Source organism: Sulfurimonas hongkongensis (assembly GCF_000445475.1).
GTDB classification, from domain to species: domain Bacteria; phylum Campylobacterota; class Campylobacteria; order Campylobacterales; family Sulfurimonadaceae; genus Sulfurimonas; species Sulfurimonas hongkongensis.
The window spans coordinates 57,366-115,036 of record NZ_AUPZ01000002.1 but is presented as its reverse complement, the minus strand read 5'-3'; the positions used below and the strand labels follow the sequence as shown (position 1 = coordinate 115,036).

General features: G+C 34.9%; 53 protein-coding genes (2 of these 53 cut by a window edge). 34 read left to right on the top strand and 19 right to left on the bottom strand.

Annotation, left to right across the window (positions count from 1 at the left end; genetic code table 11):
- Both gltB and M947_RS13070 read left to right on the top strand, forming a co-directional pair.
- A protein-coding gene (gene gltB, locus M947_RS13075; protein WP_031347777.1) for a glutamate synthase large subunit crosses the window boundary here: on the top strand, positions 1-2,721 show its 3' portion. Its footprint begins 1,719 nt before the window's first position; only the last 2,721 of its 4,440 coding nucleotides appear in the window; its start codon lies beyond the left edge, outside the window; its stop codon occupies positions 2,719-2,721.
- A 2-nt stretch (positions 2,722-2,723) separates the two neighbouring features.
- Positions 2,724-4,106: a glutamate synthase subunit beta gene (locus tag M947_RS13070; RefSeq protein ID WP_021286474.1), complete on the top strand. Its 1,383-nt coding sequence runs from the start codon at positions 2,724-2,726 to the stop codon at positions 4,104-4,106.
- Between the two features lie 23 nt (positions 4,107-4,129).
- Here M947_RS13070 and M947_RS13065 read toward each other — a convergent pair whose 3' ends face one another.
- Positions 4,130-6,226, bottom strand: coding sequence for a WD40 repeat domain-containing protein (locus M947_RS13065; RefSeq protein WP_021286473.1), 2,097 nt, complete (start codon positions 6,224-6,226; stop codon positions 4,130-4,132).
- Entirely contained in the window at positions 6,208-7,041 is an 834-nt protein-coding gene (locus tag M947_RS23200) for a PAS domain-containing protein (RefSeq protein ID WP_021286472.1), read from the bottom strand. The genes M947_RS13065 and M947_RS23200 overlap by 19 nt, the downstream gene beginning before the upstream one ends.
- Positions 7,042-7,416: 375 nt before the next feature.
- Between M947_RS23200 and accD the strand changes: the two genes are divergently transcribed.
- The 7 genes from accD to M947_RS13030 are packed head-to-tail and all read left to right on the top strand — an operon-like array spanning position 7,417 to position 12,772.
- Complete coding sequence (gene accD, locus M947_RS13060; RefSeq protein WP_021286471.1) at positions 7,417-8,262, top strand: acetyl-CoA carboxylase, carboxyltransferase subunit beta; 846 nt, start codon at positions 7,417-7,419, stop codon at positions 8,260-8,262.
- Positions 8,262-8,819 (top strand): thiamine phosphate synthase, encoded by a 558-nt coding sequence (locus tag M947_RS13055; RefSeq protein WP_021286470.1) that lies wholly within the window; start codon positions 8,262-8,264, stop codon positions 8,817-8,819. The genes accD and M947_RS13055 overlap by 1 nt, the downstream gene beginning before the upstream one ends.
- Entirely contained in the window at positions 8,820-9,278 is a 459-nt protein-coding gene (locus M947_RS13050; RefSeq protein ID WP_021286469.1) for a 23S rRNA (pseudouridine(1915)-N(3))-methyltransferase RlmH, read from the top strand.
- A gap of 12 nt (positions 9,279-9,290) precedes the next feature.
- A complete protein-coding gene (gene dksA, locus M947_RS13045; protein WP_021286468.1) occupies positions 9,291-9,641 on the top strand; it encodes an RNA polymerase-binding protein DksA in 351 nt (116 codons plus the stop codon).
- Positions 9,642-9,658: 17 nt separating this feature from the next.
- Positions 9,659-10,675: a hypothetical protein gene (locus M947_RS13040; protein WP_021286467.1), complete on the top strand. Its 1,017-nt coding sequence runs from the start codon at positions 9,659-9,661 to the stop codon at positions 10,673-10,675.
- The gene (dusB, locus tag M947_RS13035) at positions 10,675-11,628 is read left to right on the top strand and encodes a tRNA dihydrouridine synthase DusB (protein WP_021286466.1); all 954 of its coding nucleotides are present in this window, start codon (positions 10,675-10,677) and stop codon (positions 11,626-11,628) included. Before M947_RS13040 ends, dusB begins: the two co-directional genes overlap by 1 nt.
- A 10-nt stretch (positions 11,629-11,638) precedes the next feature.
- A complete protein-coding gene (locus M947_RS13030) occupies positions 11,639-12,772 on the top strand; it encodes a hypothetical protein (RefSeq protein WP_021286465.1) in 1,134 nt (377 codons plus the stop codon).
- Positions 12,773-12,783: 11 nt separating this feature from the next.
- Here M947_RS13030 and M947_RS13025 read toward each other — a convergent pair whose 3' ends face one another.
- The 3 genes from M947_RS13025 to M947_RS13015 are packed head-to-tail and all read right to left on the bottom strand — an operon-like array spanning position 12,784 to position 14,421.
- Positions 12,784-13,662, bottom strand: a complete 879-nt coding sequence (locus tag M947_RS13025) for a hypothetical protein (RefSeq protein WP_021286464.1) — start codon at positions 13,660-13,662, stop codon at positions 12,784-12,786.
- The gene (fliN, locus tag M947_RS13020; RefSeq protein ID WP_021286463.1) at positions 13,659-14,000 is read right to left on the bottom strand and encodes a flagellar motor switch protein FliN; all 342 of its coding nucleotides are present in this window, start codon (positions 13,998-14,000) and stop codon (positions 13,659-13,661) included. Before fliN ends, M947_RS13025 begins: the two co-directional genes overlap by 4 nt.
- A gap of 1 nt (position 14,001) precedes the next feature.
- Positions 14,002-14,421, bottom strand: coding sequence for a chemotaxis protein CheX (locus tag M947_RS13015; RefSeq protein ID WP_021286462.1), 420 nt, complete (start codon positions 14,419-14,421; stop codon positions 14,002-14,004).
- A gap of 122 nt (positions 14,422-14,543) precedes the next feature.
- On the opposite strand from M947_RS13015, the gene M947_RS13010 reads away from it, so the two are divergent.
- The 5 genes from M947_RS13010 to M947_RS12990 are packed head-to-tail and all read left to right on the top strand — an operon-like array spanning position 14,544 to position 20,169.
- The gene (locus M947_RS13010; protein ID WP_021286461.1) at positions 14,544-15,275 is read left to right on the top strand and encodes a sulfite exporter TauE/SafE family protein; all 732 of its coding nucleotides are present in this window, start codon (positions 14,544-14,546) and stop codon (positions 15,273-15,275) included.
- 10 nt (positions 15,276-15,285) lie between these two features.
- A complete protein-coding gene (gene uvrA, locus M947_RS13005) occupies positions 15,286-18,108 on the top strand; it encodes an excinuclease ABC subunit UvrA (protein WP_021286460.1) in 2,823 nt (940 codons plus the stop codon).
- A gap of 8 nt (positions 18,109-18,116) precedes the next feature.
- A complete protein-coding gene (locus M947_RS13000) occupies positions 18,117-18,746 on the top strand; it encodes an NAD(P)H-dependent oxidoreductase (protein ID WP_021286459.1) in 630 nt (209 codons plus the stop codon).
- 11 nt (positions 18,747-18,757) lie between these two features.
- Complete coding sequence (locus tag M947_RS12995) at positions 18,758-19,195, top strand: outer membrane lipoprotein (protein WP_021286458.1); 438 nt, start codon at positions 18,758-18,760, stop codon at positions 19,193-19,195.
- Between the two features lie 56 nt (positions 19,196-19,251).
- Complete coding sequence (locus tag M947_RS12990) at positions 19,252-20,169, top strand: manganese-dependent inorganic pyrophosphatase (RefSeq protein WP_021286457.1); 918 nt, start codon at positions 19,252-19,254, stop codon at positions 20,167-20,169.
- Positions 20,170-20,171: 2 nt separating this feature from the next.
- On the opposite strand, the gene M947_RS12985 is transcribed toward M947_RS12990, so the two are convergent.
- Positions 20,172-20,702: a flagellar basal body-associated FliL family protein gene (locus M947_RS12985; RefSeq protein WP_031347775.1), complete on the bottom strand. Its 531-nt coding sequence runs from the start codon at positions 20,700-20,702 to the stop codon at positions 20,172-20,174.
- 6 nt (positions 20,703-20,708) lie between these two features.
- Positions 20,709-22,394: an AMP-binding protein gene (locus M947_RS12980; protein ID WP_021286455.1), complete on the bottom strand. Its 1,686-nt coding sequence runs from the start codon at positions 22,392-22,394 to the stop codon at positions 20,709-20,711.
- Between the two features lie 122 nt (positions 22,395-22,516).
- Between M947_RS12980 and M947_RS12975 the strand changes: the two genes are divergently transcribed.
- The 10 genes from M947_RS12975 to M947_RS12930 all read left to right on the top strand — a co-directional run bounded on the left by M947_RS12975 (position 22,517) and on the right by M947_RS12930 (position 32,687).
- Complete coding sequence (locus M947_RS12975; protein ID WP_281166937.1) at positions 22,517-24,226, top strand: YgiQ family radical SAM protein; 1,710 nt, start codon at positions 22,517-22,519, stop codon at positions 24,224-24,226.
- A gap of 85 nt (positions 24,227-24,311) precedes the next feature.
- Positions 24,312-26,012 carry an EAL domain-containing response regulator gene (locus M947_RS12970; RefSeq protein WP_021286453.1) on the top strand — a complete coding sequence of 567 codons (1,701 nt, stop codon included), beginning with the start codon at positions 24,312-24,314 and terminating at the stop codon, positions 26,010-26,012.
- The gene (locus M947_RS12965; protein WP_021286452.1) at positions 26,009-27,181 is read left to right on the top strand and encodes a sensor histidine kinase; all 1,173 of its coding nucleotides are present in this window, start codon (positions 26,009-26,011) and stop codon (positions 27,179-27,181) included. Before M947_RS12970 ends, M947_RS12965 begins: the two co-directional genes overlap by 4 nt.
- Before the next feature lie 107 nt (positions 27,182-27,288).
- Entirely contained in the window at positions 27,289-28,047 is a 759-nt protein-coding gene (locus tag M947_RS12960) for a response regulator transcription factor (RefSeq protein ID WP_021286451.1), read from the top strand.
- A 265-nt stretch (positions 28,048-28,312) separates the two neighbouring features.
- Positions 28,313-28,561, top strand: coding sequence for an RNA-binding S4 domain-containing protein (locus M947_RS12955; RefSeq protein ID WP_021286450.1), 249 nt, complete (start codon positions 28,313-28,315; stop codon positions 28,559-28,561).
- Positions 28,558-29,544, top strand: a complete 987-nt coding sequence (trpD, locus tag M947_RS12950; protein WP_021286449.1) for an anthranilate phosphoribosyltransferase — start codon at positions 28,558-28,560, stop codon at positions 29,542-29,544. Before M947_RS12955 ends, trpD begins: the two co-directional genes overlap by 4 nt.
- A complete protein-coding gene (gene tsaE, locus M947_RS12945; RefSeq protein WP_021286448.1) occupies positions 29,541-29,960 on the top strand; it encodes a tRNA (adenosine(37)-N6)-threonylcarbamoyltransferase complex ATPase subunit type 1 TsaE in 420 nt (139 codons plus the stop codon). The genes trpD and tsaE overlap by 4 nt, the downstream gene beginning before the upstream one ends.
- The gene (lptB, locus tag M947_RS12940) at positions 29,947-30,669 is read left to right on the top strand and encodes an LPS export ABC transporter ATP-binding protein (RefSeq protein ID WP_021286447.1); all 723 of its coding nucleotides are present in this window, start codon (positions 29,947-29,949) and stop codon (positions 30,667-30,669) included. Before tsaE ends, lptB begins: the two co-directional genes overlap by 14 nt.
- A gap of 16 nt (positions 30,670-30,685) precedes the next feature.
- Positions 30,686-31,954: an RNA polymerase factor sigma-54 gene (locus tag M947_RS12935; protein ID WP_021286446.1), complete on the top strand. Its 1,269-nt coding sequence runs from the start codon at positions 30,686-30,688 to the stop codon at positions 31,952-31,954.
- Positions 31,923-32,687 (top strand): TIGR02757 family protein, encoded by a 765-nt coding sequence (locus M947_RS12930; protein ID WP_021286445.1) that lies wholly within the window; start codon positions 31,923-31,925, stop codon positions 32,685-32,687. The genes M947_RS12935 and M947_RS12930 overlap by 32 nt, the downstream gene beginning before the upstream one ends.
- A 79-nt stretch (positions 32,688-32,766) precedes the next feature.
- Here the strand turns inward: M947_RS12930 and M947_RS12925 are convergent, their stop codons facing one another.
- From M947_RS12925 to M947_RS12905, 5 genes are all read right to left on the bottom strand, one after another.
- Entirely contained in the window at positions 32,767-35,856 is a 3,090-nt protein-coding gene (locus M947_RS12925) for an efflux RND transporter permease subunit (protein ID WP_021286444.1), read from the bottom strand.
- A gap of 4 nt (positions 35,857-35,860) precedes the next feature.
- The gene (locus M947_RS12920) at positions 35,861-36,910 is read right to left on the bottom strand and encodes an efflux RND transporter periplasmic adaptor subunit (RefSeq protein WP_021286443.1); all 1,050 of its coding nucleotides are present in this window, start codon (positions 36,908-36,910) and stop codon (positions 35,861-35,863) included.
- Positions 36,907-38,172 carry a TolC family protein gene (locus tag M947_RS12915; protein WP_021286442.1) on the bottom strand — a complete coding sequence of 422 codons (1,266 nt, stop codon included), beginning with the start codon at positions 38,170-38,172 and terminating at the stop codon, positions 36,907-36,909. The genes M947_RS12920 and M947_RS12915 overlap by 4 nt, the downstream gene beginning before the upstream one ends.
- Positions 38,166-38,774, bottom strand: a complete 609-nt coding sequence (locus tag M947_RS12910; RefSeq protein WP_021286441.1) for a TetR/AcrR family transcriptional regulator — start codon at positions 38,772-38,774, stop codon at positions 38,166-38,168. Before M947_RS12910 ends, M947_RS12915 begins: the two co-directional genes overlap by 7 nt.
- A 364-nt stretch (positions 38,775-39,138) precedes the next feature.
- Positions 39,139-39,543, bottom strand: coding sequence for a thioredoxin family protein (locus M947_RS12905; protein WP_021286439.1), 405 nt, complete (start codon positions 39,541-39,543; stop codon positions 39,139-39,141).
- Between the two features lie 196 nt (positions 39,544-39,739).
- Between M947_RS12905 and M947_RS12900 the strand changes: the two genes are divergently transcribed.
- The 9 genes from M947_RS12900 to M947_RS12860 all read left to right on the top strand — a co-directional run bounded on the left by M947_RS12900 (position 39,740) and on the right by M947_RS12860 (position 49,270).
- Positions 39,740-40,333: a class I SAM-dependent methyltransferase gene (locus tag M947_RS12900; protein WP_021286438.1), complete on the top strand. Its 594-nt coding sequence runs from the start codon at positions 39,740-39,742 to the stop codon at positions 40,331-40,333.
- 92 nt (positions 40,334-40,425) lie between these two features.
- On the top strand, positions 40,426-41,793 hold the full coding sequence (locus tag M947_RS12895) for a HoxN/HupN/NixA family nickel/cobalt transporter (protein ID WP_162139345.1): 1,368 nt from the start codon (positions 40,426-40,428) through the stop codon (positions 41,791-41,793).
- Between the two features lie 228 nt (positions 41,794-42,021).
- Positions 42,022-42,453 (top strand): CoA-binding protein, encoded by a 432-nt coding sequence (locus M947_RS12890; protein ID WP_021286436.1) that lies wholly within the window; start codon positions 42,022-42,024, stop codon positions 42,451-42,453.
- A gap of 5 nt (positions 42,454-42,458) precedes the next feature.
- Entirely contained in the window at positions 42,459-43,664 is a 1,206-nt protein-coding gene (gene ilvA, locus M947_RS12885) for a threonine ammonia-lyase (RefSeq protein WP_021286435.1), read from the top strand.
- Between the two features lies 1 nt (position 43,665).
- Complete coding sequence (locus tag M947_RS12880) at positions 43,666-45,792, top strand: WD40 repeat domain-containing protein (RefSeq protein WP_021286434.1); 2,127 nt, start codon at positions 43,666-43,668, stop codon at positions 45,790-45,792.
- A gap of 88 nt (positions 45,793-45,880) precedes the next feature.
- A complete protein-coding gene (locus M947_RS12875) occupies positions 45,881-47,575 on the top strand; it encodes an acetolactate synthase large subunit (protein ID WP_021286433.1) in 1,695 nt (564 codons plus the stop codon).
- Positions 47,575-48,051: an acetolactate synthase small subunit gene (gene ilvN / locus M947_RS12870; RefSeq protein ID WP_021286432.1), complete on the top strand. Its 477-nt coding sequence runs from the start codon at positions 47,575-47,577 to the stop codon at positions 48,049-48,051. Before M947_RS12875 ends, ilvN begins: the two co-directional genes overlap by 1 nt.
- A gap of 44 nt (positions 48,052-48,095) precedes the next feature.
- Positions 48,096-49,046 carry a UDP-3-O-(3-hydroxymyristoyl)glucosamine N-acyltransferase gene (gene lpxD / locus M947_RS12865; RefSeq protein ID WP_021286431.1) on the top strand — a complete coding sequence of 317 codons (951 nt, stop codon included), beginning with the start codon at positions 48,096-48,098 and terminating at the stop codon, positions 49,044-49,046.
- Between the two features lie 20 nt (positions 49,047-49,066).
- Positions 49,067-49,270, top strand: a complete 204-nt coding sequence (locus M947_RS12860) for a hypothetical protein (protein ID WP_021286430.1) — start codon at positions 49,067-49,069, stop codon at positions 49,268-49,270.
- Between the two features lie 163 nt (positions 49,271-49,433).
- Here the strand turns inward: M947_RS12860 and M947_RS12855 are convergent, their stop codons facing one another.
- From M947_RS12855 to hisS, 5 genes are read right to left on the bottom strand one after another with little or no spacing between them, the layout of a single operon-like run.
- Positions 49,434-50,603, bottom strand: coding sequence for a pyridoxal phosphate-dependent aminotransferase (locus M947_RS12855; RefSeq protein WP_021286429.1), 1,170 nt, complete (start codon positions 50,601-50,603; stop codon positions 49,434-49,436).
- 60 nt (positions 50,604-50,663) lie between these two features.
- Complete coding sequence (cysE, locus tag M947_RS12850) at positions 50,664-51,365, bottom strand: serine O-acetyltransferase (RefSeq protein ID WP_021286428.1); 702 nt, start codon at positions 51,363-51,365, stop codon at positions 50,664-50,666.
- 8 nt (positions 51,366-51,373) lie between these two features.
- Positions 51,374-53,203: a biosynthetic arginine decarboxylase gene (speA, locus tag M947_RS12845; protein WP_021286427.1), complete on the bottom strand. Its 1,830-nt coding sequence runs from the start codon at positions 53,201-53,203 to the stop codon at positions 51,374-51,376.
- A complete protein-coding gene (locus tag M947_RS12840) occupies positions 53,200-54,927 on the bottom strand; it encodes an FMN-binding glutamate synthase family protein (protein WP_021286426.1) in 1,728 nt (575 codons plus the stop codon). Before M947_RS12840 ends, speA begins: the two co-directional genes overlap by 4 nt.
- A complete protein-coding gene (gene hisS / locus M947_RS12835) occupies positions 54,927-56,138 on the bottom strand; it encodes a histidine--tRNA ligase (RefSeq protein ID WP_021286425.1) in 1,212 nt (403 codons plus the stop codon). Before hisS ends, M947_RS12840 begins: the two co-directional genes overlap by 1 nt.
- 184 nt (positions 56,139-56,322) lie before the next feature.
- Here hisS and M947_RS12830 point away from each other — a divergent pair, with 184 nt between their 5' ends.
- Positions 56,323-57,000, top strand: coding sequence for a superoxide dismutase (locus M947_RS12830; RefSeq protein WP_021286424.1), 678 nt, complete (start codon positions 56,323-56,325; stop codon positions 56,998-57,000).
- A 3-nt stretch (positions 57,001-57,003) separates the two neighbouring features.
- Here the strand turns inward: M947_RS12830 and tmk are convergent, their stop codons facing one another.
- Together tmk and coaD are read right to left on the bottom strand one after the other, a co-directional pair.
- Positions 57,004-57,573 carry a dTMP kinase gene (gene tmk, locus M947_RS12825; RefSeq protein ID WP_021286423.1) on the bottom strand — a complete coding sequence of 190 codons (570 nt, stop codon included), beginning with the start codon at positions 57,571-57,573 and terminating at the stop codon, positions 57,004-57,006.
- A protein-coding gene (coaD, locus tag M947_RS12820; RefSeq protein WP_021286422.1) for a pantetheine-phosphate adenylyltransferase crosses the window boundary here: on the bottom strand, positions 57,564-57,671 show its 3' end. Its footprint extends 378 nt past the window's final position; the window shows 108 of its 486 coding nt (coding positions 379-486); its start codon lies beyond the right edge, outside the window — the gene reads right to left on this strand; its stop codon occupies positions 57,564-57,566. Before coaD ends, tmk begins: the two co-directional genes overlap by 10 nt.

The following is a 57,671-nucleotide window of genomic DNA, read 5'->3' as shown; positions in this document are numbered from 1 at the left end:
TATCAAGCTTTTTATCAAAATAAAACATTTTCAACTGCATATCAAGGCTCACTAAAAGAGTCACTAGATGAACTTATCAAAAAGATAGTAACAAGCGTAGAAGAGGATGGAACTAGGATAATCATACTAGATGATTATGAGTTTAGTAAAGAGAATAAAATCATCCCTATGGCTATGGTAGTTGGTCGCCTAAGTTTTGCACTTCTTGAGTCTCGCTTGCGACATCTCACTTCCATAGTCTGTGTAACAGGCGAGGTTATAGATGCACATAGTGCAGCAGTGCTCATTGGTTATGGAGCAAGTGCTATATATCCAAACCTTCTTTTTGCTATCGTAATAGAGAAACTAGAGTCTTTAAACTCTCTTAATATGGAGTGCAGTGAGGCACTAAAGTCTATTCATAGTGCTTTAAATGGAGGGCTTTTAAAGATTATATCTAAGATGGGCATCTCCACCATTGCATCTTACCGCAATGCTGGGCTTTTTGACATCTTAGGACTAAGTGATGAGATAGTAAGAGAGTGCTTTAGAAGTTCTCACTCAGAGCTTGGTGGTCTAGGTTATGATGATATAGACGCAAGAATTTCAAAGTACCACAAAGAAACCTTTTTAGAGGGTGGATTTAACACAATATTTCCGCTAAATATTGGTGGTTTTTACAAGTTTTACAGCGGGCAAGAGCATCATGACTTTGGACCTAGCGTTATTCATGCTATTCATGCTGTAGCACAGAGTGGCAAAAAAGAGGATTATAACAAGTTAAGAGACTTGGTAAACAAAAGAGACTTAAAATTTATTCGTGACTTTTTTGAGCTTAAGTCTGATAGAAAATCTATAGACATCTCTGAGGTTGAACCAAAAGAGGCTATCTTTAAAAGGTTTGCATCTGCTGCTATGAGTTTAGGCTCTATCTCGCCAGAAGCTCATGAGACTATAGCCATGGCAATGAATAGAATTGGTGCTCAGTCAAACTCAGGAGAGGGTGGAGAAGATGTAAGTAGGTTTGAGAGTTATAGAAACTCAAAGATAAAGCAAGTTGCATCTGGGAGGTTTGGTGTGACTCCTGCTTATCTTAGAAGTGCCGAGGAGATTCAGATAAAAGTAGCTCAGGGTGCAAAACCAGGAGAAGGCGGACAACTCCCTGGACATAAAGTAACTCCTCTTATAGCAAAACTTCGTCATACTGTACCTGGTGTTACTCTTATCTCGCCACCACCACATCATGATATCTACTCCATAGAAGATTTGGCACAACTTATCTTTGATATAAAGCAGGTAAACCCTAAGGCTAAAGTTGCTGTTAAGCTTGTCTCAGCCATAGGAGTTGGAACTATAGCGGCTGGTGTTGCAAAATCTTATGCAGATAAAATCATCATCTCAGGTGGTGATGGTGGAACTGGAGCTGCTCCACTTAGCTCTATAAAGTTTGCTGGAAATCCTTGGGAGATAGGACTAAGTGAGGCTCATAACGCACTAAAAGCTAACAATCTTCGTTCATTTGTTGAGCTTCAAACCGATGGTGGATTAAAATCTGGTCTTGATGTTGTAAAAGCCGCACTTCTAGGTGCAGAGTCTTATGCTTTTGGTACTGGAGTTTTAACAATAGTAGGCTGTAAGATGCTTCGTATCTGCCATGTAAACAAGTGTACAGTTGGAATTGCAACTCAAAATGAAAAGCTTAGAGCGGAGTTTTTTAAGGGTCATGTAGATCAACTCATAAACTACTTTACGCTTTTAGCGGAGGATATTAGAAGTATTATGGCTTCTCTTGGGTTTAAAACTATGGAGGAGATGGTAGGTCGTGTTGATTTGCTTAAGGTTGTAGATAATGACTTTGCACAAAAGTTTGACTTTAGCTCCATTTTGCATAAAGAAGAGGGTGTAAACACTCATCAACAAGAGTCAAATCCTCCTTTTGATGATAACGCTTTTGAAAAAGATGTTTTAAAAGATGCAATGGTAGCCATCAAACATCCAGAGCATGCTATTTGCATCTCAAGAGAGATAAGAAATACAAACAGAAGTTTTGGTGCCCTAATCTCAGGAGAGATAGCTCAGTACTATGGAGATGGGGGACTAAAGAGTGATACTATCAAGATAAAACTACAAGGTATAGCTGGCCAAGCCTTTGGTGCATTTTTGATTCATGGTGTCTCTTTATATTTAGAGGGCGAGGCAAATGACTATATCGGAAAAGGTATGCATGGCGGTAAAATTATCATCACTTCAAAAAATGAGGGTGAAGAGTTTACAGCAGGTGGTAATACTTGCCTATATGGTGCTACTGCTGGAAAGCTCTATATAACTGGTTCAGTTGGAGAGAGATTTGCAGTTCGTAACTCTGGGGCTTTAGCTATAGTTGAGGGTTCAGGAGACAATGCTTGTGAATATATGACAGGTGGAATCGTGGTCATTCTTGGTAAAACTGGTATAAACTTTGGGGCTGGTATGACGGGCGGAATTAGCTTTGTTTATGATAAAGATCATACTTTTGTTGAAAATGTAAATCGTGAGTTAGTTGAGGCCATTCGCATAGACACTGATGAGAGTGCTGATGTTAGGCATTTACTTAAAAAACTACTAAAAAACTACTTAGTAGAAACTCAGAGTACTAAGGCTAAAGATTTACTAAATAACTACAGAGTAGAGGTAAGAAACTTTTGGTTAGTAAAACCTAAAAACTTAATAAAACTTCCTCTTAGTGCGGACAAAGGAGACTAGCTATGAAAGAGTACTTAACAACCCAAAGAGTAGATGCAAAGAAAAGAGATGTAGTTGAGAGAACAAAAGATTTTGGCGAGATTTATGAGCTCTTTGATGAAAAAGAGGCTTCAACTCAAAGCGAGAGATGTATACAGTGTGGTGACCCATTTTGTCTAAATAAGTGTCCGCTTCACAACTATATACCGCAATGGCTAAAGGCTGTAGCACAGAGTGATTTGGAGTTTGCATTTAAGCTCTCAAATGAGCCATCGCCTTTTCCAGAAGTGATGGGAAGAGTATGTCCGCATGAGAGACTCTGTGAGGGAGACTGTACGCTAAATGATGGTCATGGTGCTATCACAATCGGCTCAGTTGAGACTCATATAACAGAAGAGGGATTTAAAGCTGGATACAAGCCTACATTTCCTGGTATAAGTACAAACAAGAGTGTAGCCATCATAGGAAGTGGACCAGCTGGACTCTCGTGCGCTACATATCTTCTTCGCTCAGGAATTGCTGTTAGTATCTATGAGAGAAGTGATAGAGCAGGTGGGCTTTTAACTTATGGTATCCCTAACTTTAAGTTAGATAAAAAGATAGTTGAGCGTCGTGTAAGACTTTTGAAAGAGGCTGGACTAAAACTCATCTTAAATTGTGAAGTAGGCAGAGATATCTCTTTTGAAGAGATAGCTAACTCTCACGATGCGATGTTTATAGGCATAGGTGCAACTAAAGCAAAGAAAGCCTCGCTTGTAGGTGAAAATGCTCCTAATATTTACGATGCGATGGAGTATCTAACTGCAATGCAGAAAAAAAACTTTAAACTTCCTTATGATAAAAAGTTTGACTTTAAAGATTTGGATGTAGTTGTAATCGGTGGTGGAGATACTGCTATGGACTGTCTGAGGACTGCAAAAAGAGAAGATGCAAAAAGAGTTAGATGTTTATACAGAAGAGATGCACAAAATATGCCAGGAAGTAAAAAAGAGTATAAAAATGCGATGGAGGAGGGCGTTGAGTTTATGTTTAATTTAGCTCCAAAAGAGATTATTTTAAATGATACAGGGCAAGCTATATCTGTAAAGGTCATTAAAACTACTCTTGGTGCAAAAGATGAGAGTGGTCGCCAAAAGATGCAAGAGATAAAAGATAGCCAGATAAAAATTAACGCTGATATTATTATTATGTCTTTAGGTTTTGATACAGAAATACCATCTTTTTTACATGAAAATGGCATAGAGACAAATAGTTGGGGTGGTATCATAATAAATGAAGAGACATATGAGACTACTACTGCTGGAGTCTATGCTGGTGGAGATTGTTATAGAGGTGCTGATTTAGTTGTAACTGCTGCATATGATGGAAGAGAAGCCGCTAGAAACATAGTTAAAAACTTGCTCTAATGGTTCTTGGTTTTGGTTAAATACTAAAGATGCAAGGAGTCTGGATAGCGTTTTACTTCAAGAGTTGATGGGTCCTCACAGAACTCTTTAAAAAGGGCAGATAGAGATTTTTTTATCATTGATGCTTCTAAGAGGTTATCAATTCCAAATAAAAAGTTATATCTCTTTAAAAATAAATCTTGTTCTTTTGGGCTTGCATCTGTATTTTCGAACTGCTTAAGATAGCCAATCTTAATGCAGTTATCTATCTTTTTCTCTAGCTCTTTTATTCCTATGTAGTCATTTAGTATATATCTGGCTTTTTTAACATCTCCATATTTTGTGACCTTTAGAGCTTTGTTTATATGTTTATCAAACTCTTCATTGAAGCCCTCAAATTCTGGTGTAAAACTTAAAAAATTATATTTGTTAGCAAAAGAGTATATTAGCTTCTTATTTCCCTTCTCTATCGCAAATTGAAATCTTAATATATGGTCTATTTTTTCTATCTCATTGAGCGCAAATTGTTTATACTCTTGAAAGTCTAAAATAGTTCTAAAAGTGTTTTGTGCCGCTTTATATTCTCCATCTGCATAAAGTTGTGTAGCTTTGTTCTTTATGGATACTGCTAAGTCTTGTATCTTTTTAAAGAGTCTGGTTTGTTTTAAAAAATCAAACTCTTCTACAAGTCTAAAATATGTTTTAAAGTCCTGCTTTTTCACCGCTGCATCAGCTCTACTCAACATTACACTATTGTTTAGAAGAAACTTTATAAGTTCACTCTTTTGTGGGATTTTCTCATAAGGACTTAAGATATTTTTTGCTTTATGTACACCTCTAAGAGGATCTTCTTCTAATGCACTTCTAGCTTCGGCATAAATTTTTTCCCAGCGGTTTTCTAGTAAAGTATAGTAGTGGAGGGACTCTATTATTGGGTATTTTTGAGCAAAAAAGTAAGCATTTTGTATTTCTTTTTTTTCAACTGCTTCTATAAAGTGGGCTATATGGTCTTGTTGTATAAGAAGTGCATCTATCTTTGTTTTGAACTCTTTATATTGCATAAAAGGATCTACTAGCTTTATAGCTTCATCAACAAACTTTTTGGTAATAAGTTCTTTTGCTTTTACTAAAACTTCATCAAAACTCTTTTTGAATTTATCTATAGCATCATCAAGATATAAAAAGCAGTTACTATCTAGTATCTCCTTGGCTTTGTCATACTCTTTTAGATTTACATGATGAAGAAACTGCTCTTTTTTGTAGCTTAAGTCTATTAAAGATAGATTTCCATTTGTAAAGCCTATAAGTAAGTCATTGTTTTTTATATCAACATTTGCGACTGCACTATCTTCAAAATCCATGCTATTTATAAGCTCATTTTTAAAAGGGTCTATTATGTAAAGCTTGTTTGTTCTAGTGCCAATTACTATGTTTTTTCTGTTTTGTGAGAGAGTTGCACTAGTTGGCCAGTGAGTAAAAAGAACTTTTTGACTTATAATCTCTTTTTCTATGCAGTCATAAATAATACTATAACCCTCTCTATTTGCTAAAAAGAGTTTTCTATCTTCATCAAAAAAAATCGCAAGTTCTATAGGGTCGTTAGTATTAAACTCTACAAGAGTGTCATCTTGTAGGTTTAGTAGAGTATTAGTACGATTAAAGTATGACACAAAAACAAGTTTGTTTTTGTGTGAAAAAGTAGCATATGAACAGTAATCTGGTCTGTTTTTATAACTATATCTTATGGTTTTTGTCTCTAAGTCGTGTATAAAAACCTTTCCATCTAGACTAGCACTTAGTAGATATTTAGCATCTTTAGAATAACGGGTGAAGTTTATATTACTTTGATGGATAGTACTTTTAAATGTGGCCTTTATCTTCCCTTCATTATAGAGAGTTGAGATGAGATTTTTTTTCAAGGGCACAGAGATACTGTTTTTAGAGATATTAAACTCATTGCAAAACATATGTCTGGTATCATTACTTTTGTCTAGCTTCATTTTTAAGGACAATTTGAATTTTTTATCAAAGATATATAAAACATTTTGAGAATCTACAAAAGAGATATTGTCTTCTTGTAGTTTTACTTCTACGATTGGATTCTCAAGTGTAAAATGGTTTTTTATATGGTAGTTTTGCATGCATATCCCTTAGCAGCAAAAGAGACAATAAAAGCTTCGCTAAGTTTTTTTACACCCATCAAAAACTCAACTTTTTCGCCATTAACATCTATGTAGGCTTTACAATCTGGAGTTAATAATTCATATCTTTGAACAAAACTAATCTGCTCATCTTCATAGATGGCATCATCTTCATTTTTTAGTAAAAGTTCGCCTATTTTAGGCTCTTTTTGTAAAAATGAACTCTCAAAAAACATAGATTCAAAACACTCATTGAACCCTATGATTTTATGAGATCTTTCACATACAAGGATAGATGCAATTGGTATAGATGCTAAAATGTTTGAGTTGGTAATTTTTAGTGCTTTATCAACATCTTCAAATCTCTGTTTATCTCTTAATTCTAGGAGTTCCTTCTCTTTATTTACTAAAAGTGTGATGTCGCTTCGTATTCCTGCATACTCAACAATCTCATCATTTTCATCAAGGATGGGGACTATAGTCGCATCTACATAGTAGATCTCACCATTTTTTTTGCGGTTACTTAGAGTTCCTCTCCATACTTTTTTATTTTGTATAGTTTGCCACATATCTTCAAATATCTCTTTTGGAGTGTTTGGATCACGGACTATAGAGTGAGGCTTTCCTATAAGTTCTTCTAGCGTATAGCCAGAGATACTTCTAAATTGTTTATTTGCATAAGTTATTTTCCCGCTTAAATCACCAATAGAGAAGATTGTTGACTCATCAACAGCCTTTTTATACTCTTTAAGAATCTTATTTGTTTGGTGTAACTCTTTTGCCAAATCGGCGCTTTGTTTGGTATCCTTGCTCATATTTAACCTTTGAAGTCTTTATCTTTTTTTAATTGAGTGCTCTGAATAATTATTAAGGTAGATCCTGAATCAAGTTCAGTATGACGGTTTGTTTGTTCAGGATGACGGTTTGTTTGTTCAGGATGACGCGTGTCCCGTCATTCCGTGCTTGACACGGAATCTAGTTTATAAATTAATCAGAAGGTTCAATTACATAAAAGTTTAACATAAAATTGTCATTAATTTGTCACCTTATCATAATATATAAAATTACTTTAAGTATAATTAAAATCTATAAAACAGTAAATAATATTGATACAATCTATATGATTTTTACAGTTTAAAGTATAAATACGATATAATCGCTCGCAATTTTATATATAAAAAGGATACTCTTTGAATCTCTTAAGCATTTTTTCTTTTAACTCAAATAAAAAAGAAGCCATTAAAAACGAATCATCTTCACACTGGGTAAAGTGTAAATCTTGTCACTCTTTGATGTACTACAAAGAGGTAGAAAATCAAAACTATGTCTGTCCAAAATGCGGTTTTCATCTTCGCATCGGTGTAAAAGAGAGAATAAAACTTTTAGAAGATGAAGGCTCATTTGTAGAGTATGATGCAAATCTTCATCCAGTAGACCCTATAAAATTTGTGGACTCTAAAGCTTACACAAAAAGAATAGAAGAGGGCTTTGCTAAGACTGGAAGAAAATCATCTGTGGTTAGTGGTGAGATAATTATGAACGGAGTTGATGCTCAAATTGTAATCTTTGACTTTGCCTTTATGGGTGGCTCTTTAGGCTCTGTAGAGGGTGAGAAGATAGTGCGAGCAGTAAATCGTGCTATAGAAAAAAGACAAGGTTTAGTCATACTGAGTGCTAGTGGAGGTGCGAGGATGCAAGAGAGTACTTTCTCTCTTTTGCAGATGAGTAAAACATCAGCAGCTCTTGCAAAACTTGCAAGATACAACATCCCATATATCTCAGTTTTAACAGACCCAACTATGGGTGGAGTTAGTGCTTCATTTGCAACTCTAGGCGATATTATAATCGCAGAACCGGGTGCTTTGATAGGCTTTGCAGGGCAAAGAGTAATAGAGCAGACTATAGGTTCAGCTCTTCCTGATGGTTTTCAAAGAGCGGAATTTTTGCTTGAAAAAGGATCTATCGATATGATAGTAAATAGAAATGAGCTTAAAAAGACTCTCTCAGACATGTTAACACTTCTAAAAGTTGCTTAATGAGACTCTATGCCTTATGTGACCAAGAACTCCTTGATAGAAATGAGCTCACTTTAGAAGAGTTTGTAAGAGTTGCAAAAGCTAACAAAGCAGAGATTATTCAGTATAGAAATAAAAATGCAGATATAGCTTTTATAAAGCAGCAACTTATAGCGATTAGAAAAATATATGATGGCTTTTTGATAGTAAATGATGCTTATGAGCTTGTAGAGTTTTGTGATGGCGTTCATGTAGGACAAGAGGATTTAAAATCAATAGATGCAGATGCCATTAAGGCGGTAAAGATACTTAGAAGTGTTATAAAAGAAAAACTTCTTGGCATCTCAACTCATAATGAAGCAGAAGTTCTTCTTGCAAATGAGATGGACTTAAACTATATAGGACTTGGTGCATATAGAGAGAGTTCTACAAAATCAAATATATCTACTATCTTAGGTAAAGAGTTAGACTCTATAGCCGCAAAGTCAAAGCATCTAGTCGCTGCTATTGGTGGCGTGAAACTTGATGACGAGTTTAGCAATGTTACTTATAGAGTTATAGGAAGCGGGCTTTTATAAGTGAAGATAGAGATTATTAGCATCGCAAAAAAAGAACGCTCAACTTATGATCCACTATATAAAGAGCTTACAAAAATGATATCCCGTTTTACAAAAGTGGAGGATATAGAGCTTTTTTCAAAAGATGTAACAAAAGCACACACTATCTCATCAGATGCCTCAAAAGAAGCATACACAAGAGCTTTTTCACCCTATATGGGCAGTGGCTTTTGTGTAAGTTTGCATCCTGAGGGCAAAATAATAGATAGTTTTGAATTTAGTAAGCTATTAAATGATAGAATGTCCGTTAAATTTTTCATAGGCGGCGCTTATGGATTGCATGAAGACTTTTTACAACAAAGTGATGCAGTCATAAGTTTAAGTAATCTCACAATGAGTCATAAAATAGCAAAAGTAGTTTTGCTAGAGCAGATTTATAGAGGTTTTTCAATACTGAGTAATCATCCATATCATAAATGAAGGAAAGTGTAAGTGCAAGAGAGTGAATTAAACTACTTTAAAGAGATACTAGAGAGTAGAAAAGATCAAATTGTAAAAAATATTTCGGGTGTTAATGCTGAGTTGTTTCAGTTAAGTTCTTTAGAGTTAAATGATGAGGGCGATCACGCTTCGGTAAATAACAACTCCATGGTAGAGAGTGCGATAGTAAACCAACAACAAAAAGAGTTAAGAGAGATAGAAGTCACTTTAGCAAAGATTGCCAATGGTGATTATGGTATATGTGAGATGTGTGAAGACTCGATAGGTTTTCAAAGACTAAAAGTTAAGCCTCATGCGATATACTGCATAGATTGTAGAGAGATAGTAGAGAAGTCTAGTTAAATTTTAAGGAGCGAGTTATGTATATAAAAAGATACACAATAGCATCATTGATTCTGATTGCTTTGGTGGGATGGTATGTTTATTCATATATCTCCCAAGATATTATGACACTGAATATATTTGGTATTACTCTACCAGCGATGCCAACTGCTATATGGGTGATTGTGCCTATTTTAATACTATATGTTGCGAGTGTTTTTCATATGTCTTTTTACTCAATATTGTCAAATTTTAAAGATAGAAAATATGATAAAGATTATGAGAAGATTATAGATGCAGTTGCTGAGGCTTATCTTGCAAAAGAAGAGAGAGAACATAGTTACAAAACTCCAAGATATAAATTGCTAGGTTTTATTATAGATAACTCAACTCTTTTTCCATCAGCTCTACTAAAGAGTGGAGTTGAAAATGAAAAACTTCAAAGCGTTTTAAAGGTTATAGAAGACATTAAAAGTGGTGAAGTAGTTGAGCTTAAAAAATACTCACTAAAACCACAAAATCCTTTAGTTATCCAAAATGATAAAAATCGCTACAAAAAGGGGAGCATAACAGCTGAGAATATTTTAAGTCATATAGAAAACTATGATGAGTCTTTAGTAAAAGAAGCCTATACAGGTATACTTGCAACTGCTCCGATAACTCTTATAGAACAACATAAGCAATTTTTAACAAAAGCTGGGCTTTTTATAGTTTTAGCTAGAATTAATGCTTCAAAAAACCCTTTGGAAATCTCTAATGAAGCGCTTATATCTTTGATAAATGCACTTGACTTAGATGCAAAAGACCTTATAAAAATATCAACAGCACTCTCTACTAATATGATTCCAGAACAGAGAATGAAGCTTTTTGAGATACTAAGCGAGAAGCGAGAAGATGGTTTTGAAGCTTATATATTTACTCTTTTTGACCTAGAGATGATAGCTCCTGCTAATGAACTTCTACTAAACACTCAAGAGCATGAGTACCAAAACTACAAAGCATATAGTGCGCTAAAAGAGTGTGGTAAAAATTTTAATATCAATCTTTTTATCTGATGCTTGATAAACTCTCTTTTTCTAAATCTATATATGTTCTAGCTCCTTTAGCTGGATATACAGACCTACCATTTAGAAGTGTTGCAAAAAAATTTGGAGCAGATCTAACTGTGAGTGAAATGATAAGCTCAAATGCACTTAGTCATGGCTCACAAAAAACACTCCATATGCTTAAAAAAGCAAGCATTGAAGACCCTTACTCAGTTCAAATCTCAGGTTCAGATGTAGATGTTGTAAGAAGCGCAGTTGAGATTTTAAATGAGCAAGATGGCATAGATATACTAGACTTAAATTGTGGTTGTCCTGTTCCTAAAGTTGTAGGGCATGGAAGTGGAAGCTCTCTGCTTTTAAATCTGCCTCTGATGGGAGATATCATAAAGACTATGAAAGAGACTTCAAATAAGAGTCTAACTAGTGTAAAGATAAGACTTGGATTTGAGAAAAAAAACCATATTGAGATAGCAAAAATGGTTGAGGCGAGTGGTGCAGACTTTATAGCAGTTCATGGAAGAACTAGAGCAGGGAAGTTTAAGTCTGAAGTCGATTATGATGCTATTAAAGAGATAAAAGAGTCCCTCTCTATCCCAGTTATTGCAAATGGTGATATTGACTCGTACGACAAAGCAAAGTGGGTACAAGAGCATACAGGCTGTGATGGTATTATGATTGGTCGTGGTGCAATTGGTGCTCCGTGGATTTTTCATCAGCTTTGTAGTGGAACTAGAGAGATAGATAACAAAATCAAGCATGAGATAATCATGGAGCATTTTGATAAGATGATAGAGTTTTATGGAAGCCACGGTGTGGCAATGTTTAGAAAGCATACGCACACATACTCAAAAGGCTATCAAGGTGCATCGGTGCTAAGAAATAGCGTGAATAATATATCTGACATTAGTGAATATCGTGATGTTATAGATGATTTTTTTAAAAACAATCAGCAGGTAACTTAATGGTTTATATATGTTAGAGATAAGCAAATCTATAAAAAAACTAGACGACATTGATATAGGTGATAACATTTTTCACTATGATTATAATGTAAATCATTTGCTCTCACTCATAGCTGATGGAGTAGATCAAGAAGATACCCTGTTTTTAAGTTCATACCGTTCTTTTGAAGGTGAAGTTTTTGAAAATTTTATCTATGAAAAACTCCTAAGATATGCTGAGGAAAATGACAATATAGATAAGTTTATACTTAAAGGTTTTCATCAAAGAAGACAAAAGGCACATGCAAACACACTCTCTATAAGTGAAAAACAGCAGATTGTTTATAGAACAAAGAGTAGAGAGATTAGCGAGTTTGATGCTATGTTTATTACAAAAGATAAAGAGCTATATTTTGTAGAGATGACTCTTGTAAAATCTGTTTTAAAGCTGCGAAAAAGACTTAGAAAGAAAAAAGCACTCTTAGAGACTATATTTCCAAATTATGAGATAAAAGCACTCATTATTTTAAATGAGGGTGCAACTGGGACTAGACAGTTTCCAGACTACTGTACAGTTTGGTTTACAAAAGAGTTCACAGCAAAAGATGTACTAGATTACATCCAAAATCCTGACTCAAGAGAGTTGGCTCCCATCTCAAGAATATGCTCTACAAAGATGATTGAGGCACACTCTCTTAAACTTTATCAATTTAGATACTACAACACTATGTCATGGATAACAAAGACCCTAAGGTCGCATAAAAAGTTTACACTAGATATGAACTTTTTATATAAAGATACTGTGCAGAGATACCATAATCTTTACAATAAATTTTATATAGGTTACATAGATATAGAAGATGCTAAGAAACTGCTAGATTTACAAGGTGAGTATCAAGAGGACCAGAGAGTTATAGTAGCAATAGAGAAAAAATACAATGACGAGATAGTTCTAACTTACTACTTACAAAAAAATCGTAAAAATCTCTATCTATACTCTTTTAATGACGCTCTAAAAGTCACTAAAGAGAAAAAAGATCCTTATGGTATAACCGTAACAGAAGTCTTTCATATAAATAAGATGATGGATGATAGTTATAAGCTGAGCCTATTGAGCCTAACGAAGATAAAAAAGCTTCTAAGAGCAAAGTTTGAGCGAAACTAAAAAATAGTCTCTTATGCTTCGTAAGATATAGAAGCAGCTCTTTCTTTGTAGGCTTGTAGTGGCTCTTTAGCTTCTTTTTTTGGATTTATAAGCTTGTCTAAGTCTTCTTGCCTATTTCGTAAAATTGACTCAAACTCATCTTGAGTTGAGGGTTTATCATCTGTAAACTTATCAAGTAAAATATTGTTTGAGCCCATAAGTACTAAATAACTTTGCTCACCAAAATCAAGCATAACCACACTACTTGAGCTATCAATGTTCTTTTGAAATCTAATGGAGACATTCTCATCGCCCTTAGAAGTTCGCTGCATCTGAGTGTTGTTTTGTGTTGAAGAGTTGTATGTCCACTTATTTGTTTTAGACTCTTTTGGCGCCATCTTTTTCTTTAGATATATCAAAATCAAAATACCGATTATTAAAATAGCTATAACTATATAGTAACTCTGTGACATGCCAGAATCTTGCTTAGTTGGCAGAAGTGCTAAAGGATTGTTTGATGGAACTGGTGTTTTTGTTTTAGTAGATGGAGTTGGAGTGCTTAAGTGAAATCTTAGTCTAAGTCCGTAAGCATCAGAAGTTTTAGAGGCTTGTAGTTCTACTGATGGAGCAACCGATGCTACTATTTGAGTATATCCTGACATCGGTGTTATACTGATGGAGTGTAGAAACTTTGAAGATAGTTTTTTTGTCTTAAATGACTCTATATTTGCATCTATTAGCTTTATAGTGATGATGGAGTTAGAAACACTCTGTTTTATAACACCCTCATAAGGAGTATCAAAAGTTATCATAACATCTGCTCTATCTGTTCTATCATAGATGTTATAACTTAAAATTTTTGATGCATTTAAAACTAGAGGAAGAAGAGCGATAAGCAGAAGTCTAATCATAGTCTCTCTTTAGAAAGATGATATAAAACTGCACTAGAATCTAGTATCTCATTTATACGAATAGCGAGGTTTTTTTCATAAACCATAACTTCACCCTTACCTAAAATACGACCATTAACATAGGTCTCGACACTCTCTCCAGCTGGTTTTTTAAGGTCAATAATGGCATCTTTTTTTAGGTCTAGTATCTCAGCTATAGTCTTCTCAGTCTCTCCTAAATCTGCAATAAACTCTACTTCCATATCTAGAAGACCACTATAGTTCATCCATGAGAGTTCTTTGTCTGCATTATAGGGAGGTTGAGATTCTCCATAGTAATATTTACTTTTTTTAGCCAATTTATATCTCCTTGATGGCTAACACCATCTCGTCACTATCTATCTTAATAGTCTTTGCCTCATCAAAATCACAGTCAAAAACATCTACCTTCTCAAAGCGAGGTGTTGCTATAGTGTAAGATTTATCAGCATTTTGAGCTAGAACTTTAGCACTTCCTATAATAAGGTTTGTTGTCTCTAATGTCATATCTATGAGAGTCTCTTCATCGCTTTCATCTTCTTCTAAAAAAACTTTTGAGACTCTTTGCATAAAACCTAAGTCTGATGCTAAATATACTCTAAATTGTTTAGGTTCAGCCGTTTGTATATCTATGTAAGCAATAAGTGTTCTCTTTTTAGGTATAACATCACTAACACTGTGAGCAACACGGATTTGATGAATGCAAAAATTTTCTGAAGCTTCTATTATTGTTTTTAACATTTATGCCCTTTATTGAACTTGATTATACTTCATCCAATCTCAAAGCAAAATTAAACTCTTTAGAATAAAACAACTATAAAGCCTACTAGATGTATAATTCGAAAAAAGTTTAATGGCTATTAATGATTGAGTTACTGTTTCTTGGTGCTACTGTTGGAGTTCTCTCTGGTTTTTTTGGTATAGGAGGTGGAACAATTTTAGTTCCACTTCTGTTAATACTAGGCTATGAGGTAAAGATTGCCATAGGAATAGCAGTAGTTCAGATGGTCTTTAGCTCTGTTTATGGTAGCTATCTAAACCATAAAAAAGGTACATTAGATAGTGCCATGATTGGTGTTATCGGTGTTGGTGGCTTTATAGGAGCTCTGCTTAGCGGAAATATCGCTTCTAGTTTTGATGATGTAACTTTAGAGATAATATTTTTAGCCTTTGCTCTCTTTGCCCTTATGAGACTCTTTATCAAGACAAAAGAGGAGTTACCTCAAAGAGAAGTGAGCAAAATTTGGCTCTTTATTATAGGTTTTATTTTGGGTGCAATTAGTATGACTATTGGAGTTGGTGGTAGTATACTGCTTGTTCCCATCTTGGTTGGTTTTTTACATGTACCACTAAAAAAAGCTATATCTGCAGGTCTATTTTTTGTGGTTTTCTCATCTATTGCAGGACTAATTTCTCATGCAAAGATAGGACATGTGGATTTTTTTAGTGGAGTTACAATAGGATTGGCATCTCTATTTGGAGTCTATATAGGTATACATTTAAAAGATAGGGTTGGTATTGTGCTACAAAAGAGACTTCTTGTTATCTTTTACTTTTTAGTTGTAGCATATTTAATACAAAGAATATTTATTTAGGAATTTAAAAATGAAAAAAGATTTTATAACAATAACTGGTGCAAGAGAAAATAATTTAAAAAATATTAATTTACAAATCCCAAAAAATTCCCTTGTTGTTATGACTGGTATTAGTGGAAGCGGTAAGTCAACTCTAGCTTTTGATACACTTTACGCAGAGGGACAAAGAAGGTATATGGAGTCTTTGTCCTCTTATGCAAGACAGTTTTTAGACCGTGTTGGAAAGCCTGATGTTGACAAGATTGAAGGACTTACTCCAGCTATCGCGATAGATCAAAAAACAACTTCTAAAAATCCTCGCTCAACTGTTGGGACTATTACAGAGATTTATGACTATTTTAGACTTTTGTATGCAAGAGTTGGTGTGCAGCACTGCCATAAATGCCAAAAAGTCATCTCACAGATGTCAGCAGCAGATATCATAGTTGAAGTTGCAAAGCTTCCAGAGGGTGCAAAACTGGCTCTTTTAGCTCCACTTGTTCGTGAGAAAAAGGGCTCATATGCTGATTTGCTTGAATCTTTAGTTCATAAAGGTTATGTAAGGGCCATGATAGATGGTGTGATGGTTAGACTCGATGAAGAGATAGAGCTTAGTAAGACTAAAAAACATACTATCAAGGTTGTTATAGATAGAGTTGTAGTAAAGGCTGAAAATAAAGAGAGAATAGCAGCTGATGTTGAAAAGGCTCTAAAAGAGAGTTACGGAGAGCTTGAGATTGATATACTAAACCACGAAGAGCTTGGTCTAAAACAGAGTAACATTCACTATAGCGAGCATAATGCTTGTTTTGACTGTAAGATAAGTTTTGACCCTCTTGAACCATTATCATTTTCATTTAATTCGCCAAAAGGAGCTTGTAGTGAGTGTGATGGTTTAGGGCTTCGCTACGCACTAGACCATGAGAAGATAATAGACATTGACCTCCCTGTTGAAAAAGGGGCTGTAAAGATAGTTTATGGTTTTAATAAGGGTTACTACTTTACATTTTTAAAAGGTTTTTGTGAGCATAATGATATAGATATAACTGTGCCATACTCAGAATTACCAGAGCATCAGAAAAAAGCGATACTTCATGGTGGGATAGATGAAGTTACATTTCTTTGGAAAAACCATAAGGTAAAAAGAATTTGGCCGGGCATCATAAAAATAGCTTACGACATGTTCAAGGATGAAAAAGAGTTGGCTGACTATATGAGTGAGAGAACTTGTAATATCTGTGAATCTCATAGACTAAAAAGAGAGTCTTTGGCTGTTAGAGTAGGAGATAAAGGCATTGCTGAGATTTTAGATATGCCAATTTCTAAGACTTATGAGTGGTTTGCAGATACCAAAAACTTTGAACATTTTGATGCTCAAGATACTCAAGTAGCACAGCCAATACTAAATGAGATAAGAGAGAGACTCTACTTCTTACACGATGTTGGGCTTGGCTATATTACTCTAGGACGTGATGCAAGAACTATAAGCGGTGGAGAGGCCCAAAGAATTCGTATCGCTTCACAGATAGGAAGTGGTTTAACTGGAGTTTTATATGTCTTAGATGAACCGAGCATTGGACTTCATGAGAGAGATACAAAAAAACTCATCCGCACACTAAGAAGTTTGCAAGAAAAAGGCAATAGTGTTATCGTGGTTGAGCATGATAAAGAGACAATTATAAATGCTGATTATATTGTAGATATTGGTCCTGGGGCAGGGAACTTTGGTGGAGAAGTTGTCTTTAGTGGAACGCTAGATAAACTAAGAAAAGCTAAAACTCTTACCTCAGACTATCTCTATGGAAGAAAAAAAATAGAGTACTTTTATAGACGAGAGCAAGATAAATATATAGAGATAAAAAATGTAACTATAAACAATATTAAAGATTTGAGTGCGAGGATTCCTTTAAATAACTTTGTTTGTATAACAGGTGTGAGCGGAAGCGGAAAGAGTTCACTTATGCTTCAAACTCTACTTCCAACTGCAAGAGAGCTTCTAAATCATGCTAGAAAAGTTAACAAAGTAGCAGGTGTTGAGATTACAGGATTAGAGCATGTTGATAAGGTTATCTATCTTGATCAAAGCCCAATTGGTAGAACTCCTCGCTCAAACCCTGCAACTTATACAGGCGTGATGGATGAGATAAGAAACCTTTTTTCTCAAACAAAAGAGTCACAAATAAGAGGATATACAACTTCAAGATTTAGCTTCAATGTCAAAGGTGGCAGATGCGAAAAGTGTCAAGGCGAAGGTGAGATAAAGATAGAGATGCACTTCTTACCAGACATCATGGTTAAGTGTGATACTTGTAATGGTACCAGATACAATCAACAGACTTTAGAAGTTTTTTATAAGGGTAAAAATATCTCTGATGTGTTGAAGATGAGTGTTGATGAAGCTTTTGAATTTTTTAAACCAATCCCAAAAATTCATCAAAAAATGAAAACACTAGTTGATGTTGGACTTGGTTATATTACTTTAGGGCAAAATGCAGTAACACTCTCAGGTGGAGAGGCTCAAAGGATAAAACTAAGTAAAGAACTGAGTCGAAAAGATACAGGTAAAACGCTCTACATCTTAGACGAGCCTACAACAGGGCTTCACTTTGCGGATGTTGACAGACTTACAAAAGTACTTCATCATTTTGTAGAGCTTGGAAATAGTGTTTTGATAATAGAGCATAATTTAGATATGATTAAGAATGCTGACTGGATTATAGATATGGGTCCAGAGGGAGGCTCAGGTGGTGGACTTATCATAGCCGAAGGCTCTCCTGAGGATTTGATTGAAAATTATAAAAAAACCAAGAGTTATACAGCTGAGTATTTGATAAAAGAGTTAGAGCAAGAATAGGAGAAAATATGGATAAAACATTTGAAGAGGTATTAGAGTTTAGACACGCTTGCAAGGTTTTTGATGAATCAAAAAAGATTCCGCAAGAAGACTTGGAGTTTATACTAGATGCTGCAAGACGTGCTCCTTCCTCTTTTGGTATGGAGGCTTGGAAGTTTTTAATTATAACAAACGAAGAGTTAAAAGCAAAGTTAAGACCACATTGTTGGGATCAAGTACAGATAACTTCTTGTTCGCATCTAGTTGTAATTTTGGCTGGCATCGAGAGTGTAAAAGTAGAATCTGGCATACCAAAGAAAAGATTTGCAAGACGAGAGATGCCCCAAGATAAATTAGAATTTTATCTTAAGCTTTATGCAGATCATCTAAAAGATACACTAAGTAGTGATAAAAATATTTACGCTTGGACTGCAAAACAGACTGCATTTGCAGCGGCAAATATGATGAGTGCGGCAGCTGTTAAAGGAGTTGACTCTTGTCCTATAGAGGGTTATGATAAAGATGCTGTTGAGAGTATTTTAGGGCTTGATAAAGCAAAGTTTAGACTCTCTATGCTACTTCCCCTAGGCTATAGGGTAAATGAGCAATCTTCGCAGATAAGATTAAGCTTTGATGAAGTAGTAGAGTATATAGAGTAGAGGAGTTGGTTATGAGAGTATTTTATATGTCGGTTTTGAGTCTATTTTTGCTTGTAGGATGTGCAACAAATAAGGGTCCTCTTTATGATGGAAGTAGTTATAAGCAAATGAAGCGTATTGAGATAGGGCGAGTTATAAAACAGAGACCTGTCGTTATAAGTGATAATGGCACAGGAACATTTTTGGGAGCTGTTGTAGGTGCAGTTTTAGGTTCAACCGTAGGTAGAGGAAGCGGAACAACTCTAGCAATGCTTGGCGGTGGCTTAGCTGGTGGATATGCTGGAAAAGAGATAGGAAAAGCAAATGGTGCAGAGCTTACAGTTGAGTTAGAGAGTGGTGAGATGGTTGTAGTTGTTGTTAAAGGAAGTGATTTTATTGCAGTAGGTGATCGTGTTAAAATCATAAAAGATGGTAACAAAGTAGCTCAAGTTGATAAGATAAGCAACTAAGTTTTGCTTTAAAAACTAAGAGTATAATTACAAAAATTTTTTAAAGGTCAATATAAATGTCAACATATATTTTTGGGCACACTAATCCAGACTCTGATTCTATAGTAGGAGCAATTTCTCTAGCTTATCTTAAAAACAAACTTGGTGAAGATTGTGTAGCTACTCGTCAAGGTGAAATTTCTCCTGAAACTGAGTTTATACTAAACAAGTTTGGCGCTGATGTACCAGAACTAAAAACTTCTTATGCAGGAGAGAGTGTCTACTTGGTTGATTTCTCAGATCTAGCTCAAGCTCCAGCAGATATTATGGAGGCTACTATTTTAGGGATTTATGACCATCATAAACTAGGTGATATAACTACTTCAACCCCATTAGAGTGTTGGATACGGCCTATTGGCAGTTCAAACACTGTTATAAAAGAAGCATATGATTATCACGGTATAGATATTCCAAAAGATATAGCAGGGATGATGATGTGTGCTATACTTAGTGATACCGTTATCTTTAAGTCTCCAACTTGTACAAAACTAGATACAAAAGTAGTTAAAGAGTTAGCTAAAATAGCGGATATTGAGGATTATAAAGCCCTTGGCATGGAGATGTTTATAGTAAAATCAGCTGTAGAAGGAGCTAGTGCAAGAGAGCTAAATACTCGTGACTATAAAGAGTTTGTTATGGGCAGTGATAAGCTTGGAGTTGGACAACTTGAAGTGGTTGACTTGAGTGTTTTTGATGGGATTAAAAATGACCTATTTGAAGATATGAAAAAACTAAAAGAGCAGAACAATCTTCATAGTGTTATCATTCTTCTCACTGACATTATGAGAGAAGGCTCTCAAATGCTAGTTATTAGTGATGATGATAGTAAAATTGAGCGTGCATTTAAGTGCAAACTTGAGAACTCACAAGCGTGGCTTGATGGAGTTTTAAGCCGTAAAAAGCAGGTTATTCCATTTCTTCAAGCACAGTTTTAAGTTTACTGGATTAAAAATCTATTAAAATAAACCTCTTCTATCTCTCCTTCTGAGAGATAAGTGTTTATGTTTTTAACTAACTCTTTTTTCATTCTATGGTTTGTTACTCTGGCGCTATTTGAGTTTGAAAAAGTATGAATAACTGCATCTCTTAGTACATCGCCTTTAGCTAAAATCTCATTTTTTGCAGCCCCTGTACTTATCCAAGCATTTTTATTTTTCTCTTTATACTTTAGTGATATGTTAAGTATAAGCTTTTTATCCCCAGCAATATTTACAGTAAAGTCGCCTAGATTTGCCATAGTAGAGCTTTTAACAGTCACTCTGTTAGTATAAAATCTCTCTTTTGCAAACTCCTGTTTTCTTTTTGATGGATTTTGCATCTTATCTCTTATATTGTTGATGCCGTAATCTTCTTCATTGTACTTTTTTAAGTTTTTGAAATCTGAATTTGATACGCCATAGACAATCATTAAAACAAGAAGAACTGATATGATAAGTAATATAAATATTTTTATAATTTTTTGCAACATGGTCATTTACTCAACATAAAGATATCTTTTTATCTTTTTAGTAGGAGTTTTTACAAATGGCTCTATTTGTTCTATAAACTTAACCATCTTAGAAGATGAGGCTACTTGATCATTTACTTTAAGTCGTAACTCTTCTAAAAATTCTGTTATATCTTCTTTGACCTTTGCATCAGAGTTTTTGCTAGCATTAAATCTCTCATCTAATAGTTCATAGTCTAAGTGAACTCTTGCTACTAATCTAGAGTTTTGCTCTATTACTAGTGAATCAAGCACAGCCTCATCTTGATTTATGATGGACTCTAGTTGTTCTGGATATATATTTTTGCCATCTGAGCCGATGATAACATTTTTGCTTCTACCTCTAATAAAGAGATAACCGTCCTCATCTATATAGCCCAAGTCTCCAGTTAAGAGCCAACCGTCTTCCATCACTTCATCAGTTTTTTCTTTGTCTTTGTAGTATCCTAACATCACGCTTGGGGATGAAGCGATAATTTCTCCCTCTTTAGTGATAGGGTCTGCATCTTTAATCTTAAGAGTAACTCCATAAAAAGCTGGACCAGTTGATCTGTACTTTGGAGGAAGATTAATGTTTGTACCAGCTAACAAAGGTGCAGTCTCAGTTAAACCATAACCAACGGTATAAGGAAATTCAGCCTCTAGAAGGAACTTCTCAACATATGGTGAAAGAGCCGCTCCACCTATACCAAAAAATCTAAGCCTGCCGCCAAAGGTCTCTAAGAGTTTTTTTCCAGCTATTTTGTTTAATTTTTTTCGTATAAAGCTGTTTTTATAGAGGTTTCTCATAATAAAAGAGCCTGTAAACTTTGGTAAGACTCTGTTTTTGTAAATCTTCTCTATAATTAGAGGCACGCTTAGCATCATCGTCGGCTTTACAATCTCAAAAGCTTTTAGTAAAACACTTGGAGTTGGTGTTTTGTCAATATATACAACACTTGAACCATGCAGTATGGGAACTATCAGCCCAACTGTACATTCATAAGTGTGAGCTAGTGGAAGTATGGATAAAAAGACATCATCTTTTGTTATCTCTAAAATGGAGTGAGTTGAGAGAGCATTTGTTACAATGTTTTTGTGACTTAGCATAACACCTTTTGAGTGTCCTGTTGTTCCTGATGTGTATATAATAGCGGCTAAATCATCCTCTTTTGGCTCTTTTGTAGCTGTGTTTGATAGTTTTTTTGCCATCTCTTTGGTTCTTTTTGCAAGCTCGCCGAGGTGGCTTTTATTTATAGACTCATCAATAATTTTAAGGCTATCTAGCTCTATAGCAAACTCTAAATCAGTGTTGTTACTCTCTTCTAGTGTGCTTATATGCTTGCGAGATACAAAAGCCGCTTTTGCTTCAGAGTGGCGAAGTATATGAAGAACCTCTGATGGATGAAAGTCTGGAAGTACAGGTACTATAACGGCACCGATATAAGTAACACTAAAGTAAGCTATGCCCCAATTTGGCATATTTTGGCTAAGAAGTACTACCTTATCGCCATGAGAGATACCATTGTCTTGAAGTAGTTTTACAGTCTCTTGTACTTTTTGCCCAAACTCTCTATACTTCATGGGTACTTCTGAGAGTTTGCTTAGTGCATTGTTGTCTCCATAGAGTTTAATTGAACGATTTAATAGACTTGGTAATGTATAGTTGTCTAAATTTTCATAAGGGTATGTCATAACTAATCTCTTATTTTAATTTGATTGAGTATCATTATACTTAAAAATGAGATACCTTGAGTAGAAGAAGTAAAAATAACCAAACAAAACGAAACACTGTAGAGTTTAGCGAAAAAGATTTTTTGCCAACAACAAAAGCAGAGATGGATGCTCTTGGCTGGGATAAATGCGATGTTATCCTAGTTAGTGGAGATGCATATATAGACTCTCCTTTTATCGGTGTGGCAATGGTTGGTCGGATGCTAGAGAGACTCGGTTATAGGGTTGGAATGATAGGTCAGCCTGATATAAATAGTGGCGTTGATATAAAAAGGCTAGGTGAACCTAGACTCTACTGGGGCGTGAGCGGTGGAAGTGTTGATAGTATGGTTAGTAACTATACTGCTACAAAAAAGTTTAGAAATACAGATGACTATACTCCCGGTGGAAAAAACGACAAAAGGCCAGACCGAGCTCTTAGTGTTTACTGCAATCTTATAAGAAGATACTTTAAGGGAACAGTTCCTCTGGTTATAGGGGGAATCGAAGCCTCCCTCAGACGTGTAAGTCATTATGACTACTGGCAAAACAAGCTAAAAAAGCCAATACTCTTTGACTCAAAGGCTGATATTCTTATCTATGGGATGGGTGAGATAGCACTAGAGGAGCTAACTCGTGCTATAGAAGAAGCAAGCGACTATACACATATCAGAGGAGTTTGCTACATCTCAAAAGAGCCAAAATATGAATATATACAACTTCCATCACATCAAGAGTGCGTGGATGATAAAGAGCGTTACATCGACCTATTTGATGATTTTTACGATAATAATGACCCCATCAGTGCAAGAGGACTCTGCCAAAAAGTGGATGATAGATATCTTATACAAAATCCACCCTGTGACTATTTAAACCAAGAGGAGATGGATGCAAACTCCAACTTACCCTTTACAAGAGAGCTGCATCCTTACTATAGAAAGTTTGGAAAGGTTAAGTGCCTAGAGACTATAAAATTTTCCATCATGACTCATCATGGATGCTGGGGAGAGTGTAACTTTTGTGCCATCGGTGTTCATCAGGGTAGAACCATCAGAACTAGAACAGAAGCCAATATTTTAGAAGAAGCAAAAGAGTTTAACAAGTATAAAGACTACAAAGGTATCATAAGTGATGTCGGTGGTCCCACTGCAAATATGTATGGCTATGAGTGTGTTAAAAAGCTTAAAAAAGGTACTTGTGATGATATACGCTGTGTAGATGCAGAAAGGCTTTGTAAGGTTATGCATGTGAATCATGAAAGAAACATCAACCTACTTAGAAAGGTAAGAGAAGTAGAAGGAGTTAGGAAAGCCTTTGTTGCGTCTGGAGTTAGATATGATCTTATTACTGCGGATAAAAAACATGGATATTCATACTTAAAAGAGATGGTAGAGCATCACATCTCTGGGCAGATGAAAGTAGCTCCCGAGCATACACAGCAACATGTTTTAGAGCTTATGGGAAAACCTGGTAAAGGGACTCTAGTTGACTTTAAAAAGCTATATGATAGGCTAAACAGAGAGTCAGGTAAAAATCAATTTTTAACCTACTATCTTATAGCTGCACATCCTGGATGTGAGGAGAAAGATATGCATGAGCTAAAGCGTTTTACAACAGATGAGCTAAAGATGAACCCAGAACAAGCTCAAGTCTTTACTCCCACACCTAGCACTTACTCCGCAGTTATGTACTACACAGAGTTAGATCCAAAATCGCGAAAGAAAATTTTTGTAGAAAAAGATACAAAAAGAAAAGAGAAACAGAAGCAAATAGTCGTAGCAAAAGAGTGCTTTAAGAGTGGATTTGCATCATAAATACTAAAAAATATGAATAATGTGACAAATAAATGACACTATTGATTTAAACTATACAAGATAAAATCAATTGAGGTAGAGTGTTGTGGATGTAAATTGTTTAAAAAAACTTCGTAATATGTGTCAAAACATCAGTGTATTGTATGTTGAAGATGAAGAGGGTATATTGATACAAACAAGCAGGGTTCTTAGAAAAATTTTTGATGACTTAGACCTCGCCTCTGATGGTGAAGAAGCCTTGAGACTCTACAAAAATAAATATTATGATTTAATCATAACTGACTTAAACATGCCAAACATTGATGGACAAGCTTTAAGTTCAAAGATAAAAGAACACAATACAAATCAGAATATCATAATAATTTCAGCTCACAAAGATGTTGATCAAATCTTAAAATTAGTCCAAAATGGAATCTCTGGATATGTCTTAAAGCCTATAGATGTTGATATGATGTTTGAGCAGATTTTTCAGAGTGTTGAGAAGATAAATAGAGACAAAATGATAAAGCATCATAATAAAGTTATTAAAAAGATAGAAGAACAATCTTTACTTCATGAAAATAAGCATATTTTAGATCCACTAACCAACCTTTATAACTACTCATATCTAGTGGATATGCTCAGTTATACTACTCAAAAATATGCCATGCTAATAAATATAAATGGATTTAGACTTATAAATGAGGGTTACTCTTATGTACATGGAAATGATTTTTTATTGCAGTTTGCAAATGTTTTAAAAACTGAGGCTAAGAAGTATGACTTTACTACATTTAGAATCTCTAGTGATAACTTTGTGCTTATAAAAAGTGATATGAATTATAATTGTAAGAAATTAAGAGATGATGCTATTAAAATATCTACTCTCTTAGAGAAAAAAGATTTTAAAATAAGTGATGAAAAAGATTTAAGCGTGCATGTAAGAGTTGCCATGATTAAAGGACATAGTAATCTTCTAGAAGAGCTTTACAAAACTATGTCATATGCTAAGAGGAACTCTCTAAAATATGCGATGTATCAAGATATTTGCGATGAGTCTCAAAGTGCCAAAGAGATAATAAGAGTAAAGAGGATTTTACAATCAAGCTTAAAGAATAATCTTGTTATTCCATTTTTTCAGCCCATTGTAGATAGTGATGGAAATGTAAAACATGAAGTTTTGATGCGTATCCAAGAAGATATTTTAAAAGATGAATACTTAACGCCTATCTCTTTTTTACAGATCGCTAAAGATCATAACTACTACAATCAAATGTCAGAAGTTACGATTTTTAAAGCACTAGAGTTTGCAACTAGTACAGCTGGAGTTTTCTCGCTTAATTTTACATACTCAGATATGAAAAATAGTGAGTTTTTAAACTCACTAGAGTCTTATATAGTTAAAAATTCTTTAGCTCATAGGTTGATTTTTGAGATAGTTGAGAGTGACATTATTGATGACATTGCTGTAGCAGATAGTTTTTTAAAGAGGTTTAAAGCTCTGGGTGTTAGAGTTGCTATAGATGACTTTGGAAGTGGATACTCTAACTTTGCATATATCTTTAATATAAATCCAGATTTTATAAAGCTTGATGGTTCACTTGTTCAAAATATGCTCGAAGATGAAAAAATTCACTTTTTTATAGAGACTATAATCAAGTTTGCTCATAAATTTGACATCAAAGTTATAGCTGAGTTTGTTAGTTCAAAAGAGCTTTATGAGAAACTTTTAGAGTTAAATGTTGATTTTATGCAAGGCTACTATATAGGTCATCCATCAAAAAATATACAAGAGAGTTTAAGGTGAGTGTAAAAAATGATGAAGTCTTATTTGAATGTTTAAACTCTATAGGCAACTCTTTTGAACTTGAGAGCATGATATCAGAGATTATGATAACTTATTATCGTCAAACTAAGGCTATCTATACGAGTTATTCTAAAGATGACGACATCATAATAAATATTGGAAAGCATTGTCAGATAGAAATTGATAGAGAGAGATTAAAAGAAAACAGATGCTTTAGTTTTACTCAAGGTGATAAAGTAGTAGTTGTTTTACCTTTGAAGATAGGTTATCTTAGCTTCGTATATGAGGGCAGATATGATGAAGAGATGGAGTACATTATATCGCTTATATCTAGATTTCAAAAAAAGATAAACTTTGCTATAAGTGCTTGTAAAGGAGTTGAGGCTTTAGAGAGTTTCAATGCGGAGCTAGAGTATAAGGTAGAAGAGTCAAGTAAAAAGATAACAGAACAAGAAAAGATTCTTTTAGTAAAGTCTAAAAATATTGTGATGGGTGAGATGATAGAGATGATAGCCCATCAGTGGCGGCAACCCATAACTACAATAGGAATGATATCAAATAATATCATCTTAAATATACTCCTAGATGAGTTAGACATTAGCGTACTAAAAGATGATTTAGAGGGTATAAATAGACAAATAAAGTATCTCTCAGACACTATTGATGACTTTAGAAGCTTCTTTAAAGAGAGTAAACAAGAAGAAGAGTTTGTCTTAAGTGATGTTATAACTAGCAGTATAGCTCTTTTAGAAAAGCAGTTTGCTAAATCAGCAATTGCCTTAGTCTTTGAAAATAAGTGCCAAAAGATAGTGCTAAAAACATTTAAAAGTGAACTTATACAGGCTTTGATAAATATAGTTGCAAATGCTAAAGAGGCCTTTGCTGATGGAAAAAAAGATAAGTTTGTAAAAGTCTCTTGTAGTAGTGACGCTAATGGCATCTATATTAACATTGAAGATAATGCAGGCGGAATAGATGAAGATATAATAGATAAAGTTTTTGACTTATACTTCTCTACCAAAAAACAAAAAAATGGAACAGGGCTAGGACTATACGTCTCTAAGATAATCATTTGTGAGCACTTACATGGTAGTATAAGCGCAAAAAACAAAGCTAGCGGAGCAGTGTTTGAGATAGTGTTACCAATTCAAAAGAGTATATATAGATAGCATACTAAAGGGTTCTCTATGAATAAAGGGGCTATATTAAAAATATTCTAAAGTGTAGATGTAGAGAGAAATGGACTTAAAAGTGTTTTTGTCGTACAATTCAAGCTATGGAAACTTTAAATATAGATATAGATAGAGATAAACACAAGATACTAAAACTTAAAAATTATACAAAAGATATGAGTCTATTGATGGCTGAAGATTATGTGCCTTTGCATCTAAGCTTAAAAAAAATACTAAGTTCTCTATTTTTGAGTGTAGATGTAGCCTTTGATGGCAAAGAGGCCCTTGCTTTGTATGAAAATAGAGTAAAAAACAATGAAACTTATGACTTAGTTTTGAGCGATATAGTGATGCCAAATATGGATGGAGTAGGGCTTTCAAAAGCTATCAAGAAGATAAATCCTACGCAAAATGTAGTAATACTCTCTGCTCATAAAGAGACAAACTATCTTTTAGAATTTTTAAATCTTGGCATTAGACGTTTTATACCAAAGCCAGTTGATTTCAACTCTTTACTAGATGAGCTGTCACTAGTTTGTTTAGCGATATATAAAGAGAGCGAACTCTCAAACATCATAAATCTCTCTGAAAATGTACACTTTAATATAAGAGAAAAAACTCTATATAAAGATAAAAATGAAATATTTTTAAGCCCTTATGAGAAGCTTATCTTAGAAATAATGCTCTCAAAGCTAAACCAAAGTGTTTCAAATGATGAAATAGTAAACTATCTATATTTATCTTCAAAAGATGTAAGCTTAGATAATGTTAGAAAACTTGTGTATAAGCTTAGACAAAAACTTCCGCGTGAACTTATAAAAAATGTTCATGGACTAGGATATAGGATAGTCCAACAAATCTAACACTACAAACATAATAAGAATTAATATATCCAAATAAAAAGTATGCGTGTCTCGCCATTTAGTGCTTGACATGGAATCTAGTTTGTAGATTAATCAGAAGATTTAATTGAAAATTATATTTTAATTTACTACTTTTTTGATACTGATACAGACTATAAATATTGCCAAAAATCAGAAAAAACAGCAAAAAATGTTCCAACTCTTACTATATTCTCAGTTTTAATATTCTACAATGCTCAACAAATAACAAATAAAGTACAAAAAAATGAGAATAGATAAGTTTTTAAACTCCGTAAATATTACAAAAAGGCGTTCAGTTGCACAGGATATGATAAACAACAAGGTTGTTTTGATAGATGGTACAGTAGCTAAGGCTAGTAAAAATGTTGAAGTTGGTAGTATCATTAGTATCAACTTTTTAGATAGTACCAAAATGTATGAGGTACTTAAGATTCCTACTACCAAATCAACCCCAAAATCACTCCAGGGCGAGTATGTAAAGGAGTTGTCATGACTTATGAGAGAGCAAAAGAGCAGTTTGTCTCACTCTTTAACAATGAGATGAATGACAAAGAGATGTTAGAGTTTTTAATTAGCATAAAGCTTGATGAAAACACTTCTGTAGAAACAATTGCAGCTGCGGCTGATGTGATGCGTCAAAATGCTTTGATGCTGCCAATTTCTAGGGAACTTAGGGATAAAGCTGTGGATGTTGTAGGAACTGGTGGAGACAAGATAGGGAGCTTTAATATCTCATCAACTGTTGCTATCATACTAGCAGCATCTGGCTGCTATGTTGCAAAGCATGGAAGTCGCTCTGTTACTTCAAAGTCTGGAAGTGCAGATATGTTTGAAAAGCTAGGTGTTAGGCTTGATCTGAGCATAGAAGATAGTGCTAGGCTTTTAGAAGAGAGTGGTTTTACTTTTATGTTTGCAGCAAACCATCATCCGGCCATGAAATTTATCATGCCTGTTAGAAAAAACATACCTGATAAGACTATCTTTAATATTCTAGGTCCTCTTACAAATCCCGCTGGAGTTAAGAAGTCACTTCTTGGTGTTTTTAACAAATCTTTTGTATCAAAGATGGCAGAAGCTCTAAAGATAAATGGTGCAAAATCAACTATGGTTGTAAGCTCAAAAGAGAACATGGATGAGATAAGTATTTCTGATATTACTTACGCTTCACAACTCTACAAGGATGAGGTAAAAGAGTTTGAAATTGACCCACAAACCTATGGTATAAAAAGAGCGCCACTGAGTTCTATTGTTGGTGGAGATGCAAGTTATAATGCAACTATACTTAGAGATATACTTGACTCAAATGCTACAAATGCACAAAGAGATATAGTCCTAATCAATACTGCGGCAGCTCTGATGGTTGATGGAATGGCTAGAGATATGCAAGATGGGCTAGAAATTGCTAGAGAAACTATAAAATCAGCAAAAGCCAAAGAAAAACTTAGAAAAATTATTGAAATATCAAATAAATTATGAAAAAATATCTACTAAAATTAGACCAAATCAAGACTTTAGTAGGAGATATTTGTAAAAATTTTGATAATGGAGTCATAATATTAAGAGGGGATCTAGCATCTGGAAAGACAACTTTTGTGAGAGAGTTTGTAAAGTACAAAGAGATAAATGATGAAGTTACATCACCCACTTTTTCACTTCAACAATGTTATGGAGATAGAGTTTTTCACTATGATATCTATAATCATGGGCTAGAACATTTTATCTCTTTGGGAATGCTTGAAGAGTTGGAAAAAGATGGAGTTCATTTAGTAGAGTGGGGTGATGAAAAACTCAAAGAGATTTTAGATAGTGCAGAGATCAAGAATATGACCGTTAGTATAAAAAAAATAGATGATAATAGTAGAGAATATGAGGTAGATTATGCACACGCTTAGAGCAGTTAACTTAAAGAAAAAGATAAAAGATTTAGAGATAGTAAAAGGAATGAGCCTTGAAGTTAGTAGTGGAGAAGTTGTTGGTCTCTTAGGTCCAAATGGAGCTGGAAAAACTACTACTTTTTATATGATATGCGGACTTGTTGAGGCAAGCAGTGGAGAGGTTTTTTTTGATGATGAAAACATATCAGATATGCCTCTACATGAAAGAGCCATAAAAGGTATCGGTTACCTTCCTCAAGAGGCTTCTATATTTAAAGATTTGAGTGTAGAAGATAACCTGATGGTAGCAGCTCAAGTTGGCTATAAAGACAAAGAGTCTCAAGAGGCTAGAATCTTAGAACTTTTAGATATGTTTAATATCGAGCCGATTCGTAACCGAAAAGGAATTAGCCTTAGCGGAGGGGAGAGACGCCGTGTTGAGATTGCGAGAGCTTTGGTTAATCGTCCTAAGTTTTTACTTCTTGATGAGCCATTTGCGGGAGTTGATCCCATAGCTGTTTTAGATATACAAAATGTTATCCATCAGCTTGTCTCTTATGATATAGGGGTTTTGATAACTGATCATAATGTTCGTGAAACTCTAGCGGTTTGCGATCGTGCCTATGTTATAAAGGCAGGCTCGCTTCTTGCATCTGGAACAAGTGATGAGATAGGGCAAAATGCAGATGTTAGAAAGCACTATCTAGGCGAGGAGTTTAAGCTATAGCTTGGCTTAAAATATCATGGCTACACTAAGGCAAAACACAAGCGTTGCGACAAAGCATAAGCTCTCAAACACTCTGCGAAATTGGCTCCCTATTTTGCACTCTAGTCTTGGGGATTTAAATGAGATTATGGCTCCTTTTGTTGAGGCAAATCCTGTTGTTGAAATAAAGTCTGGATATGAAGAAGAATTTGCTAAAAAAATACCTAAAAAGATTTTAAGCGGACAAGTTAGTAACTCAAGAACCCAGCAGATAGAGGCTCTTACAATTCAGAGCAGATCCCTTTATGAGATTTTGGATGAGCAGATAGGAAAACCACTCTTTCCAACTCCTCTCTCTCAAAAAATAGCTTCATTTATAGTAGAAAATCTAGATGAAAATGGCTATTATGAGGGAGATACAAAGAGTTTTTGTGGAGTAAACGCTATAAGTGAAGATGAGTTTGAGAGGGTTCGTCTTAGGTTTGCTTTTATTGAACCTGTTGGAATTGCTGCAAAAAATCTAGCTGAATCATTTTTGTTTCAACTAGATAACTCAGACATTAGTGATGAAGCTTACCCTTTTTGCGTAGAAATTATAAACTCACTTGAGGATATACATGAATTTTCATCAAAAGAGCATTTTAGTGAAGCTATGAGAGTCTTATCTAGCTTCAAAAACCCTCCAGCTATAGAGTATCAAGAAGATTCTGCTCAAGTTGTACCAGACCTTATGATTTTTTTTAATGATGAAGATGAGATAGAGATAAAACTAAATGATGAGTACTATCCAATCATAAAGATAGACACAAATTATGCGGTTGAGCATGAATTTATCACTCAAAAGATAAAAGAGGCAAAGAGTTTAGTTGATGCGCTTGATATGAGGCGTGCAACCCTTTACAAGGTTGGACTTATGATAGTTGAGTATCAGTATGAGTTTTTTGTTGGTGGTCAGATTATGCCACTTACTCTAAAAACTTTAGCAGATGAGTTTGGACACAACCCATCTACTATTTCTCGTGCCATTGCAAACAAGTATATAGCGTGTGATAGAGGTCTCTTTGCTATGAAAGAGTTTTTTACAACTGCCATAGATGAAGATGTCTCAAACGCGGCTATAAAGGAGTTTTTAATAGGGCTAATTAAGCAAGAAAATCGTCAAAAACCCTTGAGTGATATGAAATTGCTTGAGCTTATTCAAGAAAAATTTAAAGTTAAGATGGTTAGACGCACCATCGCAAAGTATAGAAAACAACTAAATATAGCAGGTTCAAGTGAAAGAAAAAAACTCTATCATCTACATTAAAAAACTTTTAGATAGAGAAGCTAAAAAAAGAGATAATGCAGATGAAGTCTCGCTAGATAGACTAGATCCCATCTTAGTTGCAAAACGCTACAAAGATGCAAACATCTCCTTAATCTGTGCCTTGTTTGCTTATGGTGGAGTCAAACAGATAGTTAAATTTTTAGACTCACTAGACTTCTCGCTTTTAAAAAAGAGTGACAAAGATATAAGAGAGGCTTTACAAAACCACTACTATAGATTTCAAAAGAGTGAGGATGTTATTGCTCTTTTTATCGCTCTAAAGAGATTAAATGAAGAGAGTAGCTTAGAAGAGATATTTAGAATTGCTTACATAAAAGAGAGAAGTGTTATCCACGGTATCAACGCTCTTATAGAGGCTATAAACTCACTTTTTCCACATAACTCTCAAGGCTACAGATTTTTAATCTCAAAAGTCACCACAAAAACCAAAGGAGCTGGGGCATTAAAGAGATGGATGATGTTTCTTAGATGGATGGTAAGAGATGACAATATAGATATGGGGCTTTGGAGTTGTGTAGATAAAGCAGACTTAATCATGCCACTAGATACTCATACTTTTAAAGTTTCAAAAAAACTAGGGCTACTCCATAGAAAAACCTACGACCTTCAAGCCGCAGTAGAGCTAACCCAAATGCTAAAGAGATTTGATGAAAATGACCCTTTAAAGTATGATTTTGCTTTATATAGAATTGGGCAAGAAAAATTAATCTAAATTAATTGTATTTTGCCCCTTTAACTTATTTTACCACCACTTGCAGATTAGTAAAAACAACTCTCTGTTTAAACTAATCTCAAACGTCATATTGAGCTTTATTTTTACTCTCGTCTTTATCAAACACATAAGCAAACATTGGCACGTAGATGAGTGTAAGGAGTGTTCCAACGATAACTCCGCCAATTGCCACATCTGCTAAGGGACTAAGCCTCTCTAGTCCAACGGCTTGCTCTAGGGCTATAGGTATCATACCTGCTGCTGTTGCAAAAGCTGTCATCATTACAGGGCGAAAACGAACTCTTACAGCTTCTACAGCACTCTCAAAAGCTCCCTCCCCACTCTTACGATTGTTTTGATAGAAGTCGATTAAGAGTACTGCATTTTTTATTATAATCCCAAAGAGTAGAAGAATACCTAGCAAACTCGGCATACAGCTAGGTTTCTCAAAGATTAACATACCCCATGCAGCGCCAATTAGAGAGAGTGGCAAAACAAGTATCATAATAAATGCCATTCTAACAGAGCGATATATCGCAATAAGTATCATAATAAGGATTATAATCCCAAAGCCTATGGCTTTTATCATGCGTTTAAAACTATCATCTATCTGAGCTATATCTCCTGTTTGCTCAACTATTACATCATTTAGTTTTACACTCTTTAGTGCTTCTATGGTATCGTCAGTTAAGTGAGTAACAGGACGTTTTGAGCGGTAACCATTTACATCTATAGAGTAGAGCATCTTATCACGTTCTATCTTTGCAAAGGTAAGATGACGATTTAGCGAGGCAATGTGTGAAAGTGGGATTTCACCCATCGGTGTTGTGATTGGCAGAAGTCTTAGAGTCTCAATATTTTGAGAAAATTTCCCTTTTAAGTAAAGTCTTACAAACTGGGTATTCATCGATTCTAAATTTGCATTTAGCCCGATTATCTCACCTTTTATAGGAAGTTGCATAGCTATTTGATATGGTGTAATTCCATAACTTAGTGCCTTGTTTTCATCTATGTTTAACTCAACTTCCATAAAGTCCTTATCCCAACTTGTACTTACAGAGGTAAGTCCTGCAACATCGCTAAGAGCCTGCTCGACAAGGTGTGATTTATCACTTAGTCCATCAACAACTGCGGAAGATAACCTCACATCTATAGTTGCTTTTATACTTGAGAGTGCAGTTGCTCCAAAATCAAAGACATCGTTGCGTTTAACGCCCTCTATTTGGGAAATTTTATCACGAATGATATCTTCAAGTTCCCAAATAGTCTCTTCTCTTTCAAATCTATTGATACAGCTAATGGTAATAGTAGCTTCTGCAGGTAAGTTTCCACTGCCTAGGGATAAAACACCAGGCTCTGTACCAAAAGCAACAGAACTCATTTTTACCCATTTTTGTTCATGTAACCACTTTAAAACTGGTTTTATCTTCTCCTCTGCACTCTCAACGGTTTCATTAACACTAAAAGCAACTTGAGCTTTGATGATTCCTGTATCCATTGGTGGCATAGCATCTTTGCCAATTGTAGGCATGATGTTTTTCAAACTAACGCCAAGGAGTAAGATAACACCAACTGTAAGTAAGATGCGACGAAAAACTTTAAACTTTTTGTTTGAGAACTTTATGATGCCTATATAGGGAGTGACAAGTTTACCAATGGTATTGTTATAAAAACTATCAAACATCTTTTCTACTTTTGTTTTACCAGTTCCATTCTTATATAACCAAGCTGAGAGTAGGGGTATAAAGGTTATAGATAAAAACCAACTTATAAACAGAGCAATTATAAGGGTCTCAATCAGAGGTCTAAAAATCTTTTGTGGATAGCCTCCAATAAACATAAGTGGAAAAAGAATAGCAGCAGTAGCAATAGTTCCAGCAAAAACAGGAGTTAATACCTCCTTTGTTCCCTCTTTTATAGCATCTTGTAAGTTTGCATGCTTTTCATCTAAATGCCTCTCTATATTTTCTAAAACAACCACTGCATCATCTACGAGCATACCAAGTGCTAAAATAATCGCGGTATAGATTACTATGTTTAACTCTCCCCCAGTGAGCCAAACGATGGCAATAGTAGAGAAAAAAACCATAGGTATAGAGAGCCCTGCTGCGATAATAGCTCTAAAATTACCCAAAAAAAGCATAAGAATAAAAAGAGTAAAGATTATAGCATCCTTTAGAGCATCAAGCATGTTGGAGTTTGCTTGTTCTATCAAATCTCTTTGTGTATCACTTATCTCAAAATTGATGCTAGGGTACTCAGTTTGAAGTTTTTGCATCTCATTACGAGCTGCACTACTAACATCAAGAACACTCCCTCCTGGTGCACGCTGGATGGCAAGAGCAATAGCTCCTTGCCCATTTCCCAAGTATCCGCTAGTTCTCTTTTGGTAGCTCCACTTAATGTCTGCTACATCTCCAAGACGCACATTTGGCATCACGGGTAGTTGTTTAAGACGTTCTACATTGTTTTTTTCACCATAATATGTAACTGTGTAAAAATCATTATCACCTTTGATAAATCCAATAGGAATGTCACGATTAAGTGCTCTGATGGCTTTAGCTATCTCCTCAAAATTGATACTATAACGCTTTGCTTTAAAGGGGTCTATCTCAATGTTTATGGCACTCTCAAATCCACCAAATACTTCGACATTTCCTATCTCTGTATTACTTAAGAGATATGGTTTTATGAAACTATCCGCTATTTTTCTAATATCCGACAAATCAACGCTACTGTTTTTTGGAGTAAGTGAGATAATATCAACAGGAAGTGTGAAATCACCTGCTGTATAGACGGCAGGACTGAGACCTGATGGTATCTTTGCTCTTGCGATACTAAGTGCATTTGCTACATCAACTGCTGCTGCATTTAAGCCTTTTTCATACTCAAACTCAGCTTTTACTATAGAGAAGTTTGCAACATTCACACTGCTCACATCTGTAACTAGACCTAAACGGGCAATCTCTTGTTCTATTGGTTTAGAAACAGTTGATGCTGCTACTTGGGCAGTAGCACCAGGGACTGCAGTAATGACTACGACTTGAGGTGGATTTGCATCTGGAAATAAGTTTTTTGGTAGAACTATAAGAGCAATAGTTCCTATTACAAAAAATGTGGCAATTATGGAGTAGAGTAGATAAGGTCTTTTATAAAAATACTCAAACATTTTTTTACTCCTTTACCTCTAACGCATGGCCACTTGAGAGTTTAAGTAAGATATCTGGTTTTGCTACAACAATTTTCTCACCTTCAAAGCTCTCAGATATAAGAACACCTTGTTCGGCACTCTCTAGAATATGCACCTCTTTTGACTCTGCTTTGTTGCCATTTACAACAAGAACATAACTTTTGCCGTTACGGTTAAGAAGTGCATCAAACGGCAGTAGAAAACCTTTATCATTATAAGTTATCACATCTACTTCGGCTCTATCGCCACTTGTAAGCTTAGAGTCTCCTATATAAACTTTATACTCTGCTAAGCCATGAAAGGTGCTATTAAGAGCAATAGCAGGAAAAACTTCTCCATTAAACGAGACCCCCTTTATGTTTATGTTTGTAGGGATTCTAAGTAACAGATAAAAACCATTTTTAGAACTGATTTTAGCAAGTGGACTACCCGGCATACTCATAGCTCCATCGCTTGACATGCTTTTAGCTATAACGCCATCAACTGGAGAAATGATAACTGCGTAGGATAGATTGTTTTTTGACTCTATCTCTTGCTGTTTAAGTCCTGCTATTTTTGCCTCAGTTGCGGCTATCATAGTTGCCTCTTTTTGAGATTCCTCTATAGACGCACCTTGCATACTGAGGAGTTGGGTTGTTCTTTTGTGTGTCGCTTTTAAGTTCTTTAGTGCGATATTTTCAGAAGTTATCTGATTTTGAATACTTTTAAGAGAGCTCTCTATACTAGTTGTGTCGAGTCGTGCGATTACATCACCTTTTTTTACTGGTGCACCACTATTTTTTATACTAATAATCCTTGCTGAAATTCTTGAAGAGAGTAAAACATCTTTGTCATTTTCTACCTCAGCGAGATAGGGAAGAGATAGCTTAGCATCAACTATGGCTGGTGTCATAACTTTTACTACAATAGGATAAATCTTTGCTTTTGGCATGGATGCATCAGCCGCTCTTGCTGTTTGAATTTTTTTTGCTCCAGCTATACCAAGAGCTACGACAACGATTAGGGCTAAAACTATCTTTAAATATTTTTTCATTTGACCATCTCCTCAATATTGTTAGCATAAATAACTGCTAGTTGCATTTTTGTTTGTATCATCTCGGCTTCTGCCTTGTGAAGCTCGGCCTCTGCAGAGACCACATCATCTTCATACCTTAAGTACTCTTCAGTTGAGAGTCTTGCGTTTTTAAAGTTGAGTTTTGCAATCTCAAGTAGCTGTTTTTTATTGTATATACTCTGAGTATAGAGCTTCATAGAGTTGTCTAGAAGAGGTAGAGACTCCTCTAGCATCTGCGCTTTTGCTTCTAGTTCATCTGTTGCTTTTTTAAGTTCTACTTCGCTTGATTTTACTTCTACTTTGGCTAAAGAGATCTCACTATAACTATCCATTTGAAATAGTGGTATATTTAAAACCACGCCTATGTTTCCATACTCTTCATTTAGACTTTTATTATTGTTATATGCCGTACCTTGTGAGAAAGTATAAGAGCCTTGAGCAAAAAGGGAAGGGTAGAGTCTCTCTTTTTTGGCTTTTACACTTAACTTATCAGCAGCTATTTTTACTCTTAAAGGTTCTAGCGACGCTAAGCCTTTGCTACTATCAAGGTTGTCACTAAGAGTCATAGCAACGGGAGTTTCTAGTTTTATGCCTGTGAGAGAATATATTATACTTATAAGTTTTTTCTTTTGAAGGTTGATATTGTTTTTAGCGATATTTATCTGGTTGAGACTATCATTTATTTTATAGAGTGCTGATGCAGCAACTCTTCCATTTTCTACTTTTATTTGCAGAGTTTTTTTTGTCTCTAGTAGTGATTTTTCTTTTGCGTTTAGAGATTTTTGAAGTGCTAGTAAGTAGACAAAATTTGCATTATTTCCAACTATAAGTGCTTCGTTTTGAAGAAGATTTATATGTTTTTTTGCTTTTGCACTTTTTTGTATTGCTTTGGCTTTGTCAACTAGAGTGAAAATAGACTTCATAAAAAGAGGCATAGTAAAGGTAACTCCCTCGCGAGTAATATTCTCACTAAAAGGTTGTGCCGTTGCAGGATTTTTTACACTGTTTGGCGGAACTGGTAAAAGATTTGTCGGCGAAGAGTAGTGGTCGAAACTTACAAATAGATCTATCCTTGGGTAAAGCTCTGCTTTGTTTAAATCCTCATAAAGCTCTGCTTTTTTTACTACCATCTCATCAGACTTTGTTTGTGAATGTTTTTTAAGCGCATCAAAGAGTTCGGGCATTGTGTATGCACTTAGTAGCAAAGGTAAAGAGAACATTATTAATGCTTTTTTTAACATAGTAATCCTTTTATGATTTTTTTAGAGAGAGATTCAACTATGTTTTCAAACTCAATCTCAGGAAGTTTGCTTTTATCTTCAAGCACAGAAAATATCCTCTCTCTAAGTGGTTTTGTGGTGTTGTAAGAAGTAAGTGTTGAGACAATCATCATCTGAATCATAAAGGGATTCTCTTTTTCAAATACTTTTTCATCTTCACCTTGCTCTAAGATGAGTATCAATCTTGCAAGAGTACGGGAGAGAAATACTGCACATTTATCTGGAAGCGTTGCTGCTGTACTTGCTATCTCTCTTGCAAAGATGGAGCTAAAAGTTGGATTTGAGATAAGAAAGGAGCCAAAGGTATTGATATAGTTGTAAAGCTTATCTTTAGCATCACCCTCTAAGGTATTTTTTTCAATAATTTGAGCAAGTTTTGAAAACTGGGAGCAAACAACAGCCTCATATAGTGCTGCTTTATCTTTGTAATGATAATAGATAGCAGGTTTGGTAATATCACACTCTTTAGCAATCAGATCTAAATTTGTATTTTCATAACCATATTTTGAAAAGTTTGTTATAGCAGTTGTTAAAATTAACTCTTTTTTTGATTTTTTAGCCATTATAAACTCTCTGCTTGTTTTATAAAGGACTCTATTGTTTTTGTATAGTTTATGCTTTTTTGCAAAGCTGACATTTTTTTTGTTTTCATACTTTTACTTCTTTTGGTGTTGATATTCGTACAGTTTTTTTCTGATATTCATAGGAACAGTAAATAAACTTACTTTCGAGTAAGTAAGTTTATTGCTTTTTCTCTTGCTTTTAACTTAAATGAGCATGCTTAATAGAAAAAGGATTAAATAAAATCTAAATTTAGTGAAGTTTAATAGGGAGATTTTATATTATTGTGGTAGTTGCATCATCTCTTATAAAATATTTTATAAGAGATGATGCTTTGTTTTTTTGAATTGGCGAATTTATATATACTTACTTTATGTCTTGTTTAATCTTCTCTTCAACATCGCCTAAAAATGATTTAAAGTCTAAAGAGTCCCAATAACCTAAAAATGTAAAAATCTCTTTACCTTTTGCAGTTACAAAGTAGTGTCTTGGGACACTTTTTACCTTCATCCAAGATGGAAAATCATCTATATCTCTATCTAAGTGAACTAAGATATATTTTTCATTTAACATTTTTAAGACTTCTTTATCTTGTAAGGTTGTGTTTTTAAACTTTTTGCACCACCCACAAGTTGATGAAGTTATCAAAATGTAGAGGTTTTTGTTCTCTTTTTGTGCAACTTTAAGTGATGCTTCATAGTCGTCTGACCAGCCAAGTTCCACACTCCAAAGTGAAGAGATCAAAAGTAGAGTTAAAACTATATATTTCATTTTTATCCTTCAAGATATTGAGATTTTGATTTATATCAAAAAATTATACCACCACTTTCAAAAATATTGCTGAAAATCACAAACTTGGAGAATTCTATATTCTTAAAAAAGGGTATTAGAACTCTTTTTTTATAGACTTAAGTACTTGAATTTACTAAAGTGCTGGTATAATTTTTTAACAAATATAGGGATGTAGATGCAACACGACAACTTTAAAGATAAAGCTAAAGATTGGGATAACAAAAGTAATACCAACACAAAAACTATTGGTGGTGCTATTTTAGAAAGATTTGCTCTGCATTCTGAGATGGAGCTCTTAGACTTTGGAACTGGAACTGGGCTTTTGGGTTTTGAGATAGCTGGGCATGTTAAAAAAGTTTATGGTGTTGATACCTCATTTAGTATGTTAGAGGAGCTTGTCGCTAAAAACAGTTCTGAACTTAGTATTGAACCAGTGCATCAAGACATCATAAAAACACCACTGCAAAGAAGTTTTGATGGGCTTATAAGCTCTATGACTCTGCATCATATAGAGGATTTGCATCTATTTTTTTCTACAATTCATTCAAATATACAAGACGATGGATTTATAGCTATTGCTGACCTTGAACTAGAAGATGGTAGCTTTCATTCAGATAATAGTGGAGTGTTTCATTTTGGTTTTGATACAAAAAAACTGCGAAAAATTGCCTCAAATTGTGGATTTAAGGATATAGAAATTTCACAAGTAAATAAGATTAAAAAGCCACAACAAGAGTATGGTGTTTTCTTGCTTACTGCTATAAAGTAACTTTTTATAGATACAATAACTATATGAAAAAAATCCTCTTTTATATTCTTTTAACGCAAGCTCTCTTGTACTCTTGTGCTACATGCTCATTTATGATTCCCACTGCAGATGTTGGGTTGAGACTTCCTATAGAAAATAACAAACTTAAAAAAATAGAAGTAATGTGGCACTTCTCTGATGCGTATACCTCGGAGCTAACTCACAACTACGATAAAAATAAAAATCTTATCTTAGATAAAGAAGAGCTTGAGAAGGTTTTAGAGATAAAACTTGACTATCTTTTAGCTAAAGATATGCTCACACTTATAAAGTATGGAGATAGTGATCATGAAAACATTATAGATGCGACATATGGCGATTTTACTATAGAAGTAGTAGATAACAGACTTCTTTTTGGGTTTAATATCTTTGTTGATATAGATATTAAAAACAAACATACTATATCTTTTTTGTTTGAAGATGATGAGGCTTTTTTTAGTTTTATAGTGGATGATGTAGAAGTAGAAGCAGAGGATTTTGATTTTCTTAAAAATCTTTATCTCTTTAGTGCGGCAGTACATTTTCGTTTTGAGCCTTTTGAGGAAGTTCCAACAACAGTAGAGACAAAGACAGAGTCTGGAACTATTTTAAAAGAGGATGTAGTTATAACTGACGAACCAGTACAGCAAGAAAAAACCCAAAAACAAGATGAACCAACTACACAAGAAAATCTTCTGCTTAAAACCATAGAGAAATTAAAGTCACTTTTTAAAGATGCACAAGAGAATAAAAAACCTTTGACATATCTGCTTATTTTACTATTTGCTTATGTTTATGGAGTTGTTCACGCCATAGGTCCAGGGCATGGAAAAACACTTGTAGCGAGCTACTTTCTCTCAAATGAGAGGTCTTACACGAAAGCATTTTTTATCTCTCTTGCCATCGGAGTTGTGCATACTTTTTCAGCCTTTTTGCTTACTCTATTTATCTACTTTGTTGTAGAGACTTTTTTGGCTCAGTTTATGCAAAACACCATTATGTTAACTACAAAGGTCTCCGCTTTTGTTATCATCTCAATAGCTCTATATCTGTTATATAAAAAACTAAAAGCTTATAGAGTTAAAAAAAACAGCATGAGTTTTAGTACAACACCTCACGAATCAAATTGTGGTTGTGGCTCATGTAAAGTAGATCAAAACTCTACGGACTTAGCACTTATAATCTCTGCTGGAATCATTCCTTGTCCGGGGACTGTAACTATTTTTATCTTTTCACTCTCTATGGGGATGTACTTTTTAGGATTTTTATCAGCTTTTGTGATGAGTTTAGGAATGAGCACTATAATCTTTCTCTCAGCCATCGTAAGTGTAAGTGTGCGTAAAAAAACCTCACAAAAACATACAAAAATCCAGCTTATACTAGAGTATCTCTCACTTGCACTAATCTTCATCTTAGGAATTGTGCTTTTTTTCTCAACCTAGCCACCTTTAAGAAGCTAGATTTCAACCTCGTAGATAGGGCTTACAAATTCTATTTTGATTTTAAAGTAGTATAGGGCGAAGCTGAAGCATCACTTCTAAAAGACATAGCAACTTTAAGCAACGCCTCTCTTAGAAATGCTAGATGTTTTTTTACACAGCATAAACTAACACGGCTAAATTTCGATATAATCGCATCTTTAATATATACTTTATTTCAAGGAGATTATAATGGAGTGCGAATTCCCCTCAGTAAATTCAAATAAAAAAGAGATACAAGAGATTTTTAAAGAGATAAAAACTATTGCTGTTGTAGGTCTATCTCCAGATGAGAGCAAGGCTAGTCATAGAGTTGCAGCTTATCTTAAAGAGTCTGGTTATAAGATAGTCCCCATCTACCCAAAAGAAGAGACTATACTTGGAGAAAAAGTATATAGATCACTAAAAGAGATACCGTTTGAAGTAGATATGGTAGATATTTTTAGAAAACCAAAAGCACTAGATGATGTAGCTGATGCGTGCATTCAAAGAGGCGATATTAAAGTTTTTTGGTCGCAGATTGGTATTGTAAATAATGAGGCTGCACAAAGAGCTAAAGACACAGGGATGAGAGTTGTACAAAATCTATGTACGATGGTAGAGCATAAAGCATTGGAAGGTTAGACAAGTTGTTAGATTTAGATAAGATTAATAAAGCAAAAGAGACAATAGCGGAGGTTATATCACAAACTCCATTTTCATACGCTCCACATCTAAGTAAGATATCATCGATGGAGATTTACCTAAAAAAAGAGAACCTTCAAATAACTGGTGCTTTTAAGATTAGAGGTGCCTATAACAAGATAGCCTCACTCACAGAGGCTCAAAAAGATTGTGGTGTTATAGCTGCAAGCGCTGGAAATCACGCTCAAGGCGTGGCTCTTAGCGCCTCAAAGTTTGGTATTAGAGCAGTTATTGTGATGCCAGACTCTACTCCCTTAACAAAGATAGATGGTGTAAAGCTCTATGGTGCAGAGGTGATTTTGGCAGGTTCTAACTATGATGAAGCTTATGCCTATGCGAAAGAGTTTGGGCAAAAAAATTCTCTGACTTTTGTACACCCTTTTGAAGATGAAGATGTGATGGCAGGTCAAGGCACACTAGCGCTAGAGATACTTGAATCTTGCAAAGAGTTAGATGCAGTAGTCATCCCAGTTGGTGGTGGCGGTCTTATTGCTGGAATGGCTACTGCCATAAAGAGTATAAATCCTAACATAGAAGTTATAGGCGTTAGCGCAAAAGGTGCACCTGCTTTTAAAGACTCATTTGAGCTTAAAAAAGCTGTTGATTCTCTTAGTGTTAGAACTATTGCTGATGGGATCGCAGTTAGAGACACTTCTTCAATCACGCTTGCATATGCACTAAAGAGTGTAGATCGTTTTGTTAGTGTGGATGATGCAGAGATTGCTAGTGCTATTTTAGCTTTACTTGAGAAACAAAAGCTCGTAGTTGAGGGTGCTGGAGCTGCAACTGTAGCCGCTGTTATTCATAACAAGCTTGACCATCTAAAGGGAAAAAAAGTGGCCCTAGTTCTAAGTGGCGGAAATATGGATGTTACACTTTTGTCTGTAATTATCGAAAAAGGTCTTTTAAAGTCTGGCAGAAAGATGAAGCTAACTGTTACTCTTATAGATAAACCAGGCTCTCTTATGCACTTTACAGAGATACTAAAAGAGTTAAATGCAAACATTGTTCATATTGCCTATGATCGAACTTCGATTTCACTTGATTATGGAGATGCGAATGTTACTGTTCACATGGAGACAAAAGGTCAAGCACATCAACAAGAGATAGAAGATAAGTTAAGAGCTGAGGGGTACTTAAGAGATCATTAGCATGAAGCCAACAAAAGAAGTAAGCCTAAAAGATGCCATCATAAGAGTTAAACTTATGGATGATGGCAAACTCTTAGTTGTAGATGCCAAGAGTGTAATTAGATTTTTAGATCTTATGAGTTTAAGAACTCTCTCTGGGTTTAAGTGCGCTATAGAATATAGTAGTTTTAAGAGACAAGTCTTTGACTTTAGTGGTAATGGTTTATATTTTACGCTTATAAGCTCTACTAAAAAAGAGTCGCTTCTTTATAATGCAAAGAGCAAAAGAGCTATTGCAAAGATGGATAGGCATAGCGGTGAAGTTAACTGTGTGGCAATAGATCCAAGTTCTAAGTATATGTTTAGTTGTGGTGATGATGGAAAATCATACGCCATAGATATTATAAATAAAAGAGTAGCTTTTACACTTCCCATCCATTCTGATGCCATCAATGATTTAGCCTTTAGTAAAAATGCTCAGTGGGCTGCAACTGCGAGCTATGATAAAAAAATCTATCTTTTTAATATGATAACTATGACAAAAAAATGCAAACTTATAGGACATAAAGAAGCAGTTTTACAAGTTCATTTCTTGAGCGAAAATAGACTCTTTAGTATAGATAAGGCAAACACTGCTATAGTTTGGGATTATGAAAAAGGGAAAATTATTCAGAGGCTTGAAGGTGTTCATGATGACATATCGAGTATAACATCAAGTCAAGATGGAGTCTTTCTTTTTTTGGGAACCGAGTTAGGCTATGTTATAGTTTACGAACTTGAGAGTTACAAGATATTGTCAAGAAAATATATAAAATTATCATCTACTATAACAGCTCTTGAGTTTGATGGAAAAACTTCACAGCTCATTGTTGCAACTGAGAATTCTAATCTACTTATTTATGATATATTTGAATCACAGGAACGTATAACTAAGCTATTGAAGATAAAAAATTATAAAAAAATCCAAGAAATTGTAGAAAAAAATCCACTCCTAGCCTACACAAAAGCCTATCAAATTGTTATCTCCATTTGGAATACAACGGTAAAAAAAGCAAGGTTGGCGTTAGAGAAAAATGATAAAAAAAAGGCTCTTGCACTTTTTGGGAATTTTCAAAAGATACCAGCTAGAAACTCTGCTATTAAAGCCATTATCTCAGAGTATCAAGAGTTTGATAAATTTGCAAAATTTGCACAAGAGTCAAAATTTCCCCTTGCCTATGCTTTAGCTCTAAAGCATCCTCACTACCAAGATTCTCAACTATATAAGACGCTTGAGCTAAACTGGAAAAAAACATTTTCTGAGGCTAAAAGATATGCCATAGATCCAAATGGTGCAGAGTTGGCTCGTGAAATTTTAGCTCCATACAGGGGTGTGACGCAAAAAACGAAGTTTATCCAAGATCTACTTGCAAAGAGTGAAGTTTATAAACGCTTTCGTATAGCTATAGGACAAAAAGATTTTAAAGTAGCATTTGAGCTTATAAAACTAAACTCATTTTTAAAAGAGCTCCCAGACTATAGCGCACTTATAAATTACGGGGATTCACTCTATATAAAGAGCCAAAAATTTCTCCAGCAAGACAATACCCATGAAGCTATCAAGATGTTAAGAATTTTAGTGGATTTTACTGACTTTTCTCTAGATGCAAAGAAGCTTATGAAAAGCATAGAGTGCAGACATAAGTTTTACGCAGCTATAAAAGAAGATGATATGACTACTGCCTACAATATATTAGCTCTAAATGAAGACCTACAAAACACGCAAGATGCTAAAAAACTTCAAAAAGAGTATAACGATGCAGTAGCAACTGCAAATGAGTTTGCACTAGATGCAAATATAAAAGGGTTAAATAGAGTTTTAGAAAAGTATATAAAGGTAAGCTCCAAAAGCTCAGCACTTGCAGGCATCTATGGTTGGTGTTATATGGTTGAGCTTGAAAAGGCCATAGAAGAAAGAAGAGATCAAGCTACTATAGAGAAGGGTATAAAAAACTATATTTTATACTTTGGACTTCAAGACCAAATAGAGTCTCTTTTTAATATCTTTAAAGACAATTATCCGCAAACAAAACTTAACCTAAAACTCCAAACTAAAGGCTCTAAGAGTATGTGGCGAACTTCTATGATTGTAAACTCCATCTTAGATTAAATTTAAATCACAAAATTTTTAGACTTTTTAACCTCTATTATAGTTCTATTTTCATATAATTGGCGAATTTTTTAATAAGGAGTCGTTTATGCAGATTAGTGGCGCACAAATGGTCATTGAAGCATTAATCGCAGAGGGTGTAGACACAGTTTTTGGCTACCCTGGTGGAGCGATTATGAATGTTTACGACGAGATTTATAAACAAGACAATTTTAAACATATTTTGACAAGACACGAACAAGCAGCAGTTCATGCTGCTGAGGGCTACTCAAAAGCGAGTGGAAAAGTCGGTGTAGCTATGATTACGAGTGGTCCTGGTTTTACAAATGCTGTGACTGGTTTAGCTGATGCTTATATGGATTCTATTCCATTAGTTGTTATAAGTGGGCAAGTTCCTATGAGTCTTATCGGCACTGACGCATTTCAAGAGATAGATGCAGTTGGTATAAGTCGTTCATGTACTAAACACAACTACCTTGTAACAAATGCAAGTGATCTACCTCGTGTTTTAAAAGAAGCGTTTCATATTGCAGCATCTGGTCGTCCTGGTCCTGTTCACGTAGATATTCCAAAAGATGTGACCGCTGAGATTGCAGAGTTTGATTATTCTATAGAGCTTGGTCTTGAGACTTATAAACCAAATGTCAAAGGTAATCCTCGTCAAATCAAAAAAGCGATAGCGGCAATTGCTAAAGCAAAAAGACCACTATTTTATATTGGTGGTGGGGTAATAAATGCAAATGCTGGTTACGAAGTAAGAGAGCTTATAAAGAAGACTGGGATACCTGCTGTTGAGACATTTATGGCTAGAGGTGTTTTATCTCATGATGATAAACTCTTAGTTGGAATGCTTGGAATGCATGGTTCTTACGCATCAAATATGGCAATGAGTGAGACTGACTTAGTTATAGGTCTAGGGGCGAGATTTGATGACCGTGTAACTGGTAAGCTATCTGAATTTGCAAAAAATGCAAGTGTTATCCATGTTGATATAGATCCTGCATCTATCTCAAAACTTGTAAATGCTGACTACCCAATAGTTGGAGATGTTAAAAATGTTGTAAAAGAGATGCTTGAACTCTCTACATCCATCAACTCTAATAAATATGAGCCGTGGAGAGAGACTGTAGCAAACTTTGCCGAACTTCATCCTCTTGTCTATCATGAAGACACAGATAGAATAAAACCACAATGGGTTGTAGAGAGAGTAGGCGAGTTACTGGGAGATGATGCAAATATTTCAACAGATGTTGGTCAGCATCAGATGTGGACTGCACAGTTTTACCCTTTTAGTCGTCCTAGACAGTTTATAAGTTCTGGTGGACTTGGAACTATGGGCTTTGGTTTTCCAGCTGCAATGGGCGTTAAAGCTGCATCTCCTGATAAAATTAGTATAAACTTTACTGGAGATGGCTCTATCCTTATGAACTGCCAAGAGTTAATGACTGCGGTTGAGCAAAAGCTTCCAGTTATAAACATCATCCTAAATAACAACTATCTAGGAATGGTTCGACAATGGCAGACACTATTTTATGATAAAAGGCATAGTGAAACAGACCTAAGCGTTCAGCCTGATTTTGTCCTCTTAGCAGAGGCTTTTGGTGGGGTAGGTTATAGAGTTACAACAAAAGAGGAGTTTGATGCAGCACTAAAGGATGCGATAGAGAAGAACATCGTTGCTTTTATCGATGTTGTAGTTGAGAGGTTAGAGAATGTTATGCCGATGGTCCCATCAGGTGGAAGCCTCTTTAACATGATGTTATTAGAGAGAAAGGAGAAATAATGACTGAAAATAGTGAAAGAAGAGTAGTTTCAGTTATCGTTGTCAATGAAGCGAGTGTTTTATCTCGTATCACAGATCTTTTTTCTGGTCGCGGGTATAACATCACTTCACTAACAGTAGCTCCGATTCCTGAGAGCAAATACTCAAGACTAACTATAGTAACTTCTGGCTCAGTTAGAGTTATAGAGCAGATTACTAAGCAGCTTCACAAGCTAGTTCCTGTTTTAAAGGTTTATGAGCATGCTGATTTGGTTGAAAAAGAGATGGCTCTTATAAAGTTTCCTATAACTGAAAGTATTAGCGATATAACTGCTTTGTGTCAGGCTTATAACGGTAATATTGTAAATGTTGGAGAAAATATCTTTATTGCAATGATAGCAGATGATCCAAAAAGAGTAGATAACTTCTTAAAGATGATAAAAAGATATAATCCTAAAGAGATAGTAAGAAGCGGTGCTGTTGCACTTGAGAGATAGTAGATGATCTTTAGTAAGGTAGTATATTGCCTAAAAGGATATAGATGAAGATATCAGAAATAGCTACCATCATTGGAGTTGATTTTAACCAAGAAGACTTTGAAATTACAGGCATAAACACTCTCAAATCTGCCTCAAAAACAGAACTCTCTTTTGTGTCAAACTCAAAGTATATAAATGATATAAAAGACTCAAAAGCGAGGGCTATAATAGTTGATGCTAACACAAAAGAGTTTGTACCAGAGAACTCTATAGCTTTGGTAGTAGAATCTCCTTATTGGGAGATGGCAAAACTTTCAAAGTATTTTGCTCCTAGTATAGAAGATGAAACACTTCCAGAGCCAAAGATAGGCGAGGGTAGTAAAGTATCGCCTAAAGCTGAAATAGCAAAAGGTGCTACTATTGGTGAGAACTGTACTATTATGGCTCATGTATATATAGGTGCAAATGTTACCATAGGTGATAATACTACTCTTCATCCAAGTGTTTGTATCTATAGAGATTGTAAAGTTGGAAGTGATTGTATTATACATGCAAATACAACCATAGGAAGTGATGGTTTTGGTTTTGCTACTTCAAAGCTAGGTGAGCATAAAAAGATATATCAAAATGGAAATGTAGTTATAGAAGATAGTGTTGAAATTGGAAGTTCTACTGCGATAGATAGGGCTGCTTTTGGAACTACTCTTATAAAAAAAGGCGTTAGGATTGACAACCTTGTTCAAGTCGGTCACAACTGCGAGATAGGTGAGTATAGCGTTTTAGTCTCACAAGCTGGTATTGCAGGATCTACTAAGATGGGTAGAAATGTTGTAATGGGCGGACAAAGTGCAATAGCTGGGCATCTTGAGATTGCAGCATTTACAACTATGGCCGCAAGAAGTGGGGTTACAAAAAGCATCAAAGAGAGCGGCTTGACATTTGCTGGTTTTCCTTTGATGGAACATAGATTGTGGTTGAAACTTCAGGCTAAACTAGCTAAACTAGTAAAATAACTTTTAAAGGATTTCAAATCATGTTAAAAACAATAGAATTAAGTGGAACAAAAAAAGGTGTTATATCTATAACTAAGCTAGAAGAGCCATATGGAGAAGATAGTGAAACAGTAGCTAGTATAGGTATATCTTTAACTGGGAAGAGTGATGCTCCAGAGTGGAAAGTTCATATACCACTAGATAATTTAGATGAAGTTATAGAAGCACTTAAAGCTCTAAAATAAAGAGTTTTCACTCAATCCCATGCTCTGTCTATATAACAACTCACTCTCGACTAGTGCTTTAATCACTCTGGCTTCCACGCTCCACGTGTGAGCCTATATATGTACAACAACTAAGATATATATATGAGTTCCAACGCAGAGCATTGGAACTAGTGGATAATTTTTATTTTCTGCACTCTTTAACAAACTCTGCGATTCTAGAGATTCCTGTACGAATAGTACCTATATCAGTTGCAAAGCTCATTCTAAAGTAACCCTCGCTTCCAAAAGCTATACCTGGAACTACAGCTACAAGTTTTTTATCAAGCAAATCTTTTGAAAATGCAAGTGAATCAGAGCTAACCTCTTTGATATTGACAAACAAGTAAAATGCACCATCAGGCTTTACAACACTAAGTCCATCTATCTTGTTTATAAGCTCGTAGGCTTCATCTCTTCGTTTAATGAACTCTAATCTCATCATCTCAATGTCTGCATCAGCACTTCCATCAAGACCTGCAATAGCGGCTTTTTGAGTTATAGTATTGATGTTTGACGTACTTTGACTTTGTAACTTTTTAGTAGCTTTTATAAGCTCAGTATCATGTGCAGCCATATAACCAAATCTCCAACCAGTCATTGCTACTGACTTGCTTAGTCCGTTAATGGTTACAGTTCTTTTAAACATATCCTCACTAACAGCCGCACAAGATGTAAAGGTACCATCAAAGGTGAGTTTTTCATACATCTCATCAGAAGCAACTATGATATCAGTACCTTCTAAGACCTTACCTAAAGCTATAAGTTCATCTTTTGAGTAGATGGAGCCAGTAGGGTTTGATGGAGTAGTTAATACTAATATCTTTGTTTTTGAAGTAATAGCAGCGCTGAGTTGCTCTGGAGTTATTTTAAAAGATGTTTCATCACTAGTCTCTATCTCAACTACATCCCCACCGCAATACTTAACCAATTCAGGATAAGTAACCCAATAAGGTGCAGGGATAATAACTTCATCGCCTTTTTGTATGGTTGCACTAAAGAGGTTAAAAAGAGAGTGTTTAGCACCATTGCTTGTGATAATTTGGTTTGGTGCGTATGTAAGATTATTGTCTTTTTTTAACTTATTAGCTATCGCTTGTCTTAACTCAACTATACCATCAACAGCAGTATATTTTGTAAAACCTTCATTTATTGCGGCAATTGCAGCATCGTTGATAACTTTAGGTGTATTAAAATCAGGCTCTCCAGCAGAAAAGCTAAGGATATCTTTCCCCTGGGCTTTTAACTCTTGTGCTAAGGTAGTAATAGCAATAGTAATAGATTCAGAAAGTGTGTTGACGCGGTCAGTTAGCATAAGTGCATTCCTTGCAATAAAATATTGATGCAATTATACTAAAAATATAATATATATAGCTTAGTTTTTCATAGCTTTTATAAAGGATTCGTAGATATTTTCTAGTTCTAAATCTTCTTCTAGAACATTTTTATTGTCAACAACTAAGATATGTTCTAGTATAGCAACTCTCTTTAGAAGATACTCAAACATCTCTTTGTTGATATCTGGAAGCAAGTTATGCATAAATGGATCTTTACATCTTCCTTTTTGAATAACATGAGCAGGGATACCAATAGCAGTAGAGCAATCAGGAACCTCTCTAACGACCACAGAGTTAGCACCTATTTTTGAATACTCTCCGATAGTAATATTACCTAATATCTTGGCTCCAGCGCCGATAACTACACCTTTTTTAATAGTGGGATGTCGCTTTCCTTGAACTAAAGAGACACCACCTAGGGTTACTCCCTGATATATCAAAACATCACTCTCTATAACACTAGTCTCTCCTATAACAACACCAGTTCCATGATCTATAAAAACTCTAGGTCCAATAGTTGCAGCTGGGTGTATATCTATGTTGGTTATTATATGATTTACACCCATAATCATTCTAGAGAGTCTTTTATAGTTTGCATTATAGAGTCTGTGTGCTATTCTGTACCACGCTATTGCCCAAATGCCAGGATAATTAAAGATAAAATCTAGTTTAGAGTTAAAAGCAGGATCATTTCTATAAACATTCAAAAAATCTTCTTTAATTTCGCCAAATAATCCCATAATTAACCTTAGTTTGTAGTTCGTAGATAACCATTTTGATTTACAAAAGTTTCAAGTTTTGCAAGTGTATCATTTTTTTCTTGCTTCGAAATAAAGTCACTTTTTATCAAATCACCTTTAAGTTTATCTAAAATATCATCTTTACTATAACCGAGTGATTCTAATATCTCTAAAATGTTTTTTGATTCAACTTCGTTTGTGATTTTGTGTCCATCTTCATCTATTTCAATAGTATATTCACTAGGATGCGTAAAAAGATTGTGGTTCATTCCAAGTGTTTCTTGATAAGCTCCAACGTTAAAGAAGCCTAAAAAATAATCCTCTTCATCAAGATCAATATCATGTAAATAGAGAGGTTTATCAGGATCAAAACCTATCTCTCCATCACTATCACAAGTTATATCCCATAGAGACGCGGCTCTTAGTGGTGTTGTGTTTAGGTAGTGTAGTGGCATAACTGGGAAGTGTTGATTTAGACCCCAGTAATCTGGCAAACTTTGAAAGATAGAGGCATTTATAAGATATCTCTCTTGTAGCTTTACCTGAAGTTGCTCTAACTCATCTGTTGGGTCTGCTGACTTTAGATACAAGGCTCTTTTTATAATGTTGTGAACTAAAATCTCTGCGTTTGATCTGTCTTGAAGATCGATATAGCCTAAATCAAAAAGAGTAAGTAGTGACTCCATATGATCTAGTGCATCGTGAAGATACTCTATACAGTTTTGATTGCTAAGAAGATTATTTAGCTCTATTAGCTCATCAAGAAGAGGTGGATTTACAGGTTTAAAGTTTAAGAGTTTTTTTTGATAGTCATGCGTAAAAAGCTCTAGTACTGGAGTGACAAGAACTGCATGCGATGCTACTATAAATCTACCTGATTCTGTAAAAATATTTGGATGTTTTACATTTTTAGCATCCATTACTTGACCAAGCGAGAAGACAACTGAGCTTGTAAATTCATCTATTGAGTAGTTTCTAGCTTTTGATTTGGTATGTTGGTCATACTCTACGGCTAAACCTCCGCCAATATTTATATTATCAAGTGAGTCTGCACCCATCTTTCTAAGTTCAGCATAGATATTTCCAGCCTCTCTTAGTGCTTTTTTAAGAGGAGCTATATCTGACATTTGAGAGCCTAAATGAAAATGAACCATACTTAGATGTTTTAATAAATCTGCTTCATTTAAGAGTTTAATAGCCTCTATAATCTCTGTAGAAGTGAGTCCAAACTTAGCATCCATTCCACCACTTTTTGCCCAGATGCCACTTCCCGCACTATGAAGTCTTACTCTTATACCAATGTCAGGAACCTTTAAATTGCACTCCTGTGCCACTTCTATGATGGTCTCCAGCTCTCCTAAACCTTCGATAGTTAGAGTGATATTGTGTCCACTTTGAGCTGCAATAAATCCTAGAGTTATCATCTCCTTATCTTTAAAGCCATTTACTGTTATGTAAGCTCCAAGTGGAGTTTTACTCATGGCAAGGATTAGCTCTGCTTTTGAACCTGCCTCAAGCCCATAGTTAAATCTCCCTCCTTGCTCTGTAATAGCCTCTATAGCATGAGGAAACTGGTTTACTTTAAGAGGGAAAACAGCATTAAAACTGCCTCTATAGTTGTTTATTTTTATAGCTTTATCAAAGTAGGAGTAGAGGCTACTTATCTGTTTTTTTATAAGGTGTGGAAACCTCAAAAGCATAGGACCTCTAACATCATTTGAGCGAATTTCTTGAACAAGTTCTAAAATGGATGGCATACTTTTGTAGTTTAGTTTAACTTCATCATTTTCGATTATAAAGTTTTTATTGGACCAGATATCTAAACCAAAATCATTCATATATGTAGCTTTTGTTGAAAATATTTATCTATATCAAAATATAATTCAGAGTTTTGGCTTCTAAAGGTTAAGTTTTTTTTATCCATATCTTTGATATTTTTGATGCCCATAACAGCAGATATCATTTTCATTCCTTTAACTAGATTTAGATGATAGTTTCCTATCTCTTTTCCCTCTTTTACAACAAGATATGAGGCTCTTTTTTTCTCATCTTGTGTAGCCATTCCAACAGGGCAAACATGAGAACCAAAACCAGAGCACATTCTAGCACGAATACAGCCACCACTCATCATAAAACCTCTTGCAATTCCTATGGCATCTGCACCCATACAAAGAGTGGTTACAGCATCATCTGGAGTTAGTATTTTACCACTTGCTATTATTTTTATATCTTGACGAACATCATGTTTTTTTAGCATAGCATCTAAGATATAAAGGGCGTTGTTTGTTGTTAGACCCACTGATTCCATAAGTTCTAGTGGAGCAGTAGCGCTTCCACCTTCGCCACTATCTACTGAGATAAAATCAGGTATGTTTTTGCCATCAGCTTTTCTTTTTGCAATCTCACAAGCCAGTTCATCTACAGCATCCATATCAGAGATAACTATCTTAAAACCAACAGGCTTAAGTGAGAGTTTTTGAAGTCTCTCTACAAAGTCTAAAAGATGTTCTGTTGTATCTGCATAAGGAAATCTATTTGGTGAAAATATATCTTTTCCTTGTGGCACACCTCTGTAAAATGCAACATCAGCAGTTACTTTTGCAGCAGCTAATTTTCCACCAGTTTGTTTTGCACCTTGAGCTATTTTTATCTCAGTCATTTTACAAAACTTCATTACTTTTTGATACTTTAACTCATCAAACTTGCCACTTGCATCTCTTACCCCATAAAGACCAGAACTCATTTGAAATATCATATTTGGAATATCTTGTGGAACTTCTTTTGGAAATGACTCAAGAGGGGCATTCCAGTTTACTCGAAAGAGTACATGAGAGACTGTATCATATATATAAGTGTTTTGTGTATCTCTATTTAGTAGGGTAGTTCTGTACCATTTTAAAGCTATTGCACGATTAAATAACTTATCTCCCATTGTAAAAATAAACTCAGCCAAAGGTGTACTCTCAACTATTTCAAGATAATCACAATCATCTAGGTTTGGTTTATGAGTAAAGAGATGGTTTGAAGTTAGTGATCCCTCTCCTGTGTTTATAGTTAGATTTGTTTTAGCTCCTGCAATAGAGAAAGCTCTAACTGCTTCTGGAGAGATTGAACCATCACTCATGGCAGAGCGGATAATAGGAGTATGTGATACAAAAGGAATCTCCCTGTCTTTACCAAAAATCACACTTGTATCTTCTAGAACTTCATCTTCATTTAAAACATTTGTAGCATGTTTTATGATAAACCTTGAACCTGAAAATGGCTGAGCTACTGAGAAAGATTTGAAATTTGGCAAATCCTTTGCAGCAGTGTATACCCAGTCTATTTTATCTTTTGAGTCATAAAAAGTCTCATTTGCAAAATATTGACGAAGTGGCTCGCGAAGTGCTTCAAAGAAGTATCTAAAGCGACCAATAACTGGGTAGTTGACAAGCAGAGCATGTTTTCTCTGTATATATTTATCATAAATGAACAAAGCTATAGTAGCAAATAGACCAGCGAGTATAAAAAACTCAATAAACTCTATAAATAAAACCCAGATACTATGGAGTGTTTGCATTAAAAGTCCTCTATCTTGATAATCTCTTCTGTTTTTTCTTGCAAGTTTTTAACCCAAATTGTATCATTGTTTAACTCATTTGAACCAATGACACAACAAAATTTAGCATCTGCTTTATCAGCTGCTTTTAGATGCTTTTGTAAGTTTTTTGCTTTATAATCAAGTGTGACTTTATGAGTCTTTCTTTTACTTTGCGTAAGCTTTACAACTAGGTCAATCGCCTCTTCATCTAAAGCCCCCATATAGTAGCCTTCTCTTTGATTTTGTGGCATCTCTATAAGTTCTAGTAACCTCTCAATCCCAATAGCAAAACCAACCGCAGGAGTAGCTTTTCCATCTAAAAACTCTACAAGTCTATCATATCTTCCGCCACCAGCTATCGCACTTTGGCTTCCTATATTGTCACTTACAAATTCAAATGCAGTTTTGGAATAATAATCAAGCCCACGAACAAGATTTGTATCTATCTCATAGTTTATATCGTTATCTTTGAGTATCTTCTTTAGAGTAGTAAAGTCATCATCACAATTTTTACATAAAGAACTTATAAGCTTTGGTGCATCTCTATATATAGTCTGGCAAGTAGGATTTTTACAATCAAGAACTCTGATGGGATTGGTTTCTAGTCTACGAATACAATCCTCACAAACCCTATCTTTTACGCTTTTAACAAAGTTGACAAGATTTTGGCGATATGGTGGCATGCATTCACTACACCCTAGCGAGTTTAATTGAAGCCTATATCCGATGCCAAGGGCATTTAAGATATCGCTAACCATCATAATTATAGAGGCATCTTCATAAACACTCTCAACCCCAAAACTCTCAACTCCAAACTGATGAAACTCTCTAAGTCTTCCTTTTTGAGGTCTCTCATAGCGAAACATAGGCCCATGATAGAAAAACCTATGAATACCACCAGCTTTGTCAAGTTTCTTTTGCACAAAAGCTCTTACAACACCAGCAGTTCCCTCAGGGCGAAGACAAACATCATTGTCTCCTTTATCTATAAACTGATACATCTCTTTTGAAACTATATCGCTAGAGTCCCCAACAGAGCGTTTAAAAAGAGCAGTCTCTTCAAGTAGAGGAGTCTCTATAAAGTGATAACCATATCTTTTGGCTATGGACGTAGCAGTCTCTATAAAGTGAGTAAATCTTTGGTAATCCTCACTCATAATATCATTCATACCTCTTAGCGACTTAATCATGTAGTTCCTTGAACTTTTATATTGGAGTTAATAAATCTATGAAAGGATACCATTTTATGCTTATATGATATTTATTTTTGAGTTACTATTGGACTATTTTAAAGTATCTTAGATGATTAAATGTCCTTTAATAATAAACTATTATAATTGTTTGTTGATATATAAAAAACTTAAGGACAAGATTATGATTGAGTTACAAAAACTACCATTTGAAGAGGACGCATTGGAGCCTTTTATATCTAAAGAGACTATAGAGTTTCACTATCATAAGCATCACGCTTCTTATGTTAAGAACTTAAATGATCTTATAAAGGGTACTGAATATGACAAAATATCTCTTTCATCTATCATTCGCGATAGTGATGGAGTTATTTTCAACAACGCAGCTCAAACCTTTAACCACACTTTTTATTGGAAATCTCTATGCGCTAAGTCGACTCCGCCAAAAGGAAAACTGCTTACTAAGATAGAAGAAGATTTTGGCTCACTTGAGGCTCTAAAAGAGCAGTTTTTAAAAGAGGGTGCTACTCTTTTTGGTTCAGGTTGGGTTTGGCTCGTTCGTGAAGCAAAAGGGCAGTTAATGCTAAAGCAGACTAAAAATGCGGACACCCCACTAAGTTATGGAGCTATTCCTCTTTTTGTTTGTGATGTTTGGGAACATGCTTATTATATAGATTATAGAAACGCAAGACCAAAATATTTAGCTGAATTTTGGGAGCATATAAACTGGGAGTTTGCAGAACAAACTTATGAAGCAACAGATAATGATGTTTTTATTGCTATAGAACCATGTAATGACATACACGATCCATTTTGCCAGATACTAGATGATATGCAAAATGCAGATAGAGTTACAAGTTAGATATTAAATACTTTTAATTATCTCTTTAGTTATTGTCTCTATGTCTTTAGTTGCATCTACCACTACAAGCTCCAATTCTAGGAGCTCTGTAGCCTTTACAATGGCATCTTGAATGCTTAAGAGATACTCAACACCACGGAGTTCTATACCATCAAGCTTTTTTTGAGATAGTCTAAACTCTAACTCCTCTTTTGTAAGCTTTAGTAAAAATACTTTTTTAGGGTAGGTTCCATCTGTTGCAAATCTATTTAGATGTACAATTGCAGTCTCACTTATCTCTCCTTGAACTAAAGCGTAAGCGATCCCGCTAACAATGCTTCTATCAGAAATAATCATCTTACTAATATTTGGCTTTATGACCTCTTGGATATGTTCAGCTCTATCTGCTAAAAAGAGTAAAAATTCAGCTTTTTTACTATTTATTTGTGCACCTAAGACTATCTCTCTTATCTTAGAACCAAGCTTGGTTCCACCTGGTTCTTTTGTGATAATGGCATCTTTAAAGTGCTCTTGTAATTTTTGAATCTGTGTGCTTTTTCCAGCAGTATCAATACCCTCTATGGTTACATACATCTCTCTTTGCTCCCTATGATTTTTTGTACTTCACTAGGAATCAAGTGCTCTGTTTTTGCTTTAAACTTTAAAAGGCTTCTAACACTAGATGAACTTAT

Excerpts from the sequence above, each read along its gene's own strand:
- dusB (WP_021286466.1), top strand. The coding sequence starts at position 10,675 with ATGCTTGATAAACTCTCTTTTTCTAAATCTATATATGTTCTAGCTCCT.
- ilvN (WP_021286432.1), top strand. The coding sequence starts at position 47,575 with ATGACTGAAAATAGTGAAAGAAGAGTAGTTTCAGTTATCGTTGTCAAT.
- M947_RS13055 (WP_021286470.1), top strand. The coding sequence starts at position 8,262 with ATGAGACTCTATGCCTTATGTGACCAAGAACTCCTTGATAGAAATGAG.
- M947_RS23200 (WP_021286472.1), bottom strand. The coding sequence starts at position 7,041 with ATGAGCAAGGATACCAAACAAAGCGCCGATTTGGCAAAAGAGTTACAC.
- M947_RS12860 (WP_021286430.1), top strand. The coding sequence starts at position 49,067 with ATGTTAAAAACAATAGAATTAAGTGGAACAAAAAAAGGTGTTATATCT.
- M947_RS13030 (WP_021286465.1), top strand. The coding sequence starts at position 11,639 with ATGTTAGAGATAAGCAAATCTATAAAAAAACTAGACGACATTGATATA.
- M947_RS12955 (WP_021286450.1), top strand. The coding sequence starts at position 28,313 with ATGAGAATAGATAAGTTTTTAAACTCCGTAAATATTACAAAAAGGCGT.
- M947_RS12995 (WP_021286458.1), top strand. The coding sequence starts at position 18,758 with ATGAGAGTATTTTATATGTCGGTTTTGAGTCTATTTTTGCTTGTAGGA.
- M947_RS12990 (WP_021286457.1), top strand. The coding sequence starts at position 19,252 with ATGTCAACATATATTTTTGGGCACACTAATCCAGACTCTGATTCTATA.
- M947_RS13010 (WP_021286461.1), top strand. The coding sequence starts at position 14,544 with ATGATTGAGTTACTGTTTCTTGGTGCTACTGTTGGAGTTCTCTCTGGT.
- M947_RS12935 (WP_021286446.1), top strand. The coding sequence starts at position 30,686 with ATGGCTACACTAAGGCAAAACACAAGCGTTGCGACAAAGCATAAGCTC.
- M947_RS12920 (WP_021286443.1), bottom strand. The coding sequence starts at position 36,910 with ATGAAAAAATATTTAAAGATAGTTTTAGCCCTAATCGTTGTCGTAGCT.
- M947_RS12915 (WP_021286442.1), bottom strand. The coding sequence starts at position 38,172 with ATGTTAAAAAAAGCATTAATAATGTTCTCTTTACCTTTGCTACTAAGT.
- M947_RS12980 (WP_021286455.1), bottom strand. The coding sequence starts at position 22,394 with ATGACATACCCTTATGAAAATTTAGACAACTATACATTACCAAGTCTA.
- tmk (WP_021286423.1), bottom strand. The coding sequence starts at position 57,573 with ATGTATGTAACCATAGAGGGTATTGATACTGCTGGAAAAAGCACACAG.
- M947_RS13065 (WP_021286473.1), bottom strand. The coding sequence starts at position 6,226 with ATGCAAAACTACCATATAAAAAACCATTTTACACTTGAGAATCCAATC.
- uvrA (WP_021286460.1), top strand. The coding sequence starts at position 15,286 with ATGAAAAAAGATTTTATAACAATAACTGGTGCAAGAGAAAATAATTTA.
- M947_RS12925 (WP_021286444.1), bottom strand. The coding sequence starts at position 35,856 with ATGTTTGAGTATTTTTATAAAAGACCTTATCTACTCTACTCCATAATT.
- M947_RS12855 (WP_021286429.1), bottom strand. The coding sequence starts at position 50,603 with ATGCTAACTGACCGCGTCAACACACTTTCTGAATCTATTACTATTGCT.
- lptB (WP_021286447.1), top strand. The coding sequence starts at position 29,947 with ATGCACACGCTTAGAGCAGTTAACTTAAAGAAAAAGATAAAAGATTTA.
- M947_RS13025 (WP_021286464.1), bottom strand. The coding sequence starts at position 13,662 with ATGATTAGACTTCTGCTTATCGCTCTTCTTCCTCTAGTTTTAAATGCA.
- M947_RS13040 (WP_021286467.1), top strand. The coding sequence starts at position 9,659 with ATGTATATAAAAAGATACACAATAGCATCATTGATTCTGATTGCTTTG.
- lpxD (WP_021286431.1), top strand. The coding sequence starts at position 48,096 with ATGAAGATATCAGAAATAGCTACCATCATTGGAGTTGATTTTAACCAA.
- M947_RS12875 (WP_021286433.1), top strand. The coding sequence starts at position 45,881 with ATGCAGATTAGTGGCGCACAAATGGTCATTGAAGCATTAATCGCAGAG.
- M947_RS12910 (WP_021286441.1), bottom strand. The coding sequence starts at position 38,774 with ATGGCTAAAAAATCAAAAAAAGAGTTAATTTTAACAACTGCTATAACA.
- M947_RS13070 (WP_021286474.1), top strand. The coding sequence starts at position 2,724 with ATGAAAGAGTACTTAACAACCCAAAGAGTAGATGCAAAGAAAAGAGAT.
- M947_RS12905 (WP_021286439.1), bottom strand. The coding sequence starts at position 39,543 with ATGAAATATATAGTTTTAACTCTACTTTTGATCTCTTCACTTTGGAGT.
- tsaE (WP_021286448.1), top strand. The coding sequence starts at position 29,541 with ATGAAAAAATATCTACTAAAATTAGACCAAATCAAGACTTTAGTAGGA.
- M947_RS12890 (WP_021286436.1), top strand. The coding sequence starts at position 42,022 with ATGGAGTGCGAATTCCCCTCAGTAAATTCAAATAAAAAAGAGATACAA.
- M947_RS12900 (WP_021286438.1), top strand. The coding sequence starts at position 39,740 with ATGCAACACGACAACTTTAAAGATAAAGCTAAAGATTGGGATAACAAA.
- M947_RS12960 (WP_021286451.1), top strand. The coding sequence starts at position 27,289 with ATGGAAACTTTAAATATAGATATAGATAGAGATAAACACAAGATACTA.
- M947_RS12895 (WP_162139345.1), top strand. The coding sequence starts at position 40,426 with ATGATTCCCACTGCAGATGTTGGGTTGAGACTTCCTATAGAAAATAAC.
- M947_RS12830 (WP_021286424.1), top strand. The coding sequence starts at position 56,323 with ATGATTGAGTTACAAAAACTACCATTTGAAGAGGACGCATTGGAGCCT.
- M947_RS12985 (WP_031347775.1), bottom strand. The coding sequence starts at position 20,702 with ATGTTGCAAAAAATTATAAAAATATTTATATTACTTATCATATCAGTT.
- speA (WP_021286427.1), bottom strand. The coding sequence starts at position 53,203 with ATGAATGATTTTGGTTTAGATATCTGGTCCAATAAAAACTTTATAATC.
- M947_RS13015 (WP_021286462.1), bottom strand. The coding sequence starts at position 14,421 with ATGTTAAAAACAATAATAGAAGCTTCAGAAAATTTTTGCATTCATCAA.
- trpD (WP_021286449.1), top strand. The coding sequence starts at position 28,558 with ATGACTTATGAGAGAGCAAAAGAGCAGTTTGTCTCACTCTTTAACAAT.
- hisS (WP_021286425.1), bottom strand. The coding sequence starts at position 56,138 with ATGATTAAGTCGCTAAGAGGTATGAATGATATTATGAGTGAGGATTAC.
- M947_RS12840 (WP_021286426.1), bottom strand. The coding sequence starts at position 54,927 with ATGCAAACACTCCATAGTATCTGGGTTTTATTTATAGAGTTTATTGAG.
- M947_RS13000 (WP_021286459.1), top strand. The coding sequence starts at position 18,117 with ATGGATAAAACATTTGAAGAGGTATTAGAGTTTAGACACGCTTGCAAG.
- M947_RS12880 (WP_021286434.1), top strand. The coding sequence starts at position 43,666 with ATGAAGCCAACAAAAGAAGTAAGCCTAAAAGATGCCATCATAAGAGTT.
- cysE (WP_021286428.1), bottom strand. The coding sequence starts at position 51,365 with ATGGGATTATTTGGCGAAATTAAAGAAGATTTTTTGAATGTTTATAGA.